Annotated in this window: 34 protein-coding genes and 2 pseudogenes; 20 read left to right on the top strand and 16 right to left on the bottom strand. The window is 46.3% G+C overall.

Features of this window, described 5'->3' with window-relative positions:
- Nucleotides 1–154: 154 nt before the first annotated feature.
- Nucleotides 155–1,942, bottom strand: coding sequence for a DNA polymerase III subunit gamma/tau (locus PJF56_RS16670; RefSeq protein ID WP_283763824.1), 1,788 nt, complete (start codon nt 1,940–1,942; stop codon nt 155–157).
- 152 nt (nt 1,943–2,094) lie between these two features.
- A complete protein-coding gene (locus PJF56_RS16665; RefSeq protein WP_283763823.1) occupies nt 2,095–5,448 on the bottom strand; it encodes a tetratricopeptide repeat protein in 3,354 nt (1,117 codons plus the stop codon).
- A 283-nt stretch (nt 5,449–5,731) separates the two neighbouring features.
- Between PJF56_RS16665 and PJF56_RS16660 the strand changes: the two genes are divergently transcribed.
- Together PJF56_RS16660 and PJF56_RS16655 are read left to right on the top strand one after the other, a co-directional pair.
- On the top strand, nt 5,732–8,458 hold the full coding sequence (locus tag PJF56_RS16660) for a DUF3536 domain-containing protein (protein ID WP_283763822.1): 2,727 nt from the start codon (nt 5,732–5,734) through the stop codon (nt 8,456–8,458).
- A 38-nt stretch (nt 8,459–8,496) separates the two neighbouring features.
- Nucleotides 8,497–9,474, top strand: a complete 978-nt coding sequence (locus tag PJF56_RS16655) for a hypothetical protein (protein ID WP_283763821.1) — start codon at nt 8,497–8,499, stop codon at nt 9,472–9,474.
- Nucleotides 9,475–9,486: 12 nt separating this feature from the next.
- Here PJF56_RS16655 and PJF56_RS16650 read toward each other — a convergent pair whose 3' ends face one another.
- Nucleotides 9,487–9,801: a P-II family nitrogen regulator gene (locus PJF56_RS16650; protein WP_283763820.1), complete on the bottom strand. Its 315-nt coding sequence runs from the start codon at nt 9,799–9,801 to the stop codon at nt 9,487–9,489.
- 88 nt (nt 9,802–9,889) lie between these two features.
- On the opposite strand from PJF56_RS16650, the pseudogene PJF56_RS22230 reads away from it, so the two are divergent.
- The 8 genes and pseudogenes from PJF56_RS22230 to PJF56_RS16615 form a co-directional block, all read left to right on the top strand.
- Nucleotides 9,890–10,084: pseudogene (locus PJF56_RS22230) on the top strand (RNA-guided endonuclease TnpB family protein); the annotation flags it as partial.
- Nucleotides 10,085–10,191: 107 nt separating this feature from the next.
- Nucleotides 10,192–11,751, top strand: a complete 1,560-nt coding sequence (locus tag PJF56_RS16645) for an NADH-quinone oxidoreductase subunit M (RefSeq protein WP_283763819.1) — start codon at nt 10,192–10,194, stop codon at nt 11,749–11,751.
- 93 nt (nt 11,752–11,844) lie between these two features.
- Nucleotides 11,845–12,972: a CO2 hydration protein gene (locus PJF56_RS16640; RefSeq protein ID WP_283763818.1), complete on the top strand. Its 1,128-nt coding sequence runs from the start codon at nt 11,845–11,847 to the stop codon at nt 12,970–12,972.
- A 60-nt stretch (nt 12,973–13,032) separates the two neighbouring features.
- Entirely contained in the window at nt 13,033–13,254 is a 222-nt protein-coding gene (locus tag PJF56_RS16635; RefSeq protein WP_283763817.1) for a hypothetical protein, read from the top strand.
- Nucleotides 13,255–13,256: 2 nt separating this feature from the next.
- A complete protein-coding gene (locus PJF56_RS16630) occupies nt 13,257–13,703 on the top strand; it encodes a PIN domain-containing protein (RefSeq protein ID WP_283763816.1) in 447 nt (148 codons plus the stop codon).
- Between the two features lie 511 nt (nt 13,704–14,214).
- Complete coding sequence (locus tag PJF56_RS16625) at nt 14,215–14,880, top strand: Uma2 family endonuclease (RefSeq protein WP_283763815.1); 666 nt, start codon at nt 14,215–14,217, stop codon at nt 14,878–14,880.
- 301 nt (nt 14,881–15,181) lie between these two features.
- The gene (locus tag PJF56_RS16620) at nt 15,182–16,108 is read left to right on the top strand and encodes a LysR family transcriptional regulator (protein WP_283763814.1); all 927 of its coding nucleotides are present in this window, start codon (nt 15,182–15,184) and stop codon (nt 16,106–16,108) included.
- 103 nt (nt 16,109–16,211) lie between these two features.
- Entirely contained in the window at nt 16,212–16,598 is a 387-nt protein-coding gene (locus tag PJF56_RS16615; RefSeq protein WP_283763813.1) for a hypothetical protein, read from the top strand.
- A gap of 187 nt (nt 16,599–16,785) precedes the next feature.
- Here the strand turns inward: PJF56_RS16615 and PJF56_RS16610 are convergent, their stop codons facing one another.
- Complete coding sequence (locus PJF56_RS16610; RefSeq protein ID WP_283763812.1) at nt 16,786–17,169, bottom strand: hypothetical protein; 384 nt, start codon at nt 17,167–17,169, stop codon at nt 16,786–16,788.
- Between the two features lie 176 nt (nt 17,170–17,345).
- A complete protein-coding gene (locus PJF56_RS16605) occupies nt 17,346–17,600 on the bottom strand; it encodes a hypothetical protein (RefSeq protein WP_283763811.1) in 255 nt (84 codons plus the stop codon).
- A gap of 201 nt (nt 17,601–17,801) precedes the next feature.
- Here PJF56_RS16605 and PJF56_RS16600 point away from each other — a divergent pair, with 201 nt between their 5' ends.
- The 4 genes from PJF56_RS16600 (at nt 17,802) to gltD (ending at nt 25,446) form a co-directional block, all read left to right on the top strand.
- Nucleotides 17,802–18,350 carry a hypothetical protein gene (locus PJF56_RS16600; RefSeq protein WP_283763810.1) on the top strand — a complete coding sequence of 183 codons (549 nt, stop codon included), beginning with the start codon at nt 17,802–17,804 and terminating at the stop codon, nt 18,348–18,350.
- A gap of 56 nt (nt 18,351–18,406) precedes the next feature.
- Nucleotides 18,407–18,877 carry an SRPBCC family protein gene (locus PJF56_RS16595; protein WP_283763809.1) on the top strand — a complete coding sequence of 157 codons (471 nt, stop codon included), beginning with the start codon at nt 18,407–18,409 and terminating at the stop codon, nt 18,875–18,877.
- 373 nt (nt 18,878–19,250) lie between these two features.
- On the top strand, nt 19,251–23,849 hold the full coding sequence (gene gltB / locus PJF56_RS16590; RefSeq protein WP_283763808.1) for a glutamate synthase large subunit: 4,599 nt from the start codon (nt 19,251–19,253) through the stop codon (nt 23,847–23,849).
- A gap of 112 nt (nt 23,850–23,961) precedes the next feature.
- The gene (gene gltD / locus PJF56_RS16585) at nt 23,962–25,446 is read left to right on the top strand and encodes a glutamate synthase small subunit (protein ID WP_283763807.1); all 1,485 of its coding nucleotides are present in this window, start codon (nt 23,962–23,964) and stop codon (nt 25,444–25,446) included.
- A 564-nt stretch (nt 25,447–26,010) separates the two neighbouring features.
- Here the strand turns inward: gltD and PJF56_RS16580 are convergent.
- From PJF56_RS16580 to glnA, 7 genes are all read right to left on the bottom strand, one after another.
- The gene (locus PJF56_RS16580; protein ID WP_283763806.1) at nt 26,011–26,187 is read right to left on the bottom strand and encodes a hypothetical protein; all 177 of its coding nucleotides are present in this window, start codon (nt 26,185–26,187) and stop codon (nt 26,011–26,013) included.
- 565 nt (nt 26,188–26,752) lie between these two features.
- Complete coding sequence (locus tag PJF56_RS16575; RefSeq protein WP_283763805.1) at nt 26,753–29,230, bottom strand: AAA-like domain-containing protein; 2,478 nt, start codon at nt 29,228–29,230, stop codon at nt 26,753–26,755.
- A gap of 36 nt (nt 29,231–29,266) precedes the next feature.
- Nucleotides 29,267–31,096 (bottom strand): AAA-like domain-containing protein, encoded by a 1,830-nt coding sequence (locus PJF56_RS16570; protein WP_283763804.1) that lies wholly within the window; start codon nt 31,094–31,096, stop codon nt 29,267–29,269.
- A gap of 410 nt (nt 31,097–31,506) precedes the next feature.
- Nucleotides 31,507–32,199, bottom strand: a complete 693-nt coding sequence (locus PJF56_RS16565; RefSeq protein ID WP_347179569.1) for a lipoate--protein ligase family protein — start codon at nt 32,197–32,199, stop codon at nt 31,507–31,509.
- Between the two features lie 56 nt (nt 32,200–32,255).
- On the bottom strand, nt 32,256–32,720 hold the full coding sequence (locus PJF56_RS16560; protein ID WP_283763802.1) for a YbjN domain-containing protein: 465 nt from the start codon (nt 32,718–32,720) through the stop codon (nt 32,256–32,258).
- 187 nt (nt 32,721–32,907) lie between these two features.
- A complete protein-coding gene (locus PJF56_RS16555) occupies nt 32,908–34,032 on the bottom strand; it encodes a class I SAM-dependent methyltransferase (RefSeq protein WP_283763801.1) in 1,125 nt (374 codons plus the stop codon).
- Between the two features lie 155 nt (nt 34,033–34,187).
- Nucleotides 34,188–35,609: a type I glutamate--ammonia ligase gene (glnA, locus tag PJF56_RS16550; RefSeq protein WP_283763800.1), complete on the bottom strand. Its 1,422-nt coding sequence runs from the start codon at nt 35,607–35,609 to the stop codon at nt 34,188–34,190.
- 446 nt (nt 35,610–36,055) lie between these two features.
- Between glnA and apcB the strand changes: the two genes are divergently transcribed.
- Together apcB and PJF56_RS16540 are read left to right on the top strand one after the other, a co-directional pair.
- Nucleotides 36,056–36,565: an allophycocyanin subunit beta gene (apcB, locus tag PJF56_RS16545; RefSeq protein WP_283763799.1), complete on the top strand. Its 510-nt coding sequence runs from the start codon at nt 36,056–36,058 to the stop codon at nt 36,563–36,565.
- Nucleotides 36,566–36,704: 139 nt separating this feature from the next.
- The gene (locus PJF56_RS16540; protein WP_283763798.1) at nt 36,705–39,017 is read left to right on the top strand and encodes a CHAT domain-containing protein; all 2,313 of its coding nucleotides are present in this window, start codon (nt 36,705–36,707) and stop codon (nt 39,015–39,017) included.
- A 21-nt stretch (nt 39,018–39,038) separates the two neighbouring features.
- On the opposite strand, the gene recQ is transcribed toward PJF56_RS16540, so the two are convergent.
- The 3 genes from recQ to PJF56_RS16525 form a co-directional block, all read right to left on the bottom strand.
- Nucleotides 39,039–41,189 carry a DNA helicase RecQ gene (gene recQ, locus PJF56_RS16535; RefSeq protein ID WP_283763797.1) on the bottom strand — a complete coding sequence of 717 codons (2,151 nt, stop codon included), beginning with the start codon at nt 41,187–41,189 and terminating at the stop codon, nt 39,039–39,041.
- A gap of 228 nt (nt 41,190–41,417) precedes the next feature.
- A complete protein-coding gene (locus PJF56_RS16530; RefSeq protein ID WP_283763796.1) occupies nt 41,418–45,167 on the bottom strand; it encodes an NACHT C-terminal alpha/beta 1 domain-containing protein in 3,750 nt (1,249 codons plus the stop codon).
- A gap of 114 nt (nt 45,168–45,281) precedes the next feature.
- Complete coding sequence (locus tag PJF56_RS16525) at nt 45,282–46,622, bottom strand: DUF1822 family protein (protein ID WP_283763795.1); 1,341 nt, start codon at nt 46,620–46,622, stop codon at nt 45,282–45,284.
- 543 nt (nt 46,623–47,165) lie between these two features.
- Here PJF56_RS16525 and PJF56_RS16520 point away from each other — a divergent pair.
- The 4 genes from PJF56_RS16520 to PJF56_RS16505 are packed head-to-tail and all read left to right on the top strand — an operon-like array spanning nt 47,166 to nt 49,616.
- The gene (locus tag PJF56_RS16520; RefSeq protein WP_283763794.1) at nt 47,166–47,840 is read left to right on the top strand and encodes a GTPase domain-containing protein; all 675 of its coding nucleotides are present in this window, start codon (nt 47,166–47,168) and stop codon (nt 47,838–47,840) included.
- 29 nt (nt 47,841–47,869) lie between these two features.
- Complete coding sequence (locus PJF56_RS16515) at nt 47,870–48,403, top strand: hypothetical protein (protein ID WP_283763793.1); 534 nt, start codon at nt 47,870–47,872, stop codon at nt 48,401–48,403.
- Between the two features lie 25 nt (nt 48,404–48,428).
- Nucleotides 48,429–49,202 carry a hypothetical protein gene (locus tag PJF56_RS16510; protein WP_283763792.1) on the top strand — a complete coding sequence of 258 codons (774 nt, stop codon included), beginning with the start codon at nt 48,429–48,431 and terminating at the stop codon, nt 49,200–49,202.
- A gap of 6 nt (nt 49,203–49,208) precedes the next feature.
- Nucleotides 49,209–49,616, top strand: a complete 408-nt coding sequence (locus tag PJF56_RS16505; RefSeq protein ID WP_283763791.1) for a hypothetical protein — start codon at nt 49,209–49,211, stop codon at nt 49,614–49,616.
- A 71-nt stretch (nt 49,617–49,687) separates the two neighbouring features.
- Here PJF56_RS16505 and PJF56_RS16500 read toward each other — a convergent pair.
- Nucleotides 49,688–49,865: pseudogene (locus tag PJF56_RS16500) on the bottom strand (PD-(D/E)XK nuclease family transposase); the annotation flags it as partial.

The raw sequence follows: 49,865 nt of genomic DNA, 5'->3' as shown, positions 1-49,865 counted from the left end.
TATGACACCACGGGGAAAGTCAGCACTGCCAAGATTCTGGAATACATCAACGACCCTCATCACGGCGGTTGAAACCGCCGTTCGCTTTTCCGCCCCGCGTTGAAACGACGGGGCTACCAAGCTCTCGTCATTTTTCCGTGTGCTGATCGATTGACTAAAATTCGAGTTCATCCTCTTCATCCCCTGATTCTAAATCGGACGAGTCAGCTTCTAAGGTGTTGGGTTCGGGTAAAGAGACTTTTTCGGGAAGATCAATCAGTTCTCCCCGGAAAAAGTTGGCGAATTGTTCGGCCGCTTGTTTAACTTTTTGTTTTTCCCGTTCTTGTTCTAAATTGGGGGCAGGGGCTGGCGATCGCCAGTTAACTGGTGTTGGCTCAATCGGTTGGTTTTGGGCTGGAGGCGGCGGATTCGGAGGTGTTTTTTTTTCTGTCCCATCGAGTAACTCAAAGTTCAAACTCAAGGGATAATGAAAGGTTTTCTTAAAGGCTTCTTGCAGTTGGGGCTGAACTCCTTTGACTAACTTTTGCGCTCCCTTTTTGTTAATGCCAATTTGAGCCGTATTGTTTTGTAAGTTGAGTAAAACACAATGTTTGGAAATTAAGACTTTTGTCCCTGGTAATTCTAAGTTCTCAATCACTCTTTGCCAAAGCTGATCTAAATTGTCAGGATTAACCGGAGTCACCGGTTGAGGGGGTTGGGTGTCTTGTACTGGGGAGGGTTGGGGATTGGGTTTGGGGGCAGGGGAAAGGGCGGGTTTTGGTGCAGGGGAAATACTGGGAGCAGGAGCAGGAGTCGGAGGGTTAACTACGGGTGCGGGAGTGGCTTGTACTGGGGGTTGGTGAGCTGAGAGTAAGCCTAAAAGAGTGACTTCTAACCAGAGTCGCGGTTGGGTGGTGTTTTTCAGTTGGGTTTCGCTTTCTTGGAGATGGGTTTGAGCGGCTAAAATTTGGTCTAGGCTAAAGTGTTGGGATAAGTCAATTAATTGTTTCCAGGTGGAAGCGGTGAGGGCAACTAAATCTTGCCGCTTAGGTGCGGTTTTAGCAATGAGTAAGTCGCGGTAAAAGCTGGTTAAGTTATGCAGTAGGGTTAGGGGTTCTCGGCCCCGATCTAAGATGCTTTTAGCTAAGTCGAGAATATCGGGAGGATTCTGTTTACTAATGGCTGCTAATAACTGGAATAAATCGCGCTCTGGAACCGATCCCACTAAGTCCCAAACTTGTTCCGCTCCCACTTCGGTTAAGTCATCGGAACCGACTAATAAACTGAGTTGATCGAGTAAACTTTCGGCATCCCGGAGTCCTCCTTGGGAAATTTGAGCGACTAGGGTTATGGCTTCGTCGGTAATGGCGATCGCCTCTTGGATGGCAATCTGTTTTAAGTGCTGCACCATGGACTCCAGGGGAATCCGGCGAAAATCGAACCGTTGACATCGGGAAATAATCGTGGGTAATACCCGTTGCGGATCGGTGGTTGCCAGGACAAAAATCACTCGATCTGGCGGTTCTTCTAAGGTTTTTAGCAAGGAATTAAAGGCCGCCGTACTCAGCATATGACATTCATCAATGACATAAACTTTATACCGACATTGCACCGGTGCAAACTGCGATCGCTCAATAATTTCCCGAATATTATCCACCCCCGTATGACTAGCAGCATCGAGTTCCATCACATCCAAGGATGAACCCTTGGTAATGGACGCACAAATGTCGCATTTACCGCAGGGAGTAGCCGTCGGCCCCTGGGCCTGAATACAGTTGAGGGACTTAGCTAAAATCCGCGCACTAGAGGTTTTCCCCGTTCCCCTCGGCCCGGTAAACAGATATGCGGGGGCGATCTTGTTCCGATTTAACGCATTCGAGAGCGTTTGGGCGATCGCCTCCTGTCCCACCAACTGGGCAAAGGTTTGGGGCCGATATTTATGGTGGAGCGGTTCGTAAGTCACGGCAGAGAATTATAGCGCTTTGCGCGGGTAATGGGTAATTAATATACTTTTTTTATACAGAAACTCTCTCTACTATAGAGTAATTCTATTATATCGTATTACAGGGTTCAGTATCAGCAAATTTTAGAGATCAACAGATATTTACCGATCGACTATAACAGTTTTTGAATTTGCTTTTCCCAGGTTAAAGATTGCATAACTTTGGCAAATTTTTTCCCCTGTTTTTTCGCTTGCTGGCGATTTTGATAAATCCATTCTAGGGTAGCTAAAATTTCTTCGATGTCGGAGTTTCCCCAGCCTTCTGTGCCTCGGAAATGGGGATGGGATGGGACGGGGTATTGGGTTTTGAGGGGGTAACCTGCGCCTCGGTTGAGTAGGTCTAAATGGCCGGTGTTGGCGGATAGAATGGTGGGAATGCCACAGGCTAAACATTCCATGGCGGCTAAGTTGGTTCCCCCTTCGGCGCGACTGGTAAATATGGCTACGTCTGCTTCCCGGATAATTGGGGGAAGCAGGTGGTTAGGAGTGGGGCCGATCGCGATCGCCGCCTCAGCCGGAATTCCGTTTTTCTGTAACCACTGCCTAATATTTAACACCCCATTCTGACTCACTTGGGGTAATCCCGTAACATTGCCCGTGGTGTCTAATCCTAGCATCAAACTCGGCCAACCATTATGCCAAGCCGTGACCAGCAGTGCATCCGGATGGCGGTGATAAAATGCTTTGAAGGCAGCCACGATCTGATCTTGACCTTTGCGGTATTCGAGTTTACCACCAGCAAAGATTACAAAGCGATCCTTACCCCAAATTCCCAGTTTAGGCGCGGGGTGAAAGAGGGTGGGATCGATGCCTTGTAGGACGGTTTCAACGGTGCTGAGTCCGGCACTGGTGAGAAGTTGGGCGTTCCAATTGCAACCGGCAATCAGGCGATCGCAGGTTTTAGCATTGGCGATCGCCTCTTTCTCCAGATGGGTATCTTCAAAAAACACAATTCCCACCGAGGAATTACTGTGCAAACGCTCCATTAACGGTGATTTAGCAAACCCATGACCCAAAGCATGAAAGATAGGAACATTACGGCTCACTACGGGCAAGGGGCCCCTGTCCTTCGTTTGTTCAAACACTTGACATAAGGCAATTTGATGCAACGGGTGCAAGTTCTGGATATTGCCGGGTGGAACCAGTAAATGGGGATAAGTTTCCGGGTTTTTGACCAATTGCAAGGCTAAGTTTAACCCGTAGATTCCCCACCCTGTATGGTTTCCTAATTGCCAGCCGATACCGATTCCTGTGTGCAGGATGTTGCGATCGCCGGTAGGGGCGGGTTCATCAATAACTTCCCGATCCAACCGAGAGCTTTGTGAACCCGCCCCCCCTATGTCCTGGGTGATGGTGGGGCGGGTTAACTTAGATTTAGGCTGATCTTGTAGATCTTGGGTGAACCCGCCCCTACGGGTGATTAATGTGGTTTTGACAGCAGTAATGACAGAATGCCAGTCTCCCCGTGTAGGTTGCCGAAACAGTCGCACCGTCGGATACCAGGGACTGTCCTCTCGATCCAGCATCCAGCGCCAGTCGGGAACGAAGGAAAGTAACAGCCAGGTGGGTTTACCCATGGCTCCAGCCAGATGCACCAGGGAAGTATCGACGGTAATAATTAAGTCGAGTTGATCGATAAGGGTGGCAGTGTCGGCGAAGTCCTGGATCGTGGGGTCAAGGTTGGTGATGTTTTCTACCCCTGCCAGTTCTTGGGCGCGATCGCCTTTCTGTAAGCTATAAAAGTCAATTCCTTCTAGTTCTAACAAAGGCAATAGATCGGCAAACTTACAGGAGCGTTGGCGATCGTTGCCATGGTTGGGATTCCCTCCCCAAGCTAACCCCACCTTGAAATTATCCGATTTTCGGATAGCCCTATCCACCCTAGGGGCGGGTTTATCCATCTCTTCGGACGAAGAAGATAAATGATCTAAACCCGCCCCCACCCTTTCTAAACCTGCCCTAACCGGAGCGCGAAGATAGGGAATCGGCACGGGAATCGTATCTAAAGTCGTTCCTAGAATATAGGGCAAACTCATCAACGGGGCCCAGATATCATAATCCGGTAAAGGGCGATCGCGGGGAACTAACTGTACTTTTTTCTTCCCATCTGCGCCATGTTCTTCTACAAAGTCCTCAAACAACCGCATCAACAGTTGGGGACATTCGAGGATAACTTCTCCCCCGCGCTCTTGCACCCAAGGCAAATAGCGCAAAAATTGGATCGAATCTCCAAATCCTTGTTCACAATATAGGAGTAATCTTCGTCTTATAAATAGATGGCCATTCCATCGGGGTTGATAAACCGGTTTATGATGGCCAGAGGTTTGCCATTGATAGCGCCATTCATATTCTGCCCAACCGTTGGTCAAATCTCCCGCGAGTAAAAGGGCGATACCCAGGTTGGTATGGGCTTCAGCATAGTCGGGTTTGAGACGAATACAGGTTTGATAAGCGGCGATCGCCCGATCGTACTCCCCAATTTTATCCAGAGCCACCGCCAGATTATTATAAGCATCCGCATAATGGGGATTGAGTTCGAGCGATCGATGATATGCGGCGATCGCCTCTTCTAGGTTTTCCTGTTGACTCAGAGCAACCCCTAAATTATTGTGCGCTTCCGGTGAATTGGGTGCAAGTTCCAAGGAGTGATAATAATGTTTCGTTGCCGCTTCGAGTTGTTTCTGAGCGCTCAGAGCCACCGCCAGATCGTGGTGCAATTTAGGAGAATTGGGATCGTAGCTCAGGGCGCTTTCATAGTGGACAATGGCTTGCTCGATCTGATTCTCTTGGTGCAGCAGGGAAGCCAGATGACCATGAATTTGGCTATAGTTGGGATTCAGTTCTAGCGCTCTTTGGTAATGAAAAATGGCTTCTTGGCGTTCATTTTGCTGATGGTAACAGAAGGCGAGACTATAGTGAACACTGGCGCGATAAAACTCCGTTTCGCTGGCGCGATCTGGAACTTGTGCAATCACTTTTTTAAACTCCCCAATAGCCGCTTCATAGTCTCCCTGTTCCAAATAGAGATTACCTAAATTTTGCCGCGCTTGGGTATAGTCCGGATCGACCTTGAGTGCCTGTTGATAATTTTCAATCGCTAAATCCAAGTTACCCCAGGTTTTGTAGGTTTTAGCCAGATTATAGTAACTTTCCGTATACTCCGGTGCAAGAGCGATCGCCTGTTGATAATGCCCGATAGCTTCCATGGGGCGATCGCTTTGAGCCAAGGCAGTCCCCAGATTATTATGGGTTTGCGGTTGCTTAGAATCAATCTTGAGGGCGTTTTCATAGGCGGCGATCGCCTTTTCCATGTCCCCCGCACTATAGCAAGTCACCCCCAACAGATGCCAAACCTGCCCATTTTGGGGATACTGCTGTAGGATCTGCCCGCAAAGGTTCGCCGCTTCCTGGAAGTTTCGTCCTTGAATAGCGCCAATAATCTGATTCAGTTGTGCTGTAATATCCATGGGTTGAATGGGAAAGTGGCACATATCTAGTAAAGTAATTTAACTTCGTGCAGATCGCGGGTAGCTGTATAGATTAAGCATATCTTTATATTTATTGATCGAGAAGTTTGTCAGTCTGAGATACACTAGAAATGGCTCATTTTTATGTCCGTTTGCGGCAACGATGATACAAAAATAAATGTTTTGGCGAGTCAACGTTACGATTTATAAATAACTGAGCCATCAATAAGTTTTTAATTAACGCTTATATTTCTTCATTGCCTAATTGGAGGTCTAGTTAACTGTGGTGTCTATTTCCCAATTCCTAACCGATGGAACAGTGTTCCCAGATTCACAACCGATTCCCGAAGTTTCTTTACGAGAAAAAGGCAGGGATCGAGGTCAAGAATTAGGGGATCGAGTCAACTTAGGAGTCTGTGTCACCATTCACGGTCACTTCTACCAACCCCCCCGCGAAAATCCCTATCTAAACGAGATTGAGCGCCAACCAAGTGCTGCTCCTTTCCACAATTGGAACGAGCGGATCTATCATGAATGTTATCGTCCCAATGCCTTTGCTAGGGTGCTGAACGATCGCGGTGAGATCGTTGGGATCATCAATAATTTTGAGTATCTGAGCTTTAATATTGGCCCCACCTTAATGGGATGGTTAGAGCGTTACGATCGCCAAGTTTATCAACGAATCATTGAAGCCGATCGCAAAAGTTGTAAGCGATTAGGCGGCCATGGCAATGCCATCGCCCAAGTTTACAACCATATTATCATGCCCCTGGCCAATGAGCGCGACAAATACACCCAAATTCGCTGGGGGAAAGCCGACTTCAAATCCCGATTTGGGCGCGATCCCGAAGGCATGTGGTTAGCAGAAACAGCGATCGACTATCCCACCGTTGAAGCTCTGATTAATGAGGGCATTAAATTCACCATTCTCGCCCCCTCCCAAGCCCAAACCTGTCGCCCGATCGCCACAGAAGACAACCCCGATCCCGAATGGTACGATGTAGCAGACTCCAGCATCGATCCCGCCCGGCCCTATCGCTGCTTTATCGCCGATGGTCGCTACTTAGATATCTTCTTCTACGATGGCCCCATCTCCAGCGATATGGGCTTTAGCGATGCCCTAAACAGCTCTTACGACCTGAGCGAGCGCCTCGCCCACGCCATCCACACCGACGAGCGCCCCAGCCAAATCATTTCCGTCGCCACCGATGGCGAAACCTTCGGCCACCACAAAGGCGGAACCGAAAAAACCCTCGCCTATGCCTTCCTGCGGGAGTTTCCTGACCGAGGCTGGAACATCAGCAACTTTGGCCACTATCTGAGCCAACATCCCCCCACTTGGGAAGTGCAACTTAAACCCCTCACCGCTTGGAGTTGCGCCCATGGGGTCGGCAGATGGCAAGAAGACTGCGGCTGTGCCAGTGGGGGCGAATGGCATCAAAAATGGCGCAGACCCCTGCGAGATGCCCTCAACCATCTGCGGGATGAATTGGTGGACATTTACGAAACCCAGGGCTATGAGATGTTCCAAGACCCCTGGAAAGCGCGGGATGAGTATGTGGAAGTCATTAATAACCGCAGTTGGGATACGGTCGATCGCTTTTTGAGCCGTCATCAAACCCATCCCCTGGAACCGAGCGAACAGATTAACGCCTTACGCTTACTGGAAATGCAACGCCACGCTCTGTTGATGTTCACCAGTTGCGGTTGGTTCTTTGAAGAAATTTCTCGCCCAGAAGGAACCCAAATTCTGAGATATGCCAGTCGGGCGATCGAGTTGGCAAGGGAAGTCACGGGTAAAGATTTAGAAACCGATTTTCTGAGTCAATTAGCCCAAGCTCCCAGTAACGTCGATATCTTTGAAACCGGGGCAGGGGTCTATGAAAAGAATGTGATTAGCTCCCAAGTCAGTTTAGAGCAAGTAGTGGCCCATTTTGCCATTAGTTCCCTGTTTAATAGTTATCCCACCACTCACCAAGGGCTATCCATAACTCAGGACAAGTCAAGTCCCTTAGACAAAGACTTTTTCCTCTACTGCTATTTGGTGGAACAACAGGACTATCAGCTCCAGCGCATGGGTTCGCTAACCTTAGCCGTGGGTGAAATTAACCTCACCTCGGAAGTCACTAGGGAAGGGGGTCATTTTGTGTTTGCCGTCTTGCATTTGGGGGGATGGGATTTCCATTGCTGCGTGCAACCCTTCTCCAACCGCCGATCCTATTTATCGGTGAAAGAAAGCCTGTTTAATGCTCTGCAACAAGCCAGCGCTGCCCATGTGATTTTAGGTATGGCTGAGTGGTTTGGCGACCAAACCTTTAGTCTCGATGATTTGTTTGCCGAAGACCGGCTGCGGATCATGACCCTTTTGAGCCAGGAAACCTTAAACCGGGTGGATCAGTTGTATACCCAAGTATATCGGGATAACTATGGGGTGTTACGGGCGTTTCACCGGGACAATATGCCCCCACCAGCCGAGTTACAGGTGGCGGCGAGTATGGCCCTATCCCAGCGCTGTTTTAGTCTGTTGAATGGGTTGAAACCAGAGAATTTTGCTTCCCCAGAAGGGTTTAATCTGTTGCTAGAGTTAGAGGCGATCGCCAAAGAAGCCGAATCGCTCCATTGCCGTCTCACAATTCCCGATGGCCAAGACCTCCTAGAGCGCCTCACCTTACTGGGATTTTGGGAAGTCCTAGAAAATAATGACCCTGCCAGCTTAAACTGCCATCTGGAGCGCTTAGAACGATTGATCGATCTGGCCTGTACTTTGCAGGTGGGATTATGCTTAACTCGCTGTCAAGAGCTATACTTTAGTTATCTGCACCATAAGATTATTCCTCGCTGTTTTGGTATTCCCACCTCGGCCTTAAATGGCTCAGAGGGGACAGACACCCTAGAGAGCGAGGAAACCCCATCGCAGATCACCTTAGATTTACCCCAAAGCCGTCGCCTGCTGCGTCTGGGCCAGATCCTGGCCATTGATGTTAGCCTGTGGTTAGAACGCCTAGAGTAATTCTCTACCCTCTTGAGCTAGTCCAAGGAGAGTCGATCGTGAAACGTTCCCATCGCCCAACCCGGAAGTTATCTACCCCCAAACGGGGCCTGTTGTCGAGCATAAACTGGAGACGTGCCGGGTTATGGTGGGTCTTTATTCCCCTGTCGGGGGCGATCGCCATTTTCTGGAAACCCATGGCGAACCCAGATACCCTCCATCAGATGGGAGACAATATATCTACCAATCTTCAGACTCTCCTAAGTCCCATTACTCCCTATATCAATAGCCTGCAAGAAACCCTTCAAAGGGCGCAAACCATCGATCCCGTGCAACCCTCCTTAGCTCGACAAGAAGGCGATCGAGACACGGACTCTACCTTACCCACCGGATCGGATCTTTTAAGCGACTCAGAACTCAAACAAGTCATGGCAGCCCTATCCCTAGAGGAAATTGGCGAAGAAATTGACAGTTTATCCTCTCCTTCCCTATCCGCTCCCCTCTCCATTTCCTTAGACCTCTCCCCATCGGGGAAAAAGGGTAAAAAAGGGAATAATCAGAAAAAAAGTCCTTTGTCCGCTTCCCATCCTCTAGTCTCTTCTGTTCCCTACTGGAGTCGAAAACCCGCTCAACCCGAACCAGAGGATAACCATTCTCTCTATCCGACAGTGACATCCATCCTGAACTCAAGGACAAATGACGAGGTAGAGTCAGTTCCCTCCACTCTACCCACCTATGGTTCAAGTCTCTTAACATCTGAGATAACATCCAACGTCACCTCTAACCCTCAACTTCCACAAACCAGCCTGTCGCGCTATTCTCCCCCACAAACCCATTCTTCTCCCTCTTCCTCTTCCTCTAGCTCAGAGCGTCGGAGCTTTGGCTATAGTCGCTTATCTCCTTTTATCAATAACAATAGTGAATCAACCGCGCCTAATTCGTTAAACCCTCAACCTCAATTCACCGCTCCCTCTGGCTCCATTCGTCCTAGAGGATATGGTTTGATTGAACCCACTTCCTCATTAAGTAAGGATTAAGGCCATAACTGATTAATCATGCCTAACACAATGAAGGGAATGGACTTCCATGACTGAGGAAATATAACAAGTGCCCCCAAATTTATTTAAGATGGGTCGAATTTGTTCTAAAACCGGCTTCACCTTATCTGGTAAACAATAGGCAAATACATAAGTATTTCCTAGTCCCGTAATTGCCGCATCATTGGTCACTGTACCTTGAATATTTTTGTGCAGGATATTGGGAATAACCGTGTAGTTAGAAACCTCGGTTTGATCGAGAACTTCGGTTATTTTGTGCATTTCCACTTCATCAGCGATAATCTCGATGCGGGTGACTGGATGCATAAGGAATCCCTCCGTAAACGGGTACAAGACCGAGAATTCCCAGGGGTTGAGTGCCTGAGAATAAAATAATCTTACCTCAAACCGCAATAAACAGCATGATAGAGATATTAACGCTGCAATACATATTAGAAATGAAGGATTGCGACTTTTGGAGTTAGGAACTAGCTCTTCTGCCCTTGGAGGGGATGTAAGACCAAAATCTTCTGGACGTAAAAAATCTACGCAGGTTGAGGCAATCCCCAATGAATTGGGAAGCCTACAGTGTACCGCAAGGTCAGTGTAGGTAGTTCACTGGAGTTTGTGGCGATCGCCCATCATTTGATAGGGTAAATAGATAATATAGAGAATTAACGGTTTCATTCGTTCTATACCATCAACTTAGGATTATCCATGCTCAGTGTTTTGATCTGGGGCCCGGTTTTAGGTGCAGCAGCGATCGCCTTCTGGCCTGCTGAAATCAAACCGGCAATGGTACGCAACCTGGCCATTGCCCTCGGCCTTCTGCTTTTAGGTTGGACAGGGGCGATCGCCCTGCAATTTAATCCCTATCTGTCAGAGTTGCAATTGACAGAATCTCTCCTCTGGTTAGAAACCCTGGGACTGACGTACCATCTGGGTATTGATGGCCTGTCCTTTCCTCTGATCGTACTCAATAGCTTACTGAGCTTAATCGCCATTACGAGCAGCGATCGCCAGCTCCAACGGCCCCGATTTTATTATGCCCTGCTCTTCCTGCTCAACTCCTGCGTCTCTGGAGCCTTCTGTGCCCAAGATTATCTGCTATTTTTCCTCTTCTATGAACTCGAACTGATCCCCCTCTATCTGCTGATCGCCATCTGGGGAGGAAAGCGCCGGGGATATGCTGCCACTAAATTTTTAATGTATACCGCCGTTTCCGGTATTGCCCTGCTGGCCTCATTCCTGGGCATCACCTGGTTAAGTGGAGCAGAAACCTTTACTTATAACCCGGCGATCGCCCAAACCCTACCCCTGGGAACCCAACTGATCCTGCTTGGCGGTATTCTCCTCGCCTTCGGGATCAAAATTCCCCTCGTCCCCTTCCATACCTGGCTTCCCGATGCCCATGTCGAAGCCTCCACTCCCATCTCCGTCCTCCTCGCAGGGGTATTGCTAAAACTGGGAACCTATGGACTGCTTAAATTTGGCCTCTTGCTCCTCCCCGATGCCTGGAAAATCCTCGCCCCCAGCCTCGCGGTTTGGGCTGCCATTAGCGCCATTTACGGAGCCTTGAGTGCGATCGCCCAGACCGATATGAAAAAAATGGTCGCCTTCAGCTCCGTCGCCCACATGGGCTATATATTGCTGGCTGGTGCAGCCGCCACCTCCCTCAGTTTCCTAGCCGCAATTCTGCAAATGGTCAGCCATGGCCTCATCTCTGCCCTTCTTTTCCTACTGGTGGGAGTCGTCTACAAAAAAACCGGAACCCGCGATCTCGACATCTTAAAAGGCCTCCTCAACCCAGAGCGCGGCCTACCCCTAATTGGCAGCCTGATGATCGTCGGAGTCATGGCCAGCGCCGGAATTCCCGGTATGGTTGGCTTTGTCTCCGAATTTCTCGTCTTTTGGAGCAGCTTCCCCACCTTCCCCATCCCCACCCTGATCTGCATGGTGGGAACCGGCTTAACCGCCGTCTATTACCTACTCCTAGTCAACCGTACCTTCTTTGGTCGCCTCTCCGAAGTCGTGCAAAACCTGCCCCCCGTGCAATGGGGAGACCGCCTTCCGGCGATCGCCCTTACTCTCCTGATCGTCTTCTTCGGCCTCTTCCCCAGCACCCTCACTCAATGGAGCGAAGCCACCAGCACCGCCTTATTTCCGAGTAACACCATTGTGAATGGGGAAGACACGGAGACACGGAGACACGGGGACGCGGAGAATGGAATAATTCTAGGGAATTTAGGGTTATCAGAGGGTCTAATCAATGCTTAATTATTGAAATTATTCCCTTGTTAAGATCCCCCTATCCCATAAGAAACTGCCTTACTTATTACTTATTACTTGTTACTTATTACTCATTACTCCATGATCGCCCTCACCCCCTCCAAACACCCCCTAGCCTCCTACATCGAACGCCTAGAAGCGGGCGGTGACTTACTGCCCCACTCCCCCGAAAATCTCCTAGAAGTCGTCGGCATCCTCAAAAGCTATGGAGTGGTTCTCGATGCCTATTCCAACAACCTGATCTATATGGCTCAGGAACAGTTTTTAGTCCTCTTTCCCTTCTTTAAATACTTCAATGGGGAAGTCACCCTAAACAAACTGCTCAAACATTGGTGGCACGATCGCATTAACTATGAATATGCCGAATATGTCATGCGGATTATGCTCTGGCATGGCGGGGGAGAACTCGATACCTATCTCGATAGTCCAGAATTTCGTCAATATGCAGAACGGGCGATCGCCGCTAAAATCAAATCCAACCCCGCAATACAACTGCTCCACAAACTCTTTCCCGACTTTCTCCCCGAACAAGTCCGGCAAATGGTCTATACCAGCGCCCTAGGACAATTTTGGCGCATCATGAGCGATATGTTCATTGACCTCTCCAACCGCTATGATCGCCAAGAAATCCAATCCATCCCCCAAGTCGTCGAGCATATTCTCGCCGGTTTAGTCGCAGCCGCCAATACCCCCATCACCTATAGCGTCAACATCAAAGGGCAAACCTACGACCTCATCCCCCCCGCTCAAAACTTCAAATTCTTAATGGAAACCGCCGTACCCTACGTCGATACCATCTTCTTTCGCGGCGCTCCCTTCCTCGGAACCGTTTCCTACAACGCCCAAGCCCGGCAAATTCCCCCAGAACAAGCCGAATTCACCTATGGGGCACTCTATGCCGATCCCCTCCCCACCGGAGGCGCAGGCATTCCCCCCACCTTGCTCATGCAGGATATGCGCCATTTTCTCCCCGACTATTTACACCAGTTTTATCAACGCAGTCGTCGCGCCGAAGATGACCTCTTAGTGAAAATCTGCATTAGTTTCCAAAAGTCCATGTACTGCGTCACCACCGCAGCCATTAAAGGACTAACTCCCCATCCCTTGGACACAACCGATCCAGAGCAAAAACAAGCCAATCGCGCCTATTTTGAATCTTGGATGGATCGCTTTCTGACTTCTCGTTTGCTAGAGGTCAATCAAGGCTAGTAAAGATCGTGAGTTAAAATCTGAAGTATCCAATACAAGTTGCTGAACGGAGAATATAAAATGGCTAATACTGTTGAATTTAAGGCAAGAATTAAACAAGGTATCATTGAGATTCCAGAAGAATATCAACAGCAGTTAAGGGAAGAACATGAGGTAACTGTAATTGTACTCAAACAGTCTAAAAGGATTTCTCAAACAGGAATGATTGCTGAATTAACTCGAAATCCGATTCCTGTGCCTGGTGTACATAAATTAACAAGAGATGAAATTCACCAACTTTAGTGATGTCTAATTCTATTTATTTTTGTGATTCTAATCTATGGTTGTATCGTTTTTTGGTCGATCCCGACGGTGATGACTCTGAAGAAATCAGAAAGTATAACATTGCGGTCAATCTGACTAATCAGGAAGATCTTGTGATTAGTACCCAAGTGATTAATGAAATTTGTGCAGTTTTACTCAAAAAAGCTAAGGTTAGTGAAATTCAAATTCGACAAATTATCGAAGAGTTATATCAGGGTTGTATTGTTGTTGACATCGATCGCAATATTATCGTAATAGCTTCTGATTTACGAATGAGCTATAGTCTCTCGTTTTGGGATAGCCTGATTGTGGCGAGTGCTTTAGCAGGTGGTGCAGATATTTTGTATTCTGAAGATATGCAAGATGGATTAAGAGTTTCAGAGCAACTCAATATTGTTAATCCCTTTCAATCTACAGCACAGCCTTGATTCTAAATCCCAGTGTTGAACCAGAAGAGAAGGCGATCGCACGATTACACTATCGATAACCCATCCTGCGGGGTTTAATTCTCAATCAATACTTTTGCTACTTTTTGCAACAGAGAGGATTGACTATTATCACTAATTATCAAAACATTTTGAGTGAGTGTAGTAAAGTGCAAAGCTGTAATAGGATGCTTGATGAGTTTAGATGTTTGAATGGGTGTATGATCATAATTTTTTCCGAGTAAATGATAGACCCGAAAACCTCTTTTTATTGACAGATCAAGAGCTTTTCCCGGCGGAACATAATATTGAATAAAATTCTCATTCTTTACAGCGATTTGCGCTGTTAAGTAATACAGCGCTTCGCGCTGTATTGAGGTACAATCTAAGGTGAAGAGATTTGATGGGTATTAAGAGGTAATGAAAGCATACAGCGCTTCGCGCTGTAATTAATCCGAAACATTTAAGAAATTGGTTTGCTCATTGTTGCTACTGTACCTCATAACAGCGCAAAGTGCTGTATATCCCGATCGCCACTACAGGAGCGATCGCCTTTCTCCCCTCTCTCCCTTTGCTACAATTAAACCATCATCTCTTGGCTAACCCAATTATGATTGCCACTCCCCTTTCTTCGGTTCATCTTCGGCTAATTACCACTGCTGATTATCATCGAATGGCAGAAATTGGGATTCTGGGAGCCGATGAACAGGTGGAACTTATTGCGGGACAAATTATCCAGAAAATGCCCAAAGGCCCTGCCCATAGTGCGTTGTGCAAACGGATGGAAAAACGGCTAGAACATCATTTGGGCGATCGCGCTCTGGTAAGACTTCAAGACCCCATTCAACTCAATCCTTACTCAGAACCTGAGCCGGATATTGCCGTTGTTCATCCCCATCCCAACTTTTATGCCGACCATCATCCCACACCAGATGAAGTGTATTTGATCGTTGAAATTGCTGATACTACGATTGACCGCGATCTCGGCACTAAAGCCAATCTCTATGCAGTAGCAGGTATCACTGACTACTGGGTTTTCAACATTACCTCACAACAACTTCACATTTTTCAAGACCCTCAACCCAATGGTTACCAGCGCCAGCTCATTTTGCTCGGTCAACAGTCTGTAAGTCCTCTGGCTTTTCCAGATTGCACAATTACAGTGCAAGAGTGCTTTTAGACGAAAAGGCGGCTCGTCCAGGGAATAAAAAAAAAGGATGCTACACCATTGAGCGTCTCAGCTAAAGAGGGAAATACTTTACTGTTGCCACAATGAGGCGAACTGCAAAGCTAGGAATTTGGGTGTCCTGTGCGAACCTCTTCAACTGGCGATCGCCGGGTAGCATCCTCTCGGAAGGGTTTCTTTCGCTCTTTCTGATCAAGATGATAACGCAAGAACATCGATAAGGCTAATGCAATATTGACAATAATTATGATAGATTTATATCTATGAATATTGTTTTCTAATTGAGGAACAGGTTTTGAGGCAAGCGACTCTGCATCAATTAAAAGTTTTTGAAGCCGCAGCCCGCCACGGCAGCTTTACGCGGGCAGCAGAAGAGTTATATTTAACTCAGCCTACCATTTCCATGCAAGTTAAGCAATTAACCAAGGCTGTGGGAATGCCCTTATTTGAACAGATTGGTAAACGCTTGTATCTGACGGAGGCAGGCCAGGAGCTTTTCGCGGCTTGTCGCGATCTTTTTGACCGTATATCTCAGTTAGAAATGACCATTTCTGACTTAAAGGGATTGAAACAAGGACAGCTTAAACTCAGTGTGATCACCACAGCCAAGTATTTTGTTCCTCGTTTATTGGGGCCCTTTTGTCAACGCTATCCAGGTGTCGATTTTGCCCTTCAGGTACTTAACCATGAAGGATTACTCGCTCGCATGTCTGAAAATCTCGACGATCTCTACATTCTCTCCCAAGTGCCGGAAAATTTAGATGTTGCGGCTCATCAGTTCCTAGAAAATCCCTTAGTGGTTTTAGCCCAGCGAGAACATCCCCTCGTCGGACAAGAAAAGATTCCCCTAGAGCGTCTATCTGGGGAACCGTTTATTATGCGCGAAGAGGGATCGGGAACTCGTCGTGCCGTCGAGAAACTCTTTAATGAGCAGAATATTAGCGTTAAAGTGAAACTGGAGTTAGGCTCTAATGAAGCCATTAAACAGGCGATCGTGGGTGGTTTAGGTCTCTCGGTGTTATCCTTACATACCTTAGCCCTAGAAGGAGCGACGGGAAAACTGGCGATCTTGGATGTGGAGCATTTCCCCATTGAACGCAATTGGTTTGTCGTCTATCCCAGTGGTAAGCAGTTATCTGTGGTTGCAACGGCCTTTTTAGGGTATCTGTTGGATGAAGGCAAAAAAGTCGCTGAAGACACGGCAATAGACAAGCTGTACTGAGCTTGTTGTAGATTAGGGAAAAATTAACCGGGTGATAGCCAACTGTAATCGTAGGGAAGAGAACAAAGGCGATCGCCTGACTTAACGTATTCCAAATTACTCTATGATTAACGTCCATACTCTGGTTTCAGCAACCTTATGCTCCCTCACCTTGGGACTGTCTGCACCCGCTTTTGCCCAACTCAACTTTGAATTACCCTCTGATAGGACTCTTCAAGAGTGTCCCCAGATTGGTTATAGTGCTTTTGTCATTAATACAGAAACCGCCGATCTCGAAGCACTAGCCCAAGTCGCCCAAGTACCCATCCATCAGGTTACCCTATGTAAACTTGCTATTCCCGATCGAGGTTTTGTCCTAGGCACTCAAATTCAATTAACGCCATCTTTCAATCAAGAACATACACCTACGTTCCAACTGGTGCGTAAATTGAAACGTCAAGGTTATCAAGCTTATCTCAGTTATACCAGCGATCGACCCATTGAAGGATAATCAGGCAAAGATTTTCAGGCTGAGTGTGGTGTTGAGCAGAGCTGTTCACTGAGGCAAAACAGAACCCTACTTATATCAAATCTAGAAAAGCATACTAAGTTTTAGATCCCCCAAACCCCTTTCATAAGGGGAGTTGAGGGATCTAAAAGCTGGTATTTTTTACCGCGCCAAGGGCTGTATGACTAATTTAGCGAATGGGCCCGTTGTAGTCTACTCTCACCCAAGAGCCATCTTTAGCAACAGTAACCACACTTTCGACTGTCGGTACAGAAAAACCGGGTTCACCCCCATAGAATTTAAACGTCCAAGTCCCATCGCCATTATCCACAAAGGGAGAAGAGGTAGCATTTCCATGCATGGATGTTTCTGCACGATATTGACTTAACCCTCCATTGGCTTGTTCGGCAGCTTGACGAGCCAAATTTTTCGCCCGGCTTAAGCTGAAAATGTCTTCGACTTCTACTCTAACAGTTGAATCGATGGGTAGGAGAGTTGGGGTTTGGGCAAAAGCACCCAAAGGAATTAAGGTTAAACCGGTAAGAGTTAAAACACTAATTACAGACTTAGACATGGTTGTATTGCCTCACATTGTAGCTGTTGTCAATCTGAAAGAACAGGAAGTTTCAAGGTGTGTGTCTGTTGACCTAATCTGGAAATTTTTCCTGTTCTCACTCTAATTCATAAAGACGGTTAAATCATGTTTGAAGTTCCCCAGTGGGTGAATCCTTGAGACGGACTTGAGAGTCCTCACTTTACTCGTTTTTTTAAGGTATAAACCAGACAATATCCTTGGGAAAATTTCAGAGAGTAGCTGCTTACCAGTTCCCAGCCGCTTTTGCCGTATACATTTAAGATCTTGATCACTATTTTGGGTTTACAAATAACACCATTTTGGCGACGAAAGTGAGTAATTTGACCTTGGGGATAGAGCGATCGCACGGCGGTGATTTTTCCTCTGCGATCGCACATAACCAGTAGTTCTAAATAGCGCCAAATATTCATCAATCTTCAGGCAACCCAAGTTCTCACCCTCCGTTAAAAAATTCACCCTTGTCCGAGCCGATCCGGAACTTCCTCGATCGGATTGTTGATTGTCAGCAATCCGATTACCATAGTTGAGAGTTATCCCATCGTTGCCTTATCTTCCCTATGGTTAAGCTCCCCTCTGTCTTGTCTAGTTTTCTTGGATGCAGCCTTACCCTGATGATGTTTTGGGGGGACTCTCACCCCGCACAGGCCCAATGTCAATATCAAAATCCCGGTGTACCTTTTCCTTTTATTGGGCCCTTAGATACTCAGTTGGTGGAGGCGGTTGAGCAAGGTAAACCTGTAGACCTGAGTACAGGTGCAGTCATTACGGAAAATACGATCCAAGAAGGTCGCTTAACCCTGCCGAGCTTATGGTGGGCCAGTGAGCAATATGGCAAGGATTTACTGGTAACCTGGTTGGCTTATCCTCCTAGAGATGAACAGACCCCTGGAGAAGTTCATTTAGTCGTAAACCGTCAAGTTTGGCGAGAGACGAGTTATTTCAACCGCTATGAGTTGTTGACCAAAATAGGGGCGATCGCCCGCGACTATGGCTATAATACCCGTCTGTTTAACCGCCAAGGAGATACTTTAGCCAGCTATACCTGTAATTTTGATACACTAAGTCTATGTAATGTTGAGGGGTTGATCACCAGTCTAGGGGTCAATGAAAATTGTATCATTTATCCCTCGAAATTTGAGTCAATCCATATGATAGACTAGAACAATAAAGTCTATTTTTTACCTTCTCTTGCCCTCACTCATCCCAAAATACTTTTATGAAAGATTGGTTAGAACATAGCGTACAAGTTGAAGTCGAAGCGCCGATTGAATTTGTGTGGGAATTATGGTCAGACCTCGAACAAATGCCCCGATGGATGAAATGGATTGAATCGGTTCATGTGTTAGAAGAAAATCCTGAATTGTCTCGCTGGAAATTAGCTTCGGGTAATTTTGAATTTAGTTGGCTCTCGCGCATCTTGAAACAAAGTCCTAATCAAATTATTCAATGGGAATCAGTAGATGGCTTACCCAACCGAGGTGCAATTCGGTTTTATGACCGCCATGAAACCAGTATCGTTAAACTAACTGTCGCCTATGCCATTCCAGGACTTGTCGGTAAGCTGATGGATAAATTGCTCGGCCCTACGGTAGAATCGACGATTCAAGCGGATTTAGATCGGTTTCGGGCCTATGCACTCCAGAAAATGAGCGATTCGGCTGTTGCCGACATGAACGGTAATGGGTAATGGGTCAGGTAAGAGAACGGATAGCAAGCTATCTACCGGATTTCTGCTAAATTGGCTACCAATTTTGAGATTTACTCTCTGGTGAAGGAAATGCTAAGAAATATTTCAGAACCTTTGGGGTAGATTCCGATCATTTTATTAAGAAATGGGCGATCGCCGTTTTTTGCCGTCAAAATCTATCCTACATCTAGAAGCAACGGTTTCCAGCTCAGGAGATGAGGTGTCAGGAAAATCAGGGATTGAACTTCAAGAACCCATAACCAGTGCTACTTTCGGCTATCACAGATGAACGGATCGGCTTCATCCCTATTTCCTGTATCCGGTTCCCTCCTTCAAAGGACATTGAGGATTGAAAACCAACTATATCAAGACCATGAACAGAACCACATCACCCCAAAAACAGGGTCTATACGATCCCCAATTTGAACATGATGCCTGCGGTGTTGGCTTCATCGTACACATGAAGGGGGAAAAGTCTCACTCAATTGTTGACCAAGCCCTCACCATTCTGGTTAACCTGGAACACCGGGGTGCAGTGGGTGCAGAACCGAACACCGGAGACGGAGCAGGCATTCTGCTGCAAATGCCCCATAAATTCATGGCAAAAGTTGCCCAAGAGCAAGGGGTTAACCTACCAGAACCAGGGAAATATGCCGTCGGCATGATTTTCTCCTCCCCCGATCGCCAAGCCAGAAGTAAAGGACGGCAACTCTTCGAGCAGATCGTAGCTGAAGAAGGGCAAAAAGTGATCGGTTGGCGAGATGTGCCCACCGATAACAGCAGTTTAGGGGAAACCGCTAGAGAGAGCGAACCCTTTATGCAGCAAGTCTTTATTGCCCGAAATCCCGATCTAGAAGACGATCTGGCCTTCGAGCGCAAACTCTACGTGATCCGCAAACGCTCCCATACTGCTATTAAAATTCCAGGAATTGACCGCTATTGGTATCCCACTAGCATTTCTTGCCGCACCCTAGTGTACAAAGGCATGTTGATGCCGCCCCAAGTCAAAGCCTACTTCCCCGACTTAAGCGACTCTGACTTAGAAAGCGCCCTCGGCTTAGTCCATTCCCGCTTCAGTACCAACACCTTCCCCAGTTGGGAGAGATCGCACCCCTATCGCTATGTGGCCCATAACGGGGAAATCAACACCCTGCGCGGTAACATTAACTGGATGCACGCTCGCCAATCCCTATTTGGCTCCTCCTCCCAAGAATTTGGAGCCGATCTAGACCGCATCCAACCCATTATCAACATCGATGGCAGTGACTCCGGTATTTTTGACAATACCCTAGAGTTGATGACCCTAGCTGGGCGGAGTCTTCCCCATGCGGTAATGATGATGATCCCCGAACCCTGGGCAGCTCATGAGTCCATGAGTGATGAACTCAAAGCCTTTTACGAGTATCATGCCTGCTTAATGGAACCCTGGGATGGCCCTGCGTCCATTGCCTTTACCGATGGCACAATGATGGGAGCGGTTTTAGACCGCAATGGTTTGCGTCCTTCTCGCTACTACGTCACGAAAGACGACCTGGTAATCATGGCCTCAGAAGCGGGTGTGCTGCCCGTGGAACCGGAAAATGTGGCTAAAAAAGGGCGCTTAGAACCGGGTCGCATGTTCCTGGTGAATATGGAAGAAGGGCGCATTGTGGCCGATGAAGAAATAAAACATCAAATCGCCACTGAACACCCCTATCGGGAATGGCTGGATCAATACCAAGTCAAACTCTCGGATTTGCCTGTAGAGGCGGGTTTGAAACCCGCCCCTACACCTGCCTTGCCCCTCGTCCAGAGACAACGGGCATTTGGTTATACGTTTGAAGAATTGCGGATGCTCTTAGCGCCCATGGCCCAAAATGGGGTAGAGGCGATCGGAGCCATGGGAACGGATACTCCCTTAGCCGTTCTCTCTAACCGGCCGAAACTGCTCTATGAGTATTTTAAGCAACTGTTTGCCCAAGTCACGAACCCGCCCATTGACTCAATCCGGGAGGCGATTATTACTTCGCCCATTACCACCATTGGTTCGGAAGGTAACCTGCTCAAACCTGAACCGGAAAGCTGTCACCTGATCCAGTTGGATACCCCCATTTTGAGTAATGCTCAATTGGCTGGGCTGAAGCAGCTTGGTGAAGATAAGACCGGTGATTTTCGCTCTCTGACCTTGCCGATTCTGTTTGACCCCAAAACTGGGGTAGAAGGACTCGAAAGTACCTTAGAGAGCATATTTGCTAAGGCAGATGAGGCGATCGCCAAGGGGATTAACCTAATTATTCTTTCTGACCGAGATATGGATGGCGATCGCGCCCCCATTCCTGCTCTGTTAGCGGTTTCCGGACTCCATCACCACCTGATCCGCGCCGGAACTCGTACCCGTGTGGGCATTATCCTGGAATCGGGAGAACCCCGCGAAGTCCATCACTTTGCTGTTCTGATTGGCTATGGTTGCGGCGCGATTAACCCCTATTTGGCCTTTGAAACCATCGGCTCGATGATTGAGGAGAAACATATTCCGCCGATGGATTATGAAAAAGCCTGCAAGAACTACATCAAAGCAGTCACCAAAGGGGTGATTAAAATTGGCTCGAAAATTGGCATTTCTACCATTCAGAGCTATCGGGGAGCGCAAATTTTTGAGAGCATTGGCTTAAGTTCTGAGGTCGTTAATAAATACTTCACTTGGACAGCTTCCCGCTTAGAAGGAATTGGGGTAGATGTGATTACCCAAGAGGCGATCAAGCGTCACCATCAAGGATTTTCTAGTATCGAAACTCTAGATGCAGGGGGCGAATATCAATGGCGCAAAGATGGAGAAGCACACCTCTTGGCTCCAGAAATCATTCACCTGTTGCAACGAGCTGTCCGGGAAGGGGACTACGAGCTGTACAAACAATACAGTGCCCAAATTAATCAGCAGGATAAGGAATTCTTCAGACTGCGGGATCTGCTAGAGTTTAAGGCTCGCGATCCGATTCCCCTAGAAGAAGTGGAGCCGGTGGAAGCCATTACCAAACGCTTCAAAACGGGAGCCATGAGCTATGGGTCAATTTCTAAGGAAACCCATGAGAGTTTGGCGATCGCCATGAACCGGATTGGCGGTAAATCCAATACCGGAGAAGGGGGTGAAGATCCGGAGCGCTATACCTGGACAAATGAGCGGGGAGACTCGAAAAACAGCGCCATTAAACAGGTGGCTTCCGGACGCTTTGGGGTAACGAGTTTGTACCTGAGCCAAGCCAAGGAAATCCAGATCAAAATGGCGCAAGGGGCGAAACCCGGAGAAGGAGGACAACTCCCAGGGCGTAAGGTGTATCCTTGGATTGCGAAAGTGCGTCACTCAACTCCCGGTGTGGGTTTGATTTCCCCGCCTCCCCACCATGATATTTACTCCATTGAAGACCTAGCCGAGTTAATTCACGACCTGAAAAACGCCAACCGGCAAGCGCGGATTAATGTCAAATTGGTGTCAGAAGTCGGTGTAGGCACGATCGCCGCCGGAGTCGCTAAGGCACATGCCGATGTGGTGCTGATCTCCGGATTTGACGGCGGCACGGGAGCAAGTCCCCAAACCTCGATTAAACATGCGGGACTGCCTTGGGAATTGGGTGTGGCAGAAACTCACCAAACCTTGGTTCTGAATAATCTGCGATCGCGCATTGTTGTAGAAACCGACGGACAAATGAAAACGGGTCGCGATTTGGCGATCGCCGCTCTCCTCGGTGCGGAAGAATACGGCTTCTCCACCATGCCCCTCGTCACCCTGGGCTGTATCATGATGCGGGTATGCCATAAAAACACCTGCCCCGTCGGTGTTGCCACCCAAAACCCCGAACTGCGGAAAAACTTTAGCGGCGACCCCGAATATACCGTTAACTTCATGCGGTTTATCGCTCAGGAGTTGCGAGAAATTATGGCGCAACTCGGTTTCCGCACCGTGAATGAGATGATCGGGCGCACCGATGTTCTGGAGCCGAAGAAGGCGATCGACCATTGGAAAGCCAAAGGCATTGACCTCTCCAAAGTTCTCCATCAACCCGAAGTCGGGCCGGAAGTCGGGCGCTATTGCCAGATGCCCCAAGACCATGGGTTAGAGAAATCCTTGGATATGACGGTACTGCTGGATCTGTGCAAAGAGGCGATCGAAAACGGTAAACCCATTCGCAAGACCCTACCGATCAAAAACACCAACCGCGTCGTCGGTACAATCCTAGGCAACGAAATCAGCAAACGCCATTGGGACGGACTCCCCGAAGACACCATTCACCTGCACTTCCAAGGCAGCGCCGGTCAAAGCTTTGGCGCATTTGTCCCCAAAGGAGTCACCCTAGAACTAGAAGGAGATGCCAACGACTACTTTGGCAAAGGCTTAAGCGGCGGTAAAGTCATCCTTTATCCCCATAAATCATCCACCTTTATCCCGGCTGAAAACATCGTCGTCGGTAACGTCGCCTTCTACGGCGCAACCGGCGGCCAAGCCTACATCCGAGGCATGGCTGGCGAGCGGTTCTGCGTCCGTAACTCCGGCGTACAAGCCGTAGTCGAAGCCGTGGGAGACCATGCCTGTGAATACATGACCGGCGGAAAAGTCGTAATTTTGGGCAAAACCGGACGCAACTTTGCCGCCGGAATGAGTGGCGGTGTCGCCTATGTTCTCGATGAAACCGGCGACTTTGCCACCCGTTGCAACCGGGAAATGGTAGATCTCGAAACCCTCGAAGATCCAGAAGAGATCCGCGAGATCCACGAAATGATTACCAAACATGGCCAATATACCGGCAGTAAGCGAGCTGAATTAGTCCTGGGATCTTGGGAAACCATGAGCCGGAAGTTTGTGAAGGTTATGCCTCGCGACTACAAGCGGGTTCTCCAGCACATTCAGAATGCTTTAGCCAATGGCTTAAGCGGTGATGATGCCCTATCTGCGGCCTTTGAAGAAAATGCCCGCGATATTGCTCGCATTGGCGGCAGTTAGTCAATCAGAGATGTCTGTAGGGGCAGGTTTGAAACCTGCCCCTACACCCCCATTCCCCCATTCCCCCACCCCAAATTAAGCGTGTTTTGTATTTAGAGTAGAGAGATCAATCATGGGAAAAGCAACAGGTTTTATGGAGTATCTGCGCGAAGTAGCGGCAGAGGTTTCCCCCCAGGAGCGGATACAAAGCTGGGATGAGTTCCATCTGCATATGGACGACGATCGCCTGCAAACCCAGGGCGCTCGCTGTATGGACTGTGGCACACCCTTTTGTCATACAGGCTTAGAAATTAGCCGCATGGCAAGCGGTTGTCCGATTAATAACTTGATTCCAGAATGGAACGATCTGGTTTATCGGGGACTCTGGGAAGAAGCCCTGGATAGATTGCACAAGACCAATAATTTCCCCGAATTCACCGGCCGGGTGTGTCCCGCACCTTGTGAAGGGGCCTGTGTTTTGGGCATTACTAACCCTCCAGTGACGATTAAGAATATTGAGTATTCCATTGCTGAAAAGGGTTGGGATGAAGGCTGGATAACACCGACTCTACCGCCCCAACGAACGGGGAAAAAGGTGGCCGTGGTTGGCTCTGGGCCGGCGGGTTTATCAGCAGCGGCCCAACTGAACCAGGCGGGTCATTGGGTGACAGTCTACGAACGGGAAGACCGCCCAGGGGGACTGTTGATGTATGGTATCCCCAATATGAAGTTGGATAAGAAAGAGGTGGTTTTGCGCCGGTTGGATGTGTTGCAAGCGGAAGGAGTGACGTTTGTTTGCAATACGGAAATTGGCAAGGATCTACCGGTGGAGAATCTGCTCAATGATTTTGATGCGGTGGTTCTCTGTACGGGAGCGACGAAACCCCGCAATTTGGAAATCGAAGGCCGGGATCTCAAGGGGATTCATTTTGCCATGGAGTTTTTAACGGGAAATACCCGTAGTGTACTTGATGGGAATCCAGCTCCTGATTATATTTCCGCAGCCGGTAAGGATGTGATTATTATCGGCGGTGGGGATACGGGAACGGACTGTGTAGGGACTTCGATGCGTCATGGCTGTAAGAGTGTGACCCAGTTGGAAATTATGCCTAAACCGCCAGAAACTCGTGCTGCGAATAATCCTTGGCCGGAGTGGCCGAAAATTTACCGCCTGGACTACGGTCAAGAAGAGGCGGCGGCTGTGTTTGGCGACGATCCGCGCGTGTATACCACGACTGCAACCCGGTTTGAGGGGGATGAGCAAGGCCAGGTGAAGGCGGTGCATACGGTGGAGGTGGAATGGACGAAGAATGAGCAGGGGCGTTTTATTCCTAACCCCATTGAAGGTACAGAGAAGGTGTTACCGGCGCAATTGGTGCTGTTAGCGATGGGATTTTTGGGGCCGGAACAACCCTTGTTAGAGGCTCTGGGTTTGGAACGGGACGGCCGCAGTAATGTGAAAGCGGAACATGGCAATTTTGCCACGAGCCTCCCTGGTGTTTTTGCGGCGGGGGATTGCCGTCGCGGGCAAAGTTTGGTGGTTTGGGCGATCAATGAAGGACGCGGTGCGGCGCGAGAGTGCGATCGCTTCCTGATGGGATCGACGGATTTACCTTAATTATCTTCATTCCTTCAATGGTGTTATTTCCTCCTGTAGGGGTTAGCTGTGGGTGAACGACCCACACTGTACCGCCCTAGTCAGTGTGGGCTTCCAACTTCACAGAAGATTGCCTCATCTTGGATTTGCTCTATGCGAAGGGGTCTTACATCCTCTCCATTGGCGTTTGCCTCCCCCGTCCCAGAGGAGGAGAGCATTCTGATACCTTCTGCCGCGCGAAGCGCTGTAACTATTGGCGATCGCCCACCACTTCAGGCAAGGGAATATCGGGGTTGGATAGGGACTCGGCTGCATAGGACTCTTCCTCAGATGCAGGAATGGAGAATTCGGGGACTTCCAAAGGTTGTTCTTGGGCTGCACCAGAGGGCGCATCGCCATATGGGCATATCGTCAGCCCCTTCTCCTAACCGATCTTGGAAACCTTATTTTTCAGCCATCTCCGGATACAGAATTACCCAGTGAGCAGAACGGAACACGCAATATGGAGACATAGAGATCGGGGTCAGGCGAGCAGGATAAGGTGCGATATGCTTAGAGCGCAACCCCTCTCGCCCTGCCTACCGCTCAAGCCTGGGGATGTCCCTCCTGATGACTCATGTGCCAGCATCGCTCCAGAAGGGTTAATTGATAGCGATACCAAAAGTGCTGGGGACTCCACACCATGGGAGACGCTGAGTTAAACAAGGGTTGATTAAGATAAGCCCATAGGGGTAGCCAAAAGGTGTAATAGTTAAATTTCATGGTTATCGAAAACAATAAGAGGGTGAGGTTTACAATGACAGTCCACCTAGATGGCAGGTGAGTCAGGATTGAGCCGTTTTATCCCTTCCTTTTTCTAATTTGCCAAACTCTTCAGCCGACTTGCCTGAATGTTGCACTCTTTGATAAAAATTGACATTTAACTTAAAATTTGGCTCATCCAGTCGATAACAAGCGAACGGCTTCCCCAAACGGAAAGTGACGTAAGTCTAATCCGCCTAGAGTCACCACCCACAACACTGGGTAGTCGGGAACAGGGTCAGAAAAGTTCCCGTAACCATCGGTTAGATAGAGGCAAACCTGGCGATCGCCCCAATCTCCGTTTGTTAACTAATTCGCCGTAAGTCCCCCACTGAATTCGGTACTCCGAATCAGTGGCGGATACAGCGCTTCGCGCGGTAATGAGGTACAGTCGGAAAAGATCCCCCTAAATCCCCCTTTTTAAGCAGGGAGGTTGGGGGGATAGAAATGTACCGCATAGCAGCAAAAACTGCTGTATTACCTGCATGGCATCTTGCCAATAGGTCTCTAATCACCATAAAAAGAATTATTTGAGATAATTTTGAATTGACGACACATCTAGCGTTTCATTGTTAATCACCAAGGCAACATTAATATTTTCCAGGAAATTAACAAACCATTGAATTTGATCGATCGGCTTAGACTCATAATAATTGAACCATTGAAATAATTGCTCTCCTAAATTCGATTGACTTTGCCCCGAAATGAGGACAATTTTCAGCAATAAGGCACTGGTTTTTAATTCTCCTAAATTGGCGATTAAGTTAACAAAAATATAGTGATTTGGATCGTGGGGACTCTCAATCAGAAATTTTAAGAGTTTCTCACAAGTTTGGTTGAGCAAAAGAGAATTAAACCCTTGTTGGTCTTGTTCCGGCAATAAACTTTTTAGTTTATGTCTTAATTTAAAATCGAAATGTTGAGACTGATAATCCGAATCAATTGCTGTAATAATATAATGATAAAATTGTTCCTTAAATTCTTGATAAGATTCCACAGTTTCTGTATGCTCTAAAAAGTTTCTAGCTAAATCTTTATAGCTCGAATCTCCTTCTACTTTACCCGTAAACTGTTTAATCGCTAAATACAGATCTTGGTCACTCAAAAGAGTCGGATTAGACAACGGTTTGTGGCTGCTAAACCCAGATATTTTTTTAATTAAATAGGTAGCATACTGGGAAAGACTCAGTTCAAATTCCCATTGCCGTTCTGACTGAATTTCTTGCAGCATCTGTTGATGTTCCCTCGAACTATTGGATGCCACTAGGGAATAGCGATAAAGATAGGGATATCGATAAATTTGTGTTTTGAGTGGAGAATTTAAAACTGGAGATAATTCAGATTGGGAACTCGATTTATTTTCAATCAAGATTCGCAAAATTTGATAATCTTCACTTTCTTCAAATTCTTTAACTGTGGCATGAATGATCGGTTCAACGAAAAGTTTTTCAATCATTTTGTATTCATGACTTTCACAAAAATGATTAACTCTCATTTTGAGTTGCTCCACATATTTAGGTAAGGGAGCAGAATAGGAGTATTGATACTGTTTTTGATTATTGAAAAGACCCATTAAACCCACAATCGCAATTTTAGATGAGGATCGAACTTGCCAGTGATTAATTAAAATATAAAAACATCGATTTAAAATTTTATTAAATTTATGTTGTTCGGTGACTTGAATGATCAACCGTCGGAGAACGCCACTAATTTCAATATCTGGATATCCAATGACTTCAATAAATAATTTATAGACTCTTTGAATCATCACGGCTGGAGATTCTTGTTGCACCCAATAAAGCAGATGATCGTAGAGCTTCTGTTCATCTGATAATTGTTTGTTTATGGATATCTGCGGCGTTTTATTTGGGCTATATCCGAGGCATTTTTGAAGCCATTCTAGATTAAATGTATAAGCATAAATTTTGTTGTAAACTTTGAGAATAGGTCGGGCAGATTGATGACCAAAAGGTAACTTTACAACCAAACCACTCAAGCGTAACTCGGTTTGTTCTCGACTTTCTTCTGAAGGAATTTCTCCTTTTTGTAGGATTTGCCAATATAACTCTAATAATGATTTTTTATTCGGACTTTCTAGGAGACGATCGCGAATCGATCTCAGGTGTTCTGGTTCATCTTGAGCTTCCCAATTATGGAGGATTTTGGCGTGAACTAACCGATCGACTCTTTGATTTTCCTGGTTCAGAGCAATGAATTCATCATGATTGGCAACCAAATGACAAAGTTTTTGCGTTAAAAAAGGTTTTCCACCTGTCCAATCTAAAATTGCTTTCAAAACTTTTTGCGGATCTCTGGCTTTCATAACCAATCCTTCCGCTAATCCTAAACAGTCTTGAAATTGAAATCCAGTTAACTGAATTTCTCGACCAATATCAAAGGGGCTAAAGTTAGGTTTAGCACTCAATTCTGATGGACTAGCTACACCCAATAATACCCAAGTTATTCGTTGATATTCCGGATTCTGTTGGCGATTCTGATAGCAAGATAGAATTAATCCAAAAAAATCATTTACGGGGAATTTTAAGCCCAAGACACTATCAATCTCATCGACAAAGATAACAATATTATGAGAGATCTGACAGAGGAGGACTTCAGTTAACAATAAACGCAGCCGTTCGACGGGGGCAAACGAGAGGCGATCGCGCCACCATTTGGGCAGGTTGATTTTATCGGCTAAATTAAAGCTACTCAAGATGGAATAGGCAAAGGCAGCATACCATTCTTCGGCGGTAATATTGCGGCTAAAAATAGCGGTTAAATCCACAACTGAGCAAACAATTCCTCGATTTCTGAGTAATTCAATGGTTCGGACTCGTAAAGAGGATTTCCCCATTTGCCGGGAATTGAGAACATAGCAAAATTCTCCGGATAGAACTCCGCGAAATAGATCGGCATCGGCTTGACGTACTACATAGGTAGGCGAATTAAGCGGTAGGCTCCCGCCAAATTGGTATTCATACATTTTAGTAAATAGATTAGTCATGAACCCCTTGTAAATGCACCACTGAAATTCAAAAAATTAAGAGAGTTGTAGTCGAAAATATTGACGATATAAATTACATCGCGGCACAACTTTATGACCTTGTAAGTCAATTAATCCCATGCTGTGGAGTTTAAAGGCTTGTATGGATTCGAGTTGGATGGCTTGGGCGCTCTCTACGACTTTTTTTAAGGCTTCTTTTAAGAGGGAATGGTAATGTAGATTCCATAAATGTCGCCTTAAATGATCGCTATATAAACCGGCATCGGTGGCTGCGGTTTCGAGGACGGTTTTTAAGGTCATTTCGTGGCGAGCAATATGGTAGAGCGCGAGTCGGACTAAATAGGGGTGTCCGCCAACCATGGACATGAGTTGATTGACTTCTGAGATTGTCCAATCTAAGCCATGGCGATGGGCGAGTTCTAGGATTTTGTCGGGGGGAAATTCGGGGAGTTCAATGGGTAAGCCGACGTTAAAGGGAGATTGGTTGATGCTCATGGGAACATAGACTTCTGTGGAATGAACGACGACTAAGCGCAGTTTTTTCCAGATGTCGCGGTTTTTTCCTTCTTCATGCCAGGCTCTGAGGAGGCTAAAAAAGTCGGAGGCGATGTCGGGAAAGGAGAAAACGACATCGACTTCATCTAAGCCTAAAACGAGGGGATGTTGACAGTGGGGAAGGATATAGTTTTCAAAGTAGGATTTGCAGGCAACTTTGGCTCCAAAAATGCTATCCCAATAGTCTTCAAAGTTGACGGGGAGGTTGATTTGGAGGCTGATATTGGCGCAAAACCACTTGAGGAAGGGTTCTAACTCGGTGAAGACTTTGCTATCGGCAAGTTGAAAGCTGAGGGGGACGGTGGCGTAGCCAATGGTGGAGGCATGGTGTAGGATGCGAGCTAGGAGGGAGGTTTTGCCCATTTGTCGGGGGGCTTTGATGCGAATTAAGGCTCCGGGTTTTTCGATCGCCTCATAACATCGTGTTTCTATTCTGGGCCGTTCGATATAAAATGCGGAGGCCAGTTCGACTTGTCCCCTGGGAATTTCGGGTTCGGCAATGGGTTGGGGGGGAGATTTGGGTAGGATGGCGTAGGGATGCTGGGTGGCAGATTCAGGAGCTGAGAGATCTTTGGAGTGTTGACGATCGCCTTCTGCCAACAGTCGCAATAAGGTTTTAATTAATCTGGGGGTATCGTCTGGCGATCGCCATTTTAACCTCGGTAAGTCCTGTAAATAGCCCCGCAAGTCGTGGTTGAGCAGGCGAAAGGAATTGTTGATGTCTAAGGGAATAATATGAGGTAGCCCCTGTTGGCGAGATTCTTGTAAGGATTTGACAATTCGCACCTCTTCGGTAATCATCTCACTGACGGCAGATAAGGGCGAGAGCAACAGCAGCAACTCTTCACAGGTGTTCAGTTCTCGGTAAATCTGTTGCAGGCCATTTTTGGCCATCCGCAGGCAGTTATCGGCTAATGTCACGGTATAGCCGGAGTTCTTGAGGGTTTCGTAGAGTTGGGAAATCAGGCTTAAGGGGGGATCGGTGGGACTTTGATAGTAACTGAGGAGGATATGATGGCTCTGGGGTTGGTGTTCCCGGTTGGTTTTTAGGGCTTCTCCAATTAACTCTGGACGATATTTGGCGATCAGAGCAATGAGTTCCCCGCGACGGGAATATCCGGACTCTTGGGGATCGACGGTTCCTAAAAAGGCATCACAGATATGTTGGATATGTTTGCGTACCGTCACCGGTTGGATATAAAGCTGTTCGGCGATCGCCGTATCCTCTTCCCCTGCCAAAACTTTTAACAGCACTTCTTGTCGCCTAGGGGTAAGATTGGCAAAGGATTGGATAAACTGAATCTGGTTCATCAGATTACACGAAGAAACAACACATTGGGGGTGAGACGGAGGCTCAAACCGAACCAGAGTCTTCTTCTCTATTCTTTATTAATACCGTCAGAACTGCCACTGAGGGCAGTTGTGTATGAGATCACCATATCAGAGCGCAACGGGTGAAGATGATCGCTTCTGTGAATCTTGCTTACACAAAACCCCATGCTCTCCCTGAAGTCGGTCATAGTAGAAGCATCAGAGTCATCATTGTCCTGTTTAGTCTGACCTTCGGGTTTGTCTATCCTTGAGATGAATCTTTATGAGTTGCTTGAACCTAGGGTGAGTTGAGATCAATACATAAGACTCAACTCCTCAGATATAGTAAGGCTTTGAGGATCTCTGCTCCTTTGATGCTAAGTCGTGTTCCAAATTAGCGTGCAGGCTGTTTATTTCAGTCTGCATTGTTTTTTTATGGGGCTGGGCGCTCTCATTTCTTCCCACTCTTGTTCCGATAAGGGTTGTACCTCAAGTTCCATATCGAAGGTTGCGCAGGCTGCTTGGGTGAAGGTCTCGACAAGGGAAGAGAGATTTAGATCCGCTAAACTCGGTGGAGGTTCGGGGATCGATTCAGAAAAGACCTGATGCCAGAGTTGGCGATCGGGTTTGAGCCGCATAGAGCCATGTTGGAGAACGGTAGAACCCTGCCAAACTTGGGCACTACCGATGAGTTTATAGCCCGATTCTAAGACTAAATCGGCTCCCGTAGCGGTGGCAAAACAGTTGGGAACTTGGGCATAGCCGCGACCGGCTGAACCATAGTGTAACTCAAAACCGAGCGATCGCCACCCGCGAATCAGAAACTCACAAATCTGCTCATAGGCTGCCACCCGATTCGCAAACCGCCCAGAATACACCACCGCATAGGTTAAATCCCCCTGATGGAGAACCCCACGCCCCCCCGTAGGCCGTCTCACCAACTCCACCGGTTTTCCTTCCCACTGCAAATCCTGCCAAACCTGGGGCCACCGTTTCTGGTGATACCCCAAAGAAATAGCCACCGGATTCCAGGTATAAAACCGCAAAATAGGCGGCAAATTGCCCTGTTGATGTTGTTTCCAGAGCCAGCGATCGATCGCCATCTGCGATCGGCCCGACTCCTCAATTAAGGGAATAAACCGCCAACGTTCAACCAAACTTACTGTCCAAACTCAGCCATCAGAGCTTCATCATTATCATCAGCAATATTCGCCACCAACGTAATTGCTCGCGCAATTTCCCCAGGAGATAATTCCGCCACCGTGCGCGTCGCGACCACCACCACCCGGTTATCCACGATCGCAAAATGGGACTCAAACGTGGTCAGCCAATTCATTTCCAACAGCTTACGCATCAACTTCGGTTCCTCTTTGGCCGGTAAAGAGAGAACATAAGACCAGGCCGTTAACGTATCATCATCCGTTTGACCCGTCAGTTGTACATAGACCTCAACCGTCCCATATTGGAACTTCCACAAATACCCTTCCTGGGGATCGTGGCCCGCTTGCACCGTCTGACCTTCAGGGATCATCGTGCTAATTACCCCTTCGATCTCATGGGTATAATCGGGAGCAGGTGCTTCTAGCTCTTCTGTCATCGTGTTTTCTACCACTGGATCGCTCATAATCTTCTTTCACCATCAGAAATTATACAGGAAACCCTCTTACCTCAGAGGTTCCGATACTCCTCCATTATTACAAAGTCTGCGGATTCATGGGAATTATAGGGGCGATCGCCAAACTTGTGCCTGCGTCCTCAACAATCTGCTTAATTTTGATCAACAGCTCTTCTTGAACACTGAGGAATTCATCCTATGAAGCACGAGACACAGTTTCCGGAGAAAACAAAAATTTTCCTGCTCTTTCTCCTTCTGTCTGGCATGGTTCTGGTTTACGCGCCACCCAATACTTACTCAGATAGTGAGTCTTAATCTTAACTTCTGTAAAGCCTGCTTTTTGTAGACGATCGCCTAAATCATCACTTAGATAGTGTTGATAGTAGGGTTCATGAAAGGTTTGAGCAAACCAATTTAAGACCGGGGTGATTTCCGGGCTATCGTCTTTCTGGATGGAGTCACAAATAATCAGTGTTCCGCCCGGTTTCAGGACTCGAAAGCATTCATTAATCACCCGTTGGCGGGCTTTATAGGGCAATTCATGGAATAAAAAGACGCTGGTAATTCCGTGAAAATAATTATCCACATAGGGTAATGTTTCCCCATTGGCTTGCAGGAGTTGGGGCAGTTCTCCAGGTATTTTCGAGAGCAACCGATTGGCTTTACGGAGATAGTAGGGAGATAGATCGAGACCGTATAACGAGGCTTGAGGGCAGGTCTGGCGGATGAATTTCAGGGTTCTGCCTGTACCGCAGGCAACGTCGAGAATTTTAGCCGGTTTGGGGGGAGTTTCCCCATGACTTACAGCTTGCTTCAGAGGCGCTAAAATCCTACGACGCATGGCATCTGCGGCTCCATTGAAGAGAATATCGACCTGTAGATCGTACAATTCGGCGGAGCGATCGCTCAAATAGCCATCGGTCTGATAGTGGAAGTTTTGCAGATAATACTTAGGATAAGCGGAGCGATCGACTTCTGAAGAAAAAACATGAGATTGCTTACGACTTTTCCGTTGCCAAGTTAGAGGTAAATCTAACCAAATCTGAGGATAAGTCCATAAGAAGTCCTGCCAATCTTCCTCAAACAATAACTCGATGGGATAAACTCCTAAATTCGCCTCCTCCCAATCCACGTTTAATAATGCTTCCAATCGCTGTTGAATAATGCTTAACACTTGTGGATCAATTGTGGGTGTCGAAGTCTTCTCGCGATCGATGAATAAAGTAGACAATTGATAAGCCAAACTCTTATGAGTCAAGCTCAACGCATTCTTCGTTTGTTGCCAGCCTTGATAGGCCAGTTCAGCCAAAGGATTTACCATCAATGTTAGGCGTTAGAAACTCACTTTACTTGCATTAGTTTAACTCTAAATAGTATTTTTTTCACTAAAATAGCCACCTGTTGCAGGTGGCTATTGCATGGGGAAATAACCCTTAATGGACTACAAACCTATCAAAGGAGAACCCATCTCCTCTTCTAGACATCATAGTAGAGCGAAAACTCATAGGGATGGGGACGTAAGCGCATGGGGTTGACCTCATTATCGAGTTTATACTCAATCCAATTGGTCACGAAATCTTCCGTAAACACACCTCCAGCCGTTAAGAACTCATGATCCGCTTCCAGAGCTTTCAGGGCATCGAGTAAAGAGCCGGGAGTCGAAGGAATCTTCGCCAACTCTTCAGGGGAGAGATCGTAGATATCCACATCCAATGATTGACCGGGATCGATTTTGTTTTTAATCCCATCAATCCCAGCGCACAGCATCGCTGCAAAAGCCAAATAGGGATTACAAGTGGCATCGGGACAGCGGAACTCGAACCGTTTAGCTTTCGGATTCGTTCCCGTGAGTGGAATGCGGACAGCAGCGGAACGGTTTCCTTGAGAGTAAGCCAGGTTCACCGGAGCCTCAAATCCAGGAACTAGACGCTTATAGGAATTAGTGGAAGGATTGGTCAAGGCCAACAGAGCCGGAGCGTGCTTGAGGATACCGCCGATATAATGGAGAGCCATCTCACTCAGATTGGCGTAACCGTCTCCCCAGAATAGAGGTTTACCATCTTTCCAAATGGACTGGTGGGTATGCATCCCAGAACCATTATCATTAAAGACCGGTTTGGGCATAAAGGTTACGGTTTTACCGTAGCGTTTACCGACATTTTTGATCACATATTTATAGGTCATCAAATTGTCAGCCGCTTCAATCAGTTTGCCAAACTTGAAACCGAGTTCATTTTGACCCCCGCTCGCTACTTCGTGGTGATGTTTTTCAATGGGAACCCCACATTGCATCATGGTTAGCAACATCTCCGTCCGCATATCCTGCATGGTGTCGGTGGGAGCAACGGGGAAATAGCCTTCCTTGTAGCGGGGTTTGTAGGCCAGGTTACCACCGGGTTCTTCGCGTCCGGAGTTCCAGCGCCCTTCAATGGAATCGACATAGTAGTAGCCAGCGCTTTGGGTTTGGTCGAAGCGGACATCATCAAAGACAAAGAATTCTGCTTCTGGGCCAAAAAAGGCTGTATCGCCAATACCACTGGCTTGTAGGTACTCGACCGCTTTTTGAGCAATGGAACGGGGGTCACGGCTATACCATTCCCCTGTCCGAGGCTCTTTAATGCTACAGATGACGCTTAACGTGGGTTCAGCCATGAATGGGTCAATCCAAGCGGTGGTGGGATCGAGAACCATGGCCATGTCAGACTCGTTAATGGCTTTCCAACCCCGGATACTGGAACCGTCGAAGGCTACGCCATCGGTGAAGCTGCTTTCATCAATTTGATCTTGATACAGGGTTAAATGCTGCCAGATGCCAGGCATATCGATAAATTTCAGGTCGATCATCTGGATCTTTTCATCTTGAACGTATTTCAAGAGTTCTGCTGCGTTTTGGAACATGGATTACTCCTTTGAGTTGGTATTGAGTCAGTCTTGAGGTTCAGATTGCGAGGTTCTTTAACGTTGAGACCTGCGTTTTCCGTGACCTGAAGAGGAAAATTAACGACGAGTTTATGTCTGGAACGGTGACTGAACAGACGTTGGTTGCATCAATCCTCTGTCTTGGCGATCGCTGTCCCAGTTTTCTAGCCGATCCATCGTAGGCATAGATGTGAGCCAGTTTTGTATCGCCCATTACTAAAATATTTCTGGCTGTATGGGGCGTTCTTTAGGAATGTCTTAATAATTCTGATGGATGTGGCGATCGCCTCTTGAGACTCTCTGTCAGGGCATCTCCTCTGACTTGAGGCTGAAATGGGGATGCGTTTTATAGTAAACTCCAAGATGGATATTATGCATTAATCCCCTTTAATTAACGAATACGCTGTGTTGGGAGAAGAATACAAATGCGGGATGCAGTCACAAGCTTAATTTCAAATTACGATATTACAGGTCAGTATCTAGACCGCAATGCCCTAGACCAAATCAAATCCTATTTTGATAGTGGTCTGGCTCGGATTCAGGCGGCTAATGTGATTACTGGTAATGCGGCTAGTATTGTCAAGCAAGCGGGTTCCGCATTATTTGAGGAACTGCCGGAATTAATCCGTCCGGGTGGAAATGCTTATACCACTCGTCGCTATGCGGCTTGTTTGCGAGATATGGATTATTATCTCCGCTATGCCAGCTATGCTCTCGTTTCTGGGAATACCGATGTTCTCGATGAGCGGGTGCTACAAGGATTGCGCGAAACCTATAATTCTCTGGATGTTCCCATCGGGCCAACGGTTCGGGGCATTCAAATTATGAAGGATATCGTCAAAGCTCAAGTGGCAGAAGCTGGCATTGCTGATACGAGTTTTGTCGATGAACCGTTTGAACATATGGCTCGCGATTTGAGTGAGAAGAATCTGTAACGGTTGGTTTTGATCTTCTTATAGGTAGGGGTAAGTGTTTTCGCTTACCCCTAATTTATTGATGGGGGAGTGGGGGAATGGGCTGACTTAAATCAGGAGGTTAAAATACGATAGTTGCTGGAAGTGAGGTGAGGGAAAGATGAAAAAATGGATTGGATTTACAGTCCTAGGTTTGGCGATCGCCCCACTCCTTAATTTTCCGACTCTCAGTTCCTCTGGCGCTTCTGCGGATGTGCCTATGGCGATCGCTCAGGAAAATTCTGCCCAGATTGATGCTTTAATTCTCGAAGGCATTGAATCCCGCAAACAGCGCGACTATGAAGAATCCATCGCCCAACTCGAAGAAGCCATTCAACAGGCGCAAAACCTCGGAGAGCCTCACCTAGAACATAAAGCCAGAACCTTTTTAGCCCTCACCTATCGCGTCATGGGCGAGCTAGAAACTGTTCTACAACTGTATGAAGAAAATCTAGCCTTAGTGCGGCAAAATCCCGCCACCGAATGGAATTCTGAGACCCGTCAAACCGAAAGACAAAGCCTAGAACACCTGGCGGGGGCCTATTCGAGTTTAGGCAATTATGCAAAAGCGATAGAATTTTTAGCAAAAAATTTAAACCTTATTGAACAAATCTCCATCAATCCGGCGGATTTATCCTATCCCAAAGTACAGATGAAATTGGGGATTAATCTCTTTTTAGATGGACAGCTCAAGGAAGCGGAACAAGCCTTAAAAAAAGCCTTCGATCGCTACACTCAAGCCAGGGAATTGCGGGTCAACGCGGGTTCGCCCTCGGTTACCGAATATGAATTTCAGGTGGAAACCCTGCGCTGGTTACAACAAGTTTTAGTCGCTCAAAATAAGATTGAAGAAGCCCTAGAATGGTCAGAATCAGCGCGATCGCGGGCCTTTATCGTCCTCCTCGGAGAGCGATTAGCCCAAGACCGGGGCATTTCCCTCGAAGTGGAAGCACCCAACATCGACCAAATTCGTCAAATTGCCCGCCAACAGGATTCCACCCTCGTCAGCTACACCCTCACCTACGAGTACCGACCGGATTTACTGCTGCGCTTTAATCGCCAAGCCACCTTTTCAGAGCGACTCCAACCCACTGGGGTTTTAATTTGGGTGGTTAAACCCAATGGAGAGATTACCTTTAAGCAAGTCGCCATCTCAGAAGATCGGGGGCGCTTGGATAACTTAGTCCAACGGGTGCGGGGAAACCTGGTGCGAGGGCGAGTTACTGCCGAACAACCGCGCCAGTTTACGGATCTCTATCAATCCTTAATTGCCCCCATTAGTCGCGAACTGCCCAACGATCCGAATGCTCGCGTTACCTTTATTCCCCAAGATACGCTGTTTTTAATTCCGTTTGCTGCTATTCCCGATGGTGAAGGTCAATTTCTGATCGATCGCCACACCATTTTGACTGCACCCTCGATTCAAGTCTTAGAGTTTACGCGATCGCAACAACAAAGCCTCGATCACTCCATTCGCGCTGCCTTAGTGGTTGGCAATCCTACCATGCCCGACGATCTCTCCAGTTTACCCGGTGCAGAAATTGAGGCCCAGGCGATCGCCAAAAAGCTCAACATCTCCCCCCTCATCGGCAATCAAGCCACCGAATCCGCCGTTACAGGACGCATGGGAGGAGCGCGGCTCATTCATCTCGCCACCCATGGACTCCTCGACGATCAACAAAGCGGATTTTTAGGCTCCCTCTCCTTCACCCCAGAAGCCAACACCAACGGCTATCTAGAATCCAGAGAAATTATCGCCCTCCAACTCAACGCCGAATTAGTCGTTCTCAGCGCCTGCGACACCGGACGAGGAGAAATTACCGGCGATGGAGTCCTGGGCTTATCCCGTGCCTTTATTGCCGCCGGAACCTCCAGTATCGTCGTCTCCCTCTGGAAAGTCCCTGACGATCCCACCGGTTTATTAATGCAAAGTTTCTATCAAAATCTACAAAACGGCCTCGATAAAGCCCAGGCTCTGCGTCAAGCCATGCTCAAAACTCGCCAAGAATATCCCAATCCCTTCAATTGGGGAGCCTTTACCCTCATTGGAGAACCCAGCATTTCCCCCACCCTGCAAGCCGTACTCGGTGGACAAGCCGAAGTTGCCACCCTCTCCGAAGAAGACTCAACCCAAACTGCCTCTCGCTATCAGGTTTTTCCCCTTCCCGACGAAATAGAATTTTATCAAGAATTCCCCTCGGCTCTGATTGCAGGCGAAAAGGATGCCTTTTTCTCCACATCGTTAACTGTTGCAGAGATTTTCGCCTTTTACCGCAACGCTTTTGCCCAGGAAGGATTAGAGGAAAATTTAACCCTTAAAGGGGATGAACAAATGGTGTTCGATCGCCCCGACAAAAATCATAGAATTGTCATTCAAGTTAGTTCGGCTCAGGAGAATCAGCGCACTGTCTTGATTCGCTTAGAACCGATGTAAGATCAATTACTGCACGAAGCGCTATAAATTCTGTTGCCATTTACCACGCACTAAGCGAATTTCATCGTAAGTATAGGACTCTCCTAAGGCATCCTTGAGCAAGGTTAAAGAGACTGCGCCGCGCTTTTCTAAGACTTTGATAATCTTCTCTTGTCTTTCCGGATCGACTAAGTTATCTAAATCGACGGGTTGCTTTAACTCAATTAATTCGGATAAATGGCGAACAATCGTAGTTGGGCGTAATTCTCGGCGATCGGCAATTTGCTTAATACTAAACCCTTCTTGATGCAGTTCTAAGGTTACTTTTTGGGTTTCTGAGGGTTCATTGTCACTGGGGAAAACACGCGCAGGCTCGGTAGTTTCTCCTAATCCTTGTTCCTGACAATATTGGCAAATCTCCTCTAGAAATTTTTCCCCATATTGCCGTAATTTGTAACTGCCGACTCCCGAAACTTTGGATAAAGCAGGAAGACTTTGGGGACGAAGTTGAGCCATTTGCATGAGAGTAGAATCGGCAAAGATCACATAGGGGGGAATTCCTTGTTCATCGGCGAGTTGTTTGCGGAGTTTTTTCAAGTTTTGGAATAAGAGTTCTGCTTCTCTGGCTAAAGAACTGACTTTTTGTTCTTGCTTGCGCTGGGGAGGAATAGCGATTAAAACTTGCCGTTGACGACGCATCACCGCCCAACTTTGGGGATTGAGTTTAAGGATACTGTAGCCATCCGTGGTTTGACTGACAAGACCTTGATTGAGGAGCGATCGCCCCAACAATCGCCATTCATCCTTACTCCGGTCTTTGCCGATACCATGGGTCGAGAGTTTGTCATGACCATTACGCAACACCTTCTCACCCATGGAACCCCGGAGTATATCAATAATATAATTCATACCAAAGCGCTCCTTACACCGAGCCACACAAGAGAGAAACTTCATCGCCTCAACTGTCCAATCTTGGGTCGGTTTCGGGTGCAAACAATTATCGCACCCCTGGCAATTACCCTCTAAATGTTCGCCAAAATAGCGTAAAATAATTGACCGCCGACAATCCGTCGCATCGGCATAATCAATCACCTGGCGCAACTGTTGACGGGCGATGCGCTGTTCATTTTCATCACTCTTTTGATCGATAATCCACTCCACCCGCTTCACATCCCCATAACTCAAAAACATTAAACATCGGGAGTCTTGCCCATCCCGTCCTGCGCGTCCGGCTTCCTGGTAGTAACTTTCTAAACTGCGAGGGATGTCATAATGGACAACAAAGCGCACATCGGGTTTGTTAATTCCCATACCAAAGGCAATAGTCGCCACCATAATCTGCACATCATCGCGAATGAAGCGGTTTTGATTATTTTGACGCACGCTATCCTCTAATCCGGCATGGTAGGGAAGAGCCAAAACCCCATCTTTTTGCAACCTTTGGGCCAACTCATTCACCTGACGACGACTGAGACAATAAATAATTCCCGATCCCCCAGACTGAATCAATTGAAACAGTTCGGCGTAACTTTGGCGGGTTTTCGTCCGCACCTCATAGAAAAGATTGGGGCGGTTAAAACTGGCGATATGCACATAGGGATGCTGGAGATGGAGCTGTTGGACAATATCTCGACGCACCCGATCCGTTGCGGTAGCGGTGAGGGCAATAATGGGCACTTGGGGATACCAGCGCCGAAACTGGGCCATTTGCCGATAGTCGGGGCGAAAATCATGACCCCATTCCGAGACACAATGGGCTTCATCGACGGTAAATGCGGAAATGCCGATCGCTTCCTGGATGCTTTGTAGAAAGGGCTGGAACCAGTCAGCCATCAGGCGTTCGGGGGCAATGTAGAGCAGTTTGATTTTACCGTTGAGGATGGCATTTTGGCGCGATCGCACTTCTTCAGCGCTCAAGGTACTATTCAGGAATGTAGCCCCAATCCCATTATCCTGCAAGGCATCCACCTGGTCTTGCATCAGAGCAATGAGGGGAGACACCACCAAGGTTATCCCCGAACGCAACAGCGCGGGAAGCTGAAAACAGAGGGATTTTCCCCCTCCCGTGGGCATGATCACCAGTACATCCTGGTTTTGTAGCGTCGTTTCAATAATTTCCTTTTGGCCCGGACGAAATCGATCGTAACCAAAATAGTGTTTGAGGGTGTCTTCTAGGGTGGAGACTGGAGCCATAATCTTCGGGAGGAGGCGATCGCTTCCTTCTGATTTTACCGTAATACAGCGCTTCGCGCCCTCCGTGGGGGAATGGGGGAATGGGGGTGGGGGGGGAGTGATATCAAGTGTTGAATCAGTTGTGGATTTCCCTGTAACAGAGCAATAATAGCATTCGTGTCCAACAGATAGCGATTACCAAAGCCATCTGTAGGGGCGAAACAATTTCCGCCCCTACAACCACCCGGTCTAGCTATTAAAGTCAAGATCGGTTATGGAATTGACCCCAGAAGCATCATTCAACTGTTGTATCCACTCTCGGATGGAACGTTTTAGATTCGGGTTTTGGGGAAGGAATTGATACAAAGGGGATTCTAATGGTCGCTCAGTAATCCAGGCAATATGCACTCCTAGATCGGGAGCAGCAATTTCACGGCAGCAGTCGAGTAATTCTTGAGTGGGGTTGCATTGGTCGAAAATAATGGCTAAGTTTTGCTTTTGCAATTGTTGTTTAGCCCGAAAGATCTCAAGTCCTAATTCAAGGTCAGTTGTGGCTGTGGGGATAGACCGATCCGGTAGGGCTTTAGTATACATTTTGTCGCACAGAGCTTGGGCAATCGCCTCACGGTCTGTTTCTCCTTGCAAAGAGGCTGCGTTAATCCAGAGCAGATAGGTATTTTTAGGCGATGGTAAGGTTTTTAGACTGGTGTCATCGCAGGGTTGAGCAACCCTAGGTAATGGGGAATGATGAAGGGCTTGGTAAAAGTCTACATAATTGAGGCGATCGGCACATAGCCACAATAATTCGTTGTAAACCCGATTTAAATCTGAATTTTTATCGGTCTTATCGCTTAATAAATCGACAATTTGGCGAGCATATTTTTCCTCAAAAATTACTTTCAGGTTTTCGAGGGCTGATAAGCGCATCTCTTCTTCTGGACTCTTGGCGAGTTCTAGCAGAGTCTCGAATGCTTGGTCATTATCGGGATCGATTTGAGCGAGATGATCGCCTGCGAGTCCATGGAATTTGCGATCGCCACCATCAGATGAAGGAGGCTCTAATCGGTTTTGTAGAGTATCGAGAGCTAAAGTATTGTCGGGATCGAGTTCTGCTAAACTGGAGGCGATCGCCAAACGCTGCTCGTCCTCTTCACTCTTACGCAATAATTTTTGCAGCACTTCTAAGGATTTTTCTTTGTCTTCTGACTCCTCTGGTGCGAGTTTACCGAGGGTGTAAGCGACGCGACTGAGGGTTGTGTCATTAGAGTAGGTGTGTAATTGTTCTGTGAGGATACGGAGGACTAGGGGGCGATCGCTCTCTTGCAGCGCTGCATTAGCTCTCAGTTCAAGGGTTGCCGGAAAGCGCTTGATTTCTCCCCCTTCTAGTTGCTCGCCAAAACACCATTTTACCAGTCCCCGTACAAGGGTTTCTGCCTGTGGATACTCTGGAAATTCTGCCAGTCCAGAGGTGGCTAAAAAATAAGCGCGATAAGAATAGGGTTTAATCTCAGCCAGAAATTGCACTAAAGCATCCAGAAATTGTTCTTTTTGAGCGCTATCAATATCTTCCCGTCCTAACCATAGGAGAATCACTTCTTTCCAATGGTTGTCAAAAATACGGTAAATTCTTTCAGAGGGATTAAAGAAAAAGCGCCAATCTTCAATCGCCAGAGCCGCAACATATTCTTGTAAATTCGGATGCAAAAAACGATACGACCATTGACTATTGTCGCGATCGGTCTTTTCCACTAAACTGAGAAAACCGACTTCAATGGCTTGCTCAAAGAGTTCCGGTTTTCTGGTTTTATAGCTCTCCATTTGCCCAAGCTGAAATTGATAGCTTTTGCCTTGGAGAGCCTCAACAGCCAGCGCTCCCAAGGCTGAATGGATCTCGTTTGGTTCTGAAGGATCAGATAAGGATATGCGATCGTAAAATCCATTGGTGAATTTCCTGTATAAAGCTGTTTTAGTGTCTGGCAACTTTCCTTGATTCTGTTGCCAAAGCTCACAAAATATCTTTAAGCACAGGGGATTTTTGAGAATCGTTCTAAACTTTTCCTTCCTAGGTGTTTTCAGTTGAAATTGAAGCGATGAGGCTAAATCTTGACCGGATGACCGATTTTGACAATATTCAAACCATTTATTAACAAATGCATTGATTTGATCGGGGTGAGTCAAACCGGCAACTCTATAAACCTCAAAATCCTCTAAAATGTTGGGGTGATTTTCCCACAAATTCGAGCGACAAGTGAGAATGACGTGAGCTGGTGCAATCCAATCTGTGAGTTGATCGGCTAATATGCTTAAGGGAGACTCTTTGCTCTGTAAAATAGGCATTTCATCCAATCCTTCCAGGAAGAGAAACACTCGCCCACTTTGAAATAACTTTTTCAGATTTTTTAATGTTTCTTTCCCTTCTCCTAAAGCATCAGGTAGCCATTTTTCTTCTAAAAATTCTTCTAGGGTATCCCAGCGGCGATCTTGTAAATCAGCCAAAGAAATCCAAATGGGATAAGCATTGAGTTGATGCTTTAATATCCACTCTGCCATTTCTTGTAAAATCGCTTTTTTACCAATTCCTGTTTCACCAATTAGAGCAATCCGTTTAGGAGATTTTTCACTACCTAATTCCTCTGCAAAAAAGTCATCATTGCTACGCCGATAACCCTCCAGAAGCTCGCGATCGGATGTATCAAAAGGGTCTAGTCTTGCTGGAGATAGAGAATCTTGAGAGATGGGATCGCGATCGCTAATTAATGTCAGAGGCACATAAATTCTCTCGCAGCCAGAAATATCGCGGTTACTGTTGCAGGTTGAAGACGTACAATCGAGTTGGGGATTAATTTTTTCTTCAGAAACTTTGCGCCAATCCATACCCCCAGGGAGTCCCCGTAATTCCAGCCAACTCAAAGCTTCAGTCGTAGAATTCTGAAAGATAACCGGTAACCAAGAGGCATTGGGAAAATCAGATTCCCATCCTTGCAAGCGCTGCCGTGCTTCACGGACAGAAAAGTAAAATGATTTATGATCGGAAAAAGAGGAGAGAAATCTTTTCAGAAATTCTTGGGCAACTTGATCGGGAACTGGTTCGCGCATCACTACAACTTGCGGAATGTGTAGATCTTGGAGTTTCTGAGCTAATCCCAAACCGTCACAAGAGTTAAAGATCGCAATTTGCAAGCCTCGTTCCAAGGCGTTTCTCAATGCATGTCTGACATCATCAATGGTCAAGTAGTATTGGTCATTAATGTAAATACGACCATCATTTTCCTGGCTTTCACTATGGCCAGCAAAAAATAAAATATCATAAGAATTATCGTATAAATAAGTCGATAGTTCTTGACGACTGGGCTTGTCCAGAATCGTCGGTTCTAAGGAAGGGATGGATTCCAAGAATTCCCGGTCTTGAGTTAAGTCTAGATTTTCATCATTACCGAAGATGGCTAAAAGCTTAACTCGATCTTTGCTAGGCAGTCTATCTAAATTGATATCAGGAGCGCTAGAATGATCGGAGGTGAAAACAACTTGAGCATTGGGGTAGTCGTCGATTAAATCCAACTCATACCAGGGTAATTTGAGTAATTCCGGGTCTGACGTATGGATAAAAATATTAATTTCTTCTTCGTCTAACAACGGTTTTCGCCAATATTCTCGCAACTTCATACATTCTGGAGATTGGAACCATTGGTTTAATGTCTTCTTAAACTGTTCAGAATTCTGCCTGCACAATTGACTCAGTTCTTGAATATTTCTGTTGGCATCAGCCCGAACGCCATCAATTTTTCTCGTTCTTCTTCTTCGTGTGACATGGCCAAGATCGAGATAGCTTTTATTCCAACGTTCATAATCTTCCCGGAGTTTGGTATTTGGGGGCAGTTTTCCAGTCGTCTTAACCAAGGTTTGGTTTTGGTTTTGATTAGGGTCTCGAATTTGTACGGAAAGGTGAAGTCCTTCGGAAGGAGAGCCATGTATAATTAAGTCAATAGTTTTTTGAAGCATTGTTCAACATGAGGAGTAAACAACAAGATAACAAGCCACCTAGAGGAGACTAGGTAACTTGCTATCGAGGGTCGGTTATTGGGTTGGGGGCGCTTTCCGTAAAAAATCTGTAATTTACACCATAAATCGTTCGACAACCCTAAATCTACCCTGCTCTACAATTATACTAAAAGCATCGCCGACTTCCGCATTAAATTCCAGATTCTCCTGGGCTTCAAAGACTTCACCTTCCGGATTTTCGGCATCACTTTCATCGACTAACTGAATATGCAGGTCTTCGGGTAGATGGGTTACTCCGGCACTGGGAACAATTTGTACCATCACCTTGACTCTAGGCATTTCTACAGGTATAATTGTCGCTACCAGTTCGACTTGCCGATCTTCGAGTTCGTTAAAGACGATTGTCTTTCTCCGGGATACCCCCTCAGTGCGCTGACGGAAGGCAAAACGCAGTTGCTCAGGGGTGAATAAACCATCTACCGATTCCCACAGGGGAGCAAAAACACCCTGCAACCATTCACTCAGTTGAGTCGGTTGGGTTTGTTGTTCGGCTAGAGCGCTAATCTCTTGTATGGGAAAGCCCGCAATTTCCGTGAGTTCCCCTGAGTCAAACAAGGCTTTGATGCGCTCAAACCCTTCCGGAGATCCTTCAAATTCAATAACGATGGAACCTTTGCTGATTTTAATCACTTTTTGAGTCCCATCTTCTGTTAAATTTTGAACAAAATTTTCGATTGTTTTTAGTAGAGTTTCATTATATTCGTCACTCTGAATAATTAATCGCCATTGCTTTTTATTTTGTGTTCTGTTATCTACATCTTCTAAACTTATTTGAAAGTTATCGATTTCAATTCCTTCTTTGGCTTCAACTCCCGAGAGACAAGGACTAGCTGTAATACTTGGATCTGACAGAGGAGGAATTTGAACCATTTCTGGTTTGTACCTAAAAAATAAAACTATTAAGTAATTAATGTTAGCTTCCTGTATATGAAAAGAAGAACACATCTTTCGGAGATCATTCCGGACTTTTTTGTCACCATTTTCGCCTAGGTTACATTTACAAGCAATTTCTTGCGGGGTATCGTTTTGTAAAAACAACTCCAAGATTTTATACTCCTCTTTTTGTAGTTTATTTATCGTTTTATCTAGTTCTCCGAGGTGGCTCGATCTTGATCCAGATGTTGTGTGATACTTAAATGCTTCAATGTGAACCATGTCAATTTTGCATTTAAAAAACAATGATATCAAAAAAAATTTTTGCCTTTTTCTGGTGTCATCGTTTCCAACCCCAAAGTAACGATATATGTCTTCTATTTTATCTTTAAGAGAATCTTCAGATAGATTAATTTTCTCGCTAATTTTGACTTGAGTTTCACCAGATAATATAAGTTCCAATATTTCTCTCTTTTCATCATCTAAAGATTGAAGTTTCGTATCTAAATCTAGTTGATTCATGCTTTTCTTGGACTCTGCCATAAGTATCTAACTTATAATTATCGCATATCTCTATCTTTGTGTCTACCTGAAAGTTTACCTATTGGTCTCTCTGTCGGTCAGTAGATATTCATTGTAATCTGGTCAATGTAGGTCAGAATTCCATCAGCTTGTACCGATATGTTTACTATCGTCCCACTTCCGGCAATATTTTTTTTGATAGTTAGAATCCTCAGAGTGCTATATAGAGAGGTCGTAAATTAATCAGACAGTCTCTATCCAATCTGACTTCTATCTAAGCAGAACATCGATAAAGCTCCGTCTTATACCATTTCTCCATGACCATGTGCTAGGTAAGAAGCTTAAGCCCCTTGCCTAGTGTGATATTGATTAATGGCAACCTTCAAAAGAAAGGATATTAGAACCTTTACTTTTTATTTAGGGATAGGCTCTAAGCTTGTAAAATCAGAGCCTCCCAATGTCCACCTCTTTGTCTACCTGTTAGTCAACAGATATTTGTTTTAAGCTAATCAATGTCAGTTGATTTTTAAGGAGTTTATAGATATGTGGCCCCTGATAGTGCCTGGAATTATTCTGACTGTTGTATCAGTGTTACTTATTAAAAATTTTGAAGGCAAAAAAATCGCTGTATTAGGTGCGTCTGCAACAGGGAAAACAACGTTTTTGTTTTATATGAAATATAGTAAGCTTCTTGGCCCATACAGGGCAACACAAGTAGCCGAAAAAATTGCTTCATCTACTGTTCATATTCGGGATATTGACCTAACAATATCAATATCAAAAACCGTTGATTTGTCAGGTGGAGGAACAGACCAGGTATATAATGAGTGGAAAAACTTGTTTGACCAGGCTGATATTGTATTTTATTTTGTACATGCAGGAAAAATTTGGGAACGAGATAAAGATTCATGTGACAGAGTTATAAAGGATTGCAAAAAAATTCGGGATTGGCATAAAGAAAAATCCTTCAATAAAAAAATTATTATTGTTGGCACTCACTGCGATATTAATCCTGAATTAAAACAAATTAATGACAATAATTTTGATCAGTATACCCGACGCTTTGAGGAGCTTGAAACAATACAAGAAGCGAGATTGAATTTGCATACTGCACCGAGTTATGTACCCATTGTTCTTGGTAGTTTTGTAGATTACGATAGCGCAGAAAAATTGCTGAATCGAATGTTTATTGAGGCAACCAAGAACAATACAAGGTAATTTATGGAAGGGATTATTAGGGTTTTATTATGAAACAAAACAGCTCTAGCATCGTATATGCGTGGATTCAGTCCGAAGATTTAGTATCAGAGGATCAAGTTTGGGAATCTGAGAATGGAAAACCTCCTAAACGTTTATCTCCAGAGCAAGGAGATAAAGTGATTAAGGATATTCACAAACTGGCATTATCACCAAATGCAAAGTCTATCTATAGAGGAAATGTCGATATTCGTCATACGGTAGATGCATTTGTGATTACGGTAATTTCCCAAGTAAAAGACCGGGCTAATCGTCAGTCTACTATTGTTGTTTACGGAGAATTTCCAAAACAAGAACAAATGGATTTGGGTGGTTTTGTGGCAGAAAAAGTTAATCAGTTTTCTAAGGAATTTAACAGGCCTCTAAAACCAGAAAATTTAGATACTCTTCGTAAATATATGAAAAAAGTCAAAGCAAATTTAAAGACCGAAAAAGACTTGAAAAATATAGTTTGTTTTGTCGTATTAGTATTATATGTATTAGGCTTGCTTGTATCGACTTTAAAAAAGTTTTTTGATCTTTGATGCTTTACCCAAGGAGACAAATTCAATGAAGAATAATTTTCAATCCATCCCTGAAAACCCTGAGAGACGTAGATCAATTATGATTCTTATGCCTGATTCACTTGAACAACTGAAAAGTCAACCGGGTGGATCTGAATTAATTCTCAATCCGCAGGTCTGCTTGCTTGATTTCACCAATCATCAATCAAGCGATTTACTGCACAAACTAAAAAATAGCGGACTTTTCAATGCCAACGCTGTTTTAATCCAAAGTCCTTATAATCCCTCTGATTATGCTGAATTAACTGATTCACGTTATAAGTTTGCTGAGGCCAAATGTATCCATTTCGCTACTCTATGTGGTTTGCTGGGAGCGCGGAAACTGAACATAGAGCAGATGGAACTGAAAACTACTGATGGTAGCATCAAGTTGGAGGGCAATCTTGATATGAAAATATCAGCTAAAGTGGGCACAGAAGCTGAACAGAGATCCTGGAATTTAATGAGACAGAAAATTAACATTCAACAAGAATACGCTAAAGCAAAGCCAGTGCTCGATCAAGCTCAAGCCTACTTGCAAAAGCACCAGTGGTTATCCGATCCACATATGAATAGTCTGATTGCTCTACGCCAAGAGGGGATCAGCTTAAAAACGCACAAGTTTTCATTAGACTTAACTACAGAGCATCGAAAAAACTTGAAGATTCTGTTTTCTCTGGGAATTCCTCAATATCTCACTAGCATCCAAGGTTGTCTTGAGACAGTCAAGAAAGAGAATTATGACTTTTCACTTAAGATCCATGTCGAATTTTGGAATTGATTTCTTATGTCCAATAAATCCAGTCTTGCCAAAAGCACCATGTACACCCATGAGTCCCAATACTCTGGGTCAGCAAAAGGAACGGTCAAAGTCCGCTCCTGTCGCGTAAAAACAGCCCTCGGTCTTGGAGTCCATCATGGCATCTATGTTGAAGTTCCCGGTAAAAATAAATGGGTCGTACACGAATGGGAACCTCAAGGACGAGTCAGCTATGCTTGCGAGAAAATCGGGGGTTATCACTGCATGACGCTAGGGGAACATACCCTAGATGAAGTCTATGCCGCAGTCCAGAAGTTTGATGGCAGGCAATACGGAACCAAGTTTAATTGCAACCACTGGACTGAAAATGTAGCTCGCCAGTTGGGTTACAAGATTACAGTCCATTGGAACTGCTCCTGCGTCTTGGGTTTGTAAGTCCCCATCCGATTCCACCCCTATTCTATATCCCAACAGGCGATCGCCCTCCCAACCGGCGATCGCCTTTTATCTAAATAGCTATCTTTTACGGTACTCGTATCGCCTTGATTATAGGGATCGATAATTTCTAGGTCAGTAATGTTTGGATTGCCATCATAAATGAGGGCATTTAAGAAGCTAATGAGGATATCTTTGCTTTCTTGGGAACCAAAGATGCGCTTAAAGGCGAAATCGGTTTTGGGGCTG

This window comes from Roseofilum halophilum BLCC-M91, assembly GCF_030068445.1.
GTDB lineage: Bacteria > Cyanobacteriota > Cyanobacteriia > Cyanobacteriales > Desertifilaceae > Roseofilum > Roseofilum halophilum.
Note: the sequence above shows the minus strand (reverse complement) of the source record. Positions and strands in the feature narration are given on the sequence as shown.

Bases quoted from the DNA above. Each gene is read 5' to 3' on its own strand.
- recQ (WP_283763797.1), bottom strand. From the start codon at position 41,189: ATGGCTCCAGTCTCCACCCTAGAAGACACCCTCAAACACTATTTTGGT.
- PJF56_RS16560 (WP_283763802.1), bottom strand. From the start codon at position 32,720: ATGAGCGATCCAGTGGTAGAAAACACGATGACAGAAGAGCTAGAAGCA.
- PJF56_RS16635 (WP_283763817.1), top strand. From the start codon at position 13,033: ATGGCTAATACTGTTGAATTTAAGGCAAGAATTAAACAAGGTATCATT.
- PJF56_RS16570 (WP_283763804.1), bottom strand. From the start codon at position 31,096: ATGAACCAGATTCAGTTTATCCAATCCTTTGCCAATCTTACCCCTAGG.
- PJF56_RS16515 (WP_283763793.1), top strand. From the start codon at position 47,870: ATGAAACAAAACAGCTCTAGCATCGTATATGCGTGGATTCAGTCCGAA.
- PJF56_RS16565 (WP_347179569.1), bottom strand. From the start codon at position 32,199: ATGGCGATCGATCGCTGGCTCTGGAAACAACATCAACAGGGCAATTTG.
- glnA (WP_283763800.1), bottom strand. From the start codon at position 35,609: ATGTTCCAAAACGCAGCAGAACTCTTGAAATACGTTCAAGATGAAAAG.
- PJF56_RS16665 (WP_283763823.1), bottom strand. From the start codon at position 5,448: ATGGATATTACAGCACAACTGAATCAGATTATTGGCGCTATTCAAGGA.
- PJF56_RS16530 (WP_283763796.1), bottom strand. From the start codon at position 45,167: ATGCTTCAAAAAACTATTGACTTAATTATACATGGCTCTCCTTCCGAA.
- PJF56_RS16600 (WP_283763810.1), top strand. From the start codon at position 17,802: ATGATGTTTTGGGGGGACTCTCACCCCGCACAGGCCCAATGTCAATAT.
- PJF56_RS16640 (WP_283763818.1), top strand. From the start codon at position 11,845: ATGATCGCCCTCACCCCCTCCAAACACCCCCTAGCCTCCTACATCGAA.
- apcB (WP_283763799.1), top strand. From the start codon at position 36,056: ATGCGGGATGCAGTCACAAGCTTAATTTCAAATTACGATATTACAGGT.
- PJF56_RS16575 (WP_283763805.1), bottom strand. From the start codon at position 29,230: ATGACTAATCTATTTACTAAAATGTATGAATACCAATTTGGCGGGAGC.
- PJF56_RS16615 (WP_283763813.1), top strand. From the start codon at position 16,212: ATGATTAACGTCCATACTCTGGTTTCAGCAACCTTATGCTCCCTCACC.
- PJF56_RS16580 (WP_283763806.1), bottom strand. From the start codon at position 26,187: ATGAAATTTAACTATTACACCTTTTGGCTACCCCTATGGGCTTATCTT.
- PJF56_RS16505 (WP_283763791.1), top strand. From the start codon at position 49,209: ATGTCCAATAAATCCAGTCTTGCCAAAAGCACCATGTACACCCATGAG.
- PJF56_RS16595 (WP_283763809.1), top strand. From the start codon at position 18,407: ATGAAAGATTGGTTAGAACATAGCGTACAAGTTGAAGTCGAAGCGCCG.
- PJF56_RS16650 (WP_283763820.1), bottom strand. From the start codon at position 9,801: ATGCATCCAGTCACCCGCATCGAGATTATCGCTGATGAAGTGGAAATG.
- PJF56_RS16555 (WP_283763801.1), bottom strand. From the start codon at position 34,032: ATGGTAAATCCTTTGGCTGAACTGGCCTATCAAGGCTGGCAACAAACG.
- gltB (WP_283763808.1), top strand. From the start codon at position 19,251: ATGAACAGAACCACATCACCCCAAAAACAGGGTCTATACGATCCCCAA.
- PJF56_RS16540 (WP_283763798.1), top strand. From the start codon at position 36,705: ATGAAAAAATGGATTGGATTTACAGTCCTAGGTTTGGCGATCGCCCCA.
- PJF56_RS16630 (WP_283763816.1), top strand. From the start codon at position 13,257: ATGTCTAATTCTATTTATTTTTGTGATTCTAATCTATGGTTGTATCGT.
- PJF56_RS16510 (WP_283763792.1), top strand. From the start codon at position 48,429: ATGAAGAATAATTTTCAATCCATCCCTGAAAACCCTGAGAGACGTAGA.
- PJF56_RS16605 (WP_283763811.1), bottom strand. From the start codon at position 17,600: ATGAATATTTGGCGCTATTTAGAACTACTGGTTATGTGCGATCGCAGA.
- PJF56_RS16520 (WP_283763794.1), top strand. From the start codon at position 47,166: ATGTGGCCCCTGATAGTGCCTGGAATTATTCTGACTGTTGTATCAGTG.
- PJF56_RS16525 (WP_283763795.1), bottom strand. From the start codon at position 46,622: ATGAATCAACTAGATTTAGATACGAAACTTCAATCTTTAGATGATGAA.
- gltD (WP_283763807.1), top strand. From the start codon at position 23,962: ATGGGAAAAGCAACAGGTTTTATGGAGTATCTGCGCGAAGTAGCGGCA.
- PJF56_RS16610 (WP_283763812.1), bottom strand. From the start codon at position 17,169: ATGTCTAAGTCTGTAATTAGTGTTTTAACTCTTACCGGTTTAACCTTA.
- PJF56_RS16645 (WP_283763819.1), top strand. From the start codon at position 10,192: ATGCTCAGTGTTTTGATCTGGGGCCCGGTTTTAGGTGCAGCAGCGATC.